Genomic DNA, 57,671 nt, shown 5'->3' on the forward strand with positions numbered 1-57,671 from the left:
GGTTTACCGGCATGGGGTCGGATGTCACCAGCGTGGTGACGTTCACCTTGCCCGGCAGAAGCTGGCTAGCGAGGTCCTTCACGGTGCGACCAAGCACGCGAGCATCGTTGGCCGGCGCAGTTAAGTCGCCATCTTCGCCCACATAGTCCGAGGTCCCGGCGAACAAGGCGTATACCTTCACATCGGGCACCTCAAGGTCCTTGGGGACACCCAAATCGGTAAGGTTTGTCGGGCTCGTCAGAGTCCCTTGCTCGTTGGTCGCATTGACCTCAAGATAGTTCGATTTCTGCGAGCCAAGCTCGAGCATGGATTGCGGCAAGAGATACTGCTTATAGTCCTGGGTGTCGATCTTGAAGTAGCCAACGCCGTCGCGAGTGACGATTTCTTTGCCGTTGAGAAACACGCGGACCTTGCCAATACCGCCGCCATCGCGCTCGGTCAGCGAGATTTCAAACTCGGTCGGCTTGCGGGCCGACTTGGTCACCTTTACTCCGGGATAGAGCTTGAGCGATTCCAGCGAGGGCACCGGCCGCAAGGCTTCCAAATTGCTGCCAAGCACCTTCGCCATCAGACTCGGTTCATAAAACTGCTGCTTCAGCTGCTCCACGCTAATGGGTTCCAGGCCGCCTGACCAGCGCAACACGTATTTCGCGCCGTTGACTCGGGTGGGGTCCACCGCGTCGTAGCGTCCGGCGGGGTCCATGGCCAGCCAAGTGAAATTGTCGGGGTCGTCGGTCGCCACTGCCTCGTCGGTCAGAGTTACAAAGTTCGCCAACCGCTGATTGGTCATGGTCGGCGGCTTGCTGGCATCAGTCGTTTCTGCGCGCGGCTGCGAATCATAAAACGTCACGCCGTCGGTCGCATCAACGGTCGCGATTCGCGTTCCGCCCGGGTGATAGATCGCTTGTTTGAGCTCGTCGGTGGCCCGGAACTCGGAGACGATCGCGCCGGTGAGGTAGTCCACTTGGCGTACCTTGTCGCCGAGAACCGCGAGCACCCACGGCTTTTCCGGGTGGATGCGCGCATCCAGGTCGTCGTACTCCTTGTTCTCAATCTTGCACACGGATTTGCCGGTCGCCACGTCAACCGTTACGATGCCCGAATAGTTGATGATCACGGCGTTCTTATCGCCTTGCACGAGCCGCAAACCCGTGCTATCGGTCATGCCGTAATCCTTCAGGTTCTGCTTATAGCGCACGACACCAGTTTCGGCGTCGTAGTTAATCAGGGTCGCGTTGTCGGCCACCAAAACCGTCTTGTTATCCGCGGAGATGCCGGCGTGCATGGCCATGCCGAAGTGCTCGCCGAACTCGGCCACCACCTTGCCGGTGCGGTGGTTGTAGCGCACGAGTTTTTCGACCTTCCCAACCTTAAAATCGGAAACCAAAACGGTCTGCTTGTCATTGAAAAACTGGAGCCGGAAGATCATGTTATCGGGCTCGGTGGCTTGCACAATCGTGTCGTCGCCCAACTTGTCTTCGGGGCGCATCGCGCCCACGCCGAGCTTCCCATCCGTATCCAGCACGGCGGCAAACTTGCCATCATCCGAAAACCACATTTGCTTGAAGTTGTCGGGCAGGCCGTCGCTGGCCGAACTCACGCCAACGCCGCGCGCTCCGGCATCGGGGAACACCGCGCCGAGGTCCACACCGATCATCTTGTTGTACTCCGTGAAATCGGGAATCAGCATGCGTCCTCCCAGCTGAGTTTGTACGGGATAGCGGAGCGCCGGCAAAACAGCGGGGGCGTCGCCACCACTCAGGTCCCACAGCCGGTGCGGGTACTTCGCGCCAAAGCCGATCTCCTTGCTCTCGTACTGTGTGAGCATCCAATCACCGTCGCCAACAAACCTGATGTGGCGCACGCCGGTGGTAGCGGCGATGATGCGCTCGTCGTAGCTGTTCGAGCCCAGGTTAAACTTGCGGATCGCCCCGGTTTGGTAGCCAATCCAGAACGACTTCCCATCGGTCGAAAATGTGGCCGCCGTCGGCCCGGCAAACTCCTGGCCCGGCTCCTGCGACTTCGCCGTGTTGACGTCCCACAGAATCATTTCGTCCACGTCCGAATAGGTGCCAACCTTGGTCCCGTCGGCGGACACTCGGATCTCGCGGATGGCGTCGGAGTTGCCTTTGAGCGTGCGAACCAGCGCGCCCGTGGAGCGCGAATAAAGCTGAACCTCGCCATTTGCCGAGTAAGCCGAAACCAGCTCTTCGTTGGTGCCGAGGAAATGGCCGAACACGTCGGCGTTGCTGCTTCCGGCGGCCATGCGGTGGGCAAAGTTCGTCGGCCACGTGCGGACGAGGGCGCCGGTCGCGGTGTCAACCATCGCCACCTGCCCCTGAAAGTGATTCGCGTTGACGTCGAATTCGCCGACGGTGGTCACCAGCAGCGATTTGGTGTCTTTGCTGACGACCATGCCAAACGAAGGGCCGGCCCAACCGCCTTTGATCTGGGTTGAAATCTGTTTGTCGGGGCCGACGATCACGCCGCCTCGCGGACTCACGGCGGCGAACCCTTGGGGGCCAAAACTCTCGATCGCCTGCACGACATTCTCGCCGAGCGAATGCGTCACGTTTGTCAGTGGATTGCCGGTTTCGGCAATGATTAACTGCCCCTTTGATGTACCGATCGCGATGCGCGAGCCGTCACTGGAGATCGCCGCGGAGAAAAATTCCTGCCCTTCCTTGGCCGGCACGGAGGCCAGCATCACGGCGGTCTTGGCGTCCCACACGCGGGCCTCTTCCTTTCCGACCGTCAGAATGCGCTGTCCATCCCCGCTAAACGCGACGACATGCACCGATTCGGTGTGACCACCGAGCACGCGCAGCAAGGTCATGGTGGTGGGATCCCAAAGCCGCGGTGAACTCGAGCGGTCGTGCGTAATTAGGCGCGTGCCGTCCTTCGACTCGATCATGTCGAACACCAGATTGTTTGACGACATCGGGATGAGCCTCACCTTGGGTTCGCCGATTTGCGCCATCGGCCGAGGCGCGAGGGCCGGTTGAGCGTAGCTAGCGGCCAGCAGCGAAAGGGCCGCGAGACCAAGGAGGGGACGAGCAAGAGCAGTGCGCATGACGGGGTTCACCAATAAGATTCGGACGGAATTTGACTTACAAAAAGGGCGGGGAGAGCATTTCTCCCCGCCCAGTGCGGGGTTTTTACAGAGGCAGGAACGATGCGTTAATGCGATCGGCCGAGGTTGCCTCGGCGTTCGGCGTCTGCGTAAAGCCCTTGTCATCGAGCAGTTCGGCAATCGCGCTCACTGTGTCGCCGATCGGCAGGGCGGGTTCCTCGCTCAGAACGGCATTGAGCACCAGCGTGAACAAGCCGTGCGCTTGCATGTTCGGGCCGCTCACGTCGGAGCTGGTTTGGTTGTCCTTGCTGGCGAAAATGAAGCACGTGGTGGCTTCGGTACCGGCCATCGAGCGAGCCTTCACTGTCTGAGAAACTGCCGCGAGTTTGTTGGCGAGCGCCATCTGTGCCTTCACCATGTTCTTCGGCAACAAGTAGCGGTTCTTACCGGGTCGGATTTTTAGACCCTTCTTGAACATGACACCCATGCTGTCCAGGCCGAGGATTTCGTTGAGCGTGGCGGGCGGTTTGCTCATGCCACCGGCAAAGCAGCTGTCAAAGAGGAACGTGCTGCTGATGCCCGCGTTGCGAAGGAGCGGGCCGAGTTCCTTAAAGAAGTCGCTCGTCACCAAGCGCATGTCTTGCAGAACGATAACCGACTGCTTGCCGCTTGCCTTTTCCTTGTTGTCAATTTGCGAACCGTGGCCGCTGAACTGAAAGAACACGTGGTCGCCCGATTTGGCGCTTTGCACCAGCCAGCGCACCGCGTCGACGAACTTCTCGCCCGTCACTTCTTTGTCGGCCATCATCTTGAGATTAGCGGCCTTGACCCCGTACTTCTTTTGCAGAAGATCGTAGTAAGCCTTGGCGTCGTTCACGCAGCCGCTCAGCTTGTTGTCCACTGGCTTGCCGTTTTCGTCCTTAAACGGGTTGCCCGTTGCGTCGGTGGGGTTCGGGTAATCGTTAACACCCATGACCAGACCATAAGTTTCGGCAAATGCCGCTGTTGCAAAAGAACCGAAGGCGATTGCCACTGTCAAGACTTTCATTGTTTTCATAGTTACCTTTATCCGTAAAGGATTGTTCGATCCATCAAACGCCTTCACCCGCCGGGTGTTTCGCAAGATTTTTGGATTATTTATGAATCCCCGTATTTTCTATTTTGACCGTAACTGCGGCATGGCGTGGCGCGTCGGGCGCAATTTTTGCTATGTTTCTAACCGTGAAAGTGGTTGTTCTCACCGGCGCGGGGATTTCGGCGGAATCGGGCTTGGCGACGTTTCGATCCGACACGGGACTCTGGGCGGAGTACCGGATTGAGGACGTCTGCACGCCCGAGGCGTTGCAACGCGACCCGACGACGGTGCTCGAGTTCTACAACCTGCGTCGCCGGGAGGCCGCGAGCGCCGAGCCCAACGCGGCCCACCACGCCCTGGCCGAGTTGGAACGCCACACTGAGGTGCAGATCGTTACGCAGAACATTGACGACCTCCACGAGCGCGCGGGATCGCGACGAGTACACCACCTGCACGGCGAGGTGTTCAAGGTGCGCAGCATGGAGAACTTCAACCTGGTGATGGAGGCGCGCGACGACATTATTGTGGGCGACCTCGCGCCCGATGGTTCGCAGCTGCGCCCGCATGTGTGCTTCTTTGGCGAAACGCCCTATGGGTTTGAGCTGGCGACGGACTGGGCGATGCAAGCGGATGTGTTTGTTGTGATCGGCACGAGCCTCAACGTGTATCCCGCCGCCGGGCTGGTGGACATGACGCAGGCCGAGCGCATCGTGCTCATTGACCCCGATCCGCCCCGCATTGGCTGGCTCGAGGGTCGTCTGGAAGTAATCAACGAACCCGCCTCGCTTGGGGTGCCGAAGCTTGTGCGGGGTTTACTTGCGAACGAACCAGCTTGAAATGCACCGCCGAATCGTGCCAAAATAGTACAGATTCCGACCTCGCCTAACATTCCCCCGGCGTGGTTCGTAGAACGAGACGATTCCCATGATTCAGATTTCGAATTTGCACGCGCGCGTCGAGGACAAAGAGATCCTCCGAGGCATTGACCTGACGATCAATCCCGGCGAGGTGCACGCCATCATGGGGCCGAACGGCTCGGGCAAAAGCACCCTTGCCAACATCATCGCGGGGAAGGACGGCTACGAGGTCACCGAGGGCGACATTCAGTTTCAGGGCGAATCCATTTTGGAAATGGAGCCCGAAGAGCGAGCCGCGGCGGGCGTGTTTCTCGCCTTCCAATATCCGATTGAAATTCCCGGCGTGAGCAACACCTACTTCCTGCGCACGGCTCTGAACGCGGTGCGCAAGGCACGCGGCGAAGCGGAAATGGATTCGATGAGCTTTATGAAGTTCATGCGCAGCAAGCTGGAATTGCTCCACCTGAGCGAAGACCTGCTGAAGCGCAGCGTGAACGAAGGCTTCTCGGGCGGCGAAAAGAAGCGCAACGAGATTTTCCAAATGGCCGTGCTGGAGCCGAAGTTTGCCGTGCTGGATGAGACCGACAGCGGGCTGGACATTGACGCCCTGCGCGTGGTCGCCGACGGCGTGAACGCCCTGCGCGGCGGCGAGCGGGGCATCCTGGTGATCACGCACTACCAACGCTTGCTGAACTACATCGTGCCCGATTTTGTCCACGTGCTCATGGGCGGTCGCATCGTGAAGAGCGGCGACAAGAACCTGGCGCTGGAGATGGAAGAACGCGGTTACAGTTGGCTAGAAGACGAGGTCGCCGCCGGAGTCTGACGCGAGCATGGTTACCGAATTGCCCACCCAACTTCTCAACGCCACGCCGACCGGTCGCACCGTCGCCGGGTCGCTGCAAACCCGCGCCTGGGACATGCTCGGCGGAGTGACGTTGCCCACGCACCAATCGGAAGAGTGGCGCTACATCCCCATGCGCTTGCTGAGCGAGATCACCTGGCAAGAGCCGGTGGCGGCCACCGTTTCGGCGGCGGACCTGCTGGATATTCCGGTCGCCTCGCAAGCCGAGAGCCTGGCCGTGATCGTGAACGGCACGTTCCGCGCCGACCTGTCGCATGGTCTTGAAGGTTTGGCGGTCGAAGGACTGGCAGCGGCGATCTCCATGGGCAAGGCCGATAAGCTCGGTCAACTCGCCGATCTCGACACGACTTCGTTTGAAGTCGCCGCGCACCACGGCGTGCTCCGCAAGCCCGGGATTGACCTCTTCGCACGGCTGAATACGGCCACCTTTACTGACGGCGTTTACTGCCGTCTGGAGAAGGATGCGCAGGTCGCCGCGCCGATCGTATTCTTGTTCTTGACGACGGGTTCGGCAACTCGGGTGTCGCCGCGGGTGTACTTCGTGGCCGAGTCCGGCGCGGAAGCGACGATCGTCGAAGTCCACGCCACGCTCGGTTCGGAGCCCACCTTGAGCCTGCCCGTGACCGAAGCTTGGATCGCGCCGAACGCGAAGATCGAGTACGTGAAGTTGCAGATTGAAGGCCCGGCCGCTCGCCATATTGCCCTGACCGAAGTCGAGCAAAGCGGCGATTGCACGTTCAAGCATTACAACGTGTCGTACGGCAGCCTGCTCACCCGCAACGATGTGAACTGCGCGATCATCGGCCAGAACGCGCACACCCGCCTGGATGGCGTGACGTGCATCGCCGGCGAGCAGTTGGTGGACAACCACACGCGCCTGGACCACGCAATGCCGAACTGCGAGAGCTTTGAGGCTTATAAGCACTTGCTCGACGGCAAGAGTACGGCGGTGTTTAACGGCAAGATTTTCGTGTACCAAGACGCGCAAAAGACCGACGCCAAGCAGACAAACCAAACGGTGCTCCTCTCGCCGACGGCGACCATGAACACCAAACCGCAGCTGGAGATTTTCGCCGACGACGTGAAGTGCACGCACGGCGCGACGGTCGGTCATTTGGAAACGTCGATGCAGTTCTATCTGCAGTCGCGCGGCATCCCCGCGAGCGAAGCTCGCGCGCTGCTGGTGTACGCCTTCGCCGCCGAGGTTTTGGACCAAATCGAGTCCGAGCCAGTCCGCGAGGAGCTGGAATCTCTGTTGTTCGCGAAGTTGCGGCAGAGCTAGTCGGCTATCAGCAACTGCGGGTGGGTGATTCGGCGGCCCAAGTTCGGGGGCAAAACCGAAGTTAACGGAACGCACAAAGAATCCGGCGAACGAAAACGCCTCCGGCACCCGATCATGTATCCTATCACCACGAACAGCGTGGTTCGATAAAAACATGAGCCTGGACAATCTGGATTTTCTGCAGGTTACGGAAGCAGCGGCGCTTTCTTCCGCTCGATGGGTCGGCAAGGGGAATCGCGACGAAGCGGACCGTGCGGCCTGCGAGGCAATGCGTTTCAAACTCAACGAGATGTCGATGGCGGGCACCATCGTCATCGGCGAAGGTGAGCGCGACGAGGCCCCGATGCTCTTCATCGGCGAGGAACTCGGCACCGGCACGGGCCCCAAAGTGCAAATTGCGGTGGACCCGCTCGAAGGCACCAATCTGTGCGCCAACGGCACTCCCAACAGCATCGCGGTCTTGGCCGCCACGGTCGAATCCGGCGGTTGGCTGATGCATGCCCCCGACTGCTACATGGAAAAGCTCGTCGTCGGCCCGGAATGCAAAGACATCGTCGACATCACTCTCCCGCCCGCGGTGAACGTGCGGCTGATGGCCAAGGCCCAGGGCAAGGATGTGGACGAATTGATCATCGGCATTCTCGATCGTCCCCGCCACGAAAAGCTGATTGACGAAGTGCGCCACGCCGGCGCACGGGTTCACCTCATTCCCGATGGCGACCTCTCGGTGGCCATTGCCGCCCTCGATCCGGATTCGGGCGTGGACGGCCTGATGGGCACGGGTGGTGCGCCCGAAGGCGTTCTTTCCGCCGCCGCCGTACTTTGCTGCGGAGGAGGCATGCAAGCCCGCCTCGTCTTCACCAAAGACGAGCAGCGCGAACGCGCCGTGAACATGGTGGATGGCGACGTCAACCGGGTGTTCCGCACGGAAGATTTGGCTCGCGGGAAGGTCGTGTTCGTGGCCACCGGCATCACCAGCGGCGACTTGCTCAAGGGCGTGCGCTACAAGCGCGGCGCGGCCTACACCGAGTCCATCGAAATGCGGTCCGACACCGGCACGATCCGCCGGATTGAGACCATGCACCAAGATGGGTTCGCCGAGTTCTAAAAAGGAAACCCTGCCAAAGATACTGGGTTTTAGCCAAAAGCTGACACGCGGGAACTAAATCGGTAAAAATGGGAATCTGAGAGCCAGATTCCCATTTTTCTTCGGAACCCGAGTGAAGTGGGCGGCGTCAATAGGGGTGTGCTCAGGGGCTAATGTTGGCGCGTTGGCACATTAATTGCAATTCAGTCTCAGTCGGTCTTGTTCGGAAAGACCGGTGAGCGACTTATGTTCTTCGATTCGATGGATCACGAGGAAAGCGTACCAAGCTACCTTAACCGGCTTACGCAGGAACCCCTGTTGTCGGCGGAGGAAGAAACGGGTCTGACCACATCAGCCCAAGGTGGTTGCGCCCGATCTCGTCAGCGCCTTATCGAATCCAACATGCGGTTGGTTATCAACATCGCCCGCTCTTATCGCAGCCGCACTTTCCCCCTCGAAGACCTTGTGCAAGAAGGCGCAATCGGCCTGATGCACGCGATCAATCGCTTTGACCCCAGCAAGGGTTTCCGCTTTAGCACCTACGCAACCCACTGGATCCGCCAGAGCATTGGCCGCGCCATTGATTACAAGAGCAAGGCGATTCGCCTGCCCGCCCACATTTCCCAGAGCCTGCGCCGCATCGACCGCGAGCGAGTCCGCCTAACCCGCGAACTTGGCACCGAGCCCAGCCACGATCAGCTGGCCGCGGCCATGGGCATTAGCCCCCGTAAACTTCAGCACATCATGCTTTCCGGTCAGGAAATGCTGAGTCTCGATTCCAAGGTCGGCGACGCCGAATCCTCAACGCTCGGCGTGATGGTGCCCGACACCGAAATGGATGCCGCTGAAGGCATGATCACGCAAGAACTCACGCAAGAGCTTCACGTGATCATGATGGAACTCAGCGAGCGCGAGCGACGCGTGATGGCGAATCGCCTTCGCATGGACACCGACGGCGACGGAATGGAGCGCGACGACCTCGCCCGTGAGCTCAAAATCAGCCGCGAGCGCATCCGCCAGATCGAACTTCAGGCGATGAAGAAACTGCGCGCGGTAGCCAGCGATCGCCTTCGCGAGCTGCTCAACCGCTAGCTTTTCAGCCAGGCGACGTACTCTTGCAGGCGGTGAATCCGCAAATCGGGCGGTCCGTTGCGGCTTAGTCCGTGGCTCGTCGTCACCGGGTAGCGCACCATCCGGGTCCGCACGCCCAGCATTTTCAGCGCGGTAAACACCTGCTCGCCCTGCTCAATGTGGCAGCGCAAATCGCCCACCGAGTGAATGATGAGCGTGGGCGTCTTCGCGTTGCCCATGTGCTTGATTGGGCTGCATTCCCACAGCACATCAATGTCGTCGCGAAACGCGCAGCCGGGCCATACGCCGTCGGGCACAAACGGGTAGTCGCTGTTGCCCCACTTGCTCAGCAAGTTGCTCACGCAACGATCGCTCACCGCGCGATGGTACGTCGGGTCGTGGGCAATGGCCCAGTTGACCATATAGCCGCCGTAGCTGCCGCCGACAATGCTCACGCGGTCGGTATCCACCTCGGGATCGGCCTTCGCGTGGTCGGTTAGCGCCTTGACGTCCGCCCAATCCTGTTGGCCCCATTCGCCGAGGATGCAGCGCGCGTGCTCCTCGCCATAGCTGGTCGAGCCGCGCGGATTGCTGAGGAACACTTCGAAGCCGTGCGCCGCAAACATCTGCATCTCAAAGAAGAACGTCGGCGAATAGAAGCAAGCCGGACCGCCGTGCACGCTGATGACCGCCGGGCGCTTACCTTTGCTGGCACCCACCGCGCGGATGCGCCAGGCATGCAGGTCGTAGCTGCCTGGAACCGGGACGTGCAGTTCTTCCAGGCGGGCAACCTCGCAGTCCTTAAGCCAATCGCGATTGACGGGCGCGAGAAGCTTGATCTTGCCGCCCTTGATGGTCACCATTTCCGTGGGCGACTCGGGGGTGCAAATCCAGCCCCAAAACTGACCCTTGTGGTGCGCGGTCACGTGAACCTCGCCGGTGATATGCGCGATCTTTGTCGCCGTTTCGGTGGCCAGGTTGACCTCGGCAAGCGCGTAGTCGCCGCGCTCGGACCACGGAATCGCCACCCGGTCCTCGTCCAGCCACAGGATCTGCGGGTTGCTGGCGTCGCGGGCATCGCCCAGCGGATGGCCGCTAAACAAGAGGTCTTGGTCAGCCATCACAAGCCGATGCGCGCCGGTTTTCAGGTTCACCACGCCGAGTTGTTGCCGGCGAATCCCCCAGTGATGCGGCTCCGATGGGTCGAGCACGTAGGCAACTAGCTCGCCGCTGGGGCTCACCGAGACCATGCTCTTGCCGCCGTTCCCTGAGTTCAGAACTCTTCGCTCGCCTTTGAGCGGGAACAGTTCGAGAATGTCGGCGGAATACTCCATGAACGGCTCCGTGCGCGGATCGTGGGCGACCACGAGACCCGACGAATCGGGGAGCCAAGCGAAGTCAATGCCCGCCCAACAATCGCTGACGCCGAGCGGTTCGGCTTTGCCGCCGCTCCAAACCATGAGGTGCCAGGTGCGGTCGCCGAATTCGCCGTCGCCGTCCAATCGCCAGGGAAACTGGCTGAAGGCCAGAGGCGGCTCACTGGTTTTGGCGCGCTTGCGTTCGGCCTTGGCGGCCTTGGTGGCGTGGGGGTCGGCGGGCCGATAGAGAAACGCGAATTTGTTGCCGTCGGGCGAGACCTTCATCGCGCCGATGCTGCCTTCGGGCATCTCGAACACCAGCTCCGGCTTGCCATCCTTGAGCGTGAACACCGCCGGTTTGGGCTTGTTGCGGTTGCTGCCAAAGAAGAGCCGTCCGTCGGCGGAGAACTGCGGTTGGCCATCGGAAACGCGGCCTTTCGTCAGACGCTTGGGGCGCCCGTTCGACCAGTCCACGAGGTTGGTTTGGTAGGTGCTGGGCGTGGCGACAGATTTGAGCGCCGCCACCACCTGTTTGCCATCGGGCGACACGGCGACATGGCTGATCGACTTGATCCGCAGGATGTCGTCAAATTCAAGTGGGCGACTCATACTGACGGTTTTAACCGAACGGACAAGGGAATCATTCCCCGCGGCGCAAGATTCCTAAGGTCATCCCAGCGTAGTACACTTAACAACGTGGCACATTCGCCAAACATGGACGCGATTCGTGAGGTCGCTTTGCGGGCGATGCCCGAGGCAGAATGGGAGATCCATCGGCCCAAAATTGAGCGTATTTTGGAGCTAAAGCGGCAGAAGAATGCGGTGATTCTCGCCCACACCTACCAGAGTCCGCAGATTTTTCTGACCGTAGCCGACGTGCAAGGCGATAGCCTGCAACTCGCGCGCGAGGCCACCAAGGTGGAAGCCGACATCATCGTGCAGGCGGGCGTCAAGTTCATGGCCGAGACGAGCAAGGTGCTGAACCCGCACAAGACCGTGCTCATCCCGAGCTTGGAGGCTGGTTGTTCGCTGGCGGAGGGCATCACCGGCGCCGACGTGCGCGTGCTCAAGGCCCAGCATCCAGGTGTGCCCGTGGTCACCTACGTCAACACCAACGCCGACGTGAAGGCCGAGTCGGACATCTGTTGCACCAGCGCGAACGCGGTTGAGGTGGTGGAGAGCCTGGGTGTGCCCGAGGTCATTTTTCTGCCCGATCAGTACCTGGGCAAGTATGTGGCGAGCCAAACGAAGGTGCGGATTATCAACGGAACCGGCTCTTGCATGGTGCACGAGCGGTTTACGCCGCAAGACATTTTTGAGCTTCGCCGCTTGTACCCCGGCCTCATGGTGATGGCGCACCCCGAGTGTCCGCCCGAAATCTTGAATGAGGCCGACTACGTGGGCTCGACCAGCGGCATGACGCGCATGGTTCGCGAGTCGGGACTTAAGCGCATTGCGCTGATTACCGAATGCTCGATGAGCGCCAACGTGGCCGCCCAAAACCCCGAAGTTGAGATCGTCCGGCCCTGCAAATTGTGTCCGCACATGCAGCAAATCACGCTCGACAACATCATCACCTGTTTGGAAACCGGGCAGTTCGAGATCACGATTCTGGAGGACATTCGGGTGCGCGCGCAACAGGCAATTGATCGCATGCTGCAGGTGCGGGCGGGGGTTCGCGGCGCGTGATTGCCGCCGACCTTTCGCAGTTCGATCAGGTCGTTGATGCGCCCGTCTTGGTGGCGGGTTCGGGAATCGCCGGGCTTTCGGTGGCTCTGCGGTGCGCGGGTCGCGGAGTGCATGTGCTCACGCGGCGCACGCTGTTCACCGGCGGAAGTAGTTTTTGGGCTCAAGGCGGCATGGCCGCGGCGGTCGGGCATGGCGACTCGGCCAAGCTGCACGAGATCGATACGATTGCGGCCGGCGCCGGTCTAACCGACCCGGGCGTGGCCCGGGTGCTGAGCGAACAGGCGAGCACGGCGGTGAACTTTCTGCGCGATCTCGGCGCGAACTTTGACCTCACCGAATCCGGCGACTTGGCGTTGGGTCGCGAGGCCGCGCACCAGCGGCCGCGGATTTTGCACGCGAACAAAGATGCGACCGGTGCCGAGCTGATGCGCGCGCTCATCGAGGGCGTTCACCAGCACGAGAACATTCGCGTCCACGAAGACGTGCTCGCGACCGAGCTTGCGCTCAATGAGCAAGGCGATGTCATTGGTTTGGTTGCTCGTCAGCAGCATCGGCTGCTGTTGTTCCGGTCGTCGGCGGTGGTGCTCGCGACGGGCGGCATCGGACAGCTCTATCGCTTCACCACCAATCCGGTGGAGGCGCGCGGCGACGGCTTGGCGATCGCGGCTCGGGCGGGCGCGATGCTCACCGATTTGGAGTTTGTCCAGTTTCACCCGACGGCCTTGCTGACGCCAGTGGATCCGTTGCCGCTCATTACGGAGGCCCTTCGCGGCGCGGGGGCGGTGCTCGTCAACAAGCATGGCGAGCGGTTTATGGTTCCGATTCATCCCGACGCGGAGCTTGCGCCGCGCGATATTGTGGCGCGGGGCGTGGCCGATCAAATCGCGCTCGGCAACCGTCCGAGCCTCGATGCGCGGGCCGCGATTGGCGAGCGGTTTCCGGACGAGTTTCCGAACATCTTCGCTCAATGCCAGAGCATCGGGCTTGACCCGCGGACGGAACTGATTCCTGTGGCGCCGGCTTGCCACTATCACATGGGCGGCATTGACGTCACGTTGAGCGGTCAATCGAGCTTGCGCGGCCTTTGGGCGTGTGGCGAGGTCAGTTCCACAGGCGTTCACGGGGCCAATCGCCTGGCCTCGAATTCGCTGCTGGAAGCCGTCGTGTTTGGCGCGCGCGTCGCCGAGGACATCCTGGTTAAAACCGACGGGGTGGTCGCCAGTGCGCCCGTCCACCTGCCTTACTCAGTGCCGATGATCCGCGACATGATGACCTCGCCGGTCGGGGAAACCTCCATCGCGACGATGCGCGAAGTGATGTGGGACAAGGTCGGGCTGAACCGTAACGAAGTCGGCTTAAACGAGGCGTGCCGCACGTTTTCCGCGATTCTCGAACTCAGCGGGAACAACAACTACGGGGTGGCCAATCGCGCGCTCACCGGCCTGATGATGGCCAAGAGCGCGTTGGAGCGTCGCGAGTCGCGAGGGGCGCACTTCCGCAGTGACCATCCGCAAAGCGACGATTTGATGCGGCGACACTCGCGCCTTGCCTGGAATCAGACGGCAAGCGTGGCCACCGTTTCGTTGGAAGACCGCATGGTCGAGGAGCCCGCATGAACATTCCGCAGCATCTTGTTGACGAAGCGATCAGCCGCGCGCTGGCCGAGGACTTTGGCCTCGCCGGTGATCTGACGAGCCAAGCCACGATTCCCGCGGACCAACGTGGCACGGCGGTGCTGCTCGCCAAAGAGGCGGGGGTTGTGTCGGGGTTGGAGGTCGCGGCGCAGGTGTTCGCTAAGCTCCATTCCACCGCGACCATTAAAGTGCTCGCTCACGACGGCGACCCAGTCGCCGCGCGGACCGACCTCCTGAGCATTACGGGCTCGGTAAGGGCGCTGCTCGGGGCGGAGCGCACGGCGCTCAACTTCGCGCGGCATATGAGCGGCGTTGCGACGGCCACGGCGCGCATGGTGGAGCTTGTCGCCGGGACGAAGACGCAGATTGTCTGCACGCGTAAGACCACGCCAGGTTTGCGGGCGTTTGAAAAGTATGCGGTCACTTGCGGCGGCGGACACAATCACCGGTTCGGGCTTTTCGATGCGATCCTCATTAAGGACAACCACATTGCCGCTTGCGGAGGGGTGGCAGCGGCGATTCGCGCGGCGCGAAACCACGCGGGGCACCTCGTGAAGATCGAGGTCGAAGTGGATTCCATGGCCAAGCTCGACGAAGCGCTCGCCGAGGGTCCCGACGTGATCATGCTCGACAATATGTCGCCAGATGAGGTGCGTGTTGCCATCGCTCGAATCGCGGGACGGGCTCGCACCGAAGCCAGCGGCGGCATCACCAGCGAGACCGTGCGTGCCTACGCCGAGGCGGGCGTGGACCTGATTTCGGTGGGCTGGATTACCCACAGTGCGCCCAATCTCGATCTTAGCCTTGACTTTCGCGCCGGTCCAAGCGTCTGACCCATGGTGAATTCGCGCAAGAACCTGCTTTGGGGAGCCGTGGCCGTGGCGTTTGTCGGGGCCTCGGTGTACTGGGGCGGTCCGCGCCTCAAGCAGTTTTTGCGCCTCGACCTACTGGCCGATTATCGTCGCCCAGCGGGCGATTCCGATGCGGTGCCGATGCTGAGCATGGGTCCGGCCGATCTGGAACTCTACGCCGCCGAGAAGAAGGTCGGAACCTGCTCAGTGCAAAGCGCAACCGTCACGCGCGATCGCAACACCATCCACTTTGTCAAAGTCTCGAACGGCCTTTACCGTGGCAAAAGCGGAGAGCAGTTTGGCTTTAAGGGCGAGGAAGGTAGCTGGCAGCGACAAGAAGGGATGCTGCTTTGCAACGGGCTGGTCAACCTGACCAACAAGAACTTTAACCTCAACTCCTCCGAGCTGATGTTCGTGCAGGCCGACCAAGAATTGCGCGTGCCGCAGGAGATTAAGGGCAAGTTCTACGGCGGCGAGATTAGCGCCAAGAACCTGCGCTATCGGCTCGGCTCGGGCGCATTTAGTACGGGCGCCGTGGCCTGGAAGGGGCCGGTTCAAGACGAAACTCTCAGCCCGAAGAAGGCCATTTGGAAGTTTAGTTCGGCCGACGGCGGCACCTCGCCAGACGGCGAAATCGTGACCTACCGCACCGCCTCGGCAACCGACGGCGAGATTTTGGTGAAGGGCGACACGATCGTCCACAACCGCAAGACCGGCGTGATCAAGGTCACGGGCAAGGTGCGTTACTACGGCAAGGACGTCAACATGGTCTGCGAGACGGCCACGATTTACCGCAAAGAAAAGCGGGTCTTGCTGGAGAAAGATGTGGCGCTACTCGTCAAGCCGGTGGAGGACAACACCCTGCGCGAGGAGGAATTTGAGCCGCTCCGCCCGGTGGTGCCGGAGAGCATCGCGGCCAAGCGTCCGGCGGCGCCACCCGACGATGAATCGCGCAAACTCGACCGCGAGGTGCTGGATCCCGCGACGCGGCGCAAGTATCCGGTTCGCGTAATCGCTGAGCGGATCGAGTATTGGTACGACGAGTCGGTGAAGCGCGCCAAGATTTCTGGCTCCCCGCAAGCCCGGCAAGAACTCGCCGGCGGACGTTGGCGGCAGGTGTGGTGCAAGAGCGCCATTTACGATGGCGTGGCCGACCGCCTGCGCTTGGTGGGCGAGGCATTTGGCGTGCGCATGCGCAGTTCGCGCGGCGACGACGTGCTGAGCAATTGGTTTGAGGTGAGCACCAAGGAAGGCAACGAGTCGTGGCGCAGTGGCCAGCTCAAGGGCGAGTTCGTCGAGGACGAAGAACCCTCGACTCCGACGACGCCCGGCGATCCCCCGCCCAGCGGCCTCGGAGATCCGCCGCCACCCGGTCTCGGCACTTAGGCTAAACTGGCGCAATGCTCTTTGCCGCCATCGCGCTCGCTCAGGTTTCGGTAACCCCCGCCCATCGTCTGCAAGACCAATGGTGGCGCGAACGCCACGAGGCATGCGTGGCCAAAACCAAGAAGGGCGGCTACGACCTCATTTTCATTGGCGATAGCATTACCCACGGGTGGGAAGGCGATGGCAAGGCGACTTGGGACAAATACTACGCTTCGCGCAACGCGGCCAACTTTGGCTTTAGCGGCGATCGCACCGAGCACGTGTTGTGGCGCATGGAGAACGGCGAGATGGTGGGCCTCAAACCGAAGGTCGCCGTCATCATGATCGGCACCAACAACATCGGTCACGGCTCTAGCGATCCGGCGGCCACGGCGCTGGGCATTCGCCGCATTTTGGTGAGGCTGGAAGAGACCATGCCGAAGACCAAGGTGCTGCTGCTTGGCATTTTCCCACGCGGCGCGACCGCCGCCGACCCCTATCGCCAGAAGGTGGCGGAAGCGACGGGCACGATCGCCGGGTTCGCCGATAAGCGGGTGACTTTCCTAGATATCGGTCGCCACTTTATGACCCGCGACGGCGACATGTGGAAGACCCTGATGCCGGACCTTCTCCACCCGAACGCGGACGGCTATCAGATTTGGGCGAAGGCGATGGAGCCTACTTTGGCGGGCTTGCTGGGCGAGAAGCCGCGGCTCTAACGCCCGCCGGGCAATCGTCGTCGTGCGTGCCGGGTAGGTAGCCGAGGCTCATGAGGAACTCGCCGACGATCTCTCCGCCGGTGAACTTGAACGTGTTCTTGAATAGCTTCACCCAAGCTGGCTTGTCCAGCGCGCGGTGGCTTTCCAGCCACGCCGAAAAGCTGCCGTGCTCGGCGCGGATTTGTTGGATCTGTTGGGCGTTGTGGATGGCGGCGTTGACCTTCAGCCGATTGCGAATGATGCCCGGATCCGCGAGCAGACGCGCGACGTCGGCCTCGCCGTAAGCCGCGACCTGGTCAACGTCGAAGCCTTCGTACGCTCGCCAGAAACCTTCGCGTTTTTTGAGAATCGTCTCCCAGCTGAGCCCCGCCTGGTTGATCTCGAGCACGAGGCGCTCGAAGAGACGGCTTTCGTCATCGGTCCAAAATCCGTACTCGTTGTCGTGATAATCGCGGTGCACCGGATGTGCGCGATCTGTGAGGACAAAGGCGCAATAACTAAATGACATAGGCCTAGTATGGCGGCGCAACCGTCATAATGTACGCATGAAAAATTGGTTGCTGCGATGGCTCGTGATGACCGTCGCGCTGGTGCTTGCGGCGGGAATCACCGCCATGCTCGGGCTGAAAATGAGCGCCGACACCAGCAGCAGCGACGCCATTGTCAAGCTCGTGCTGGCCGCCGTGGTGCTGGGGCTCATCAACGCAACTCTGGGCCGGGTGCTCAAGCTCATCGCCTTGCCGCTTAACTGTCTCACGCTCGGCCTGTTTTCGCTGGTGATCAACGCGGCGATTTTCTACTGGGTGGGCACTATGCGGCTGGGGTTGGTGGTCGGCGACTTCCTTTCGGCGTTCGTCGGTAGCCTTTTCTATTCCGGGATCAACGCGATTTTGAGCACGATTGTGGACGACAAGTAACTCAGCCGGATGATCAAAAACTACCGCATCCGGCGCATTTTGGCCCCCACCGTGGGGGTCCGTGGCGCCATTATCGCGGCGGTTTTTGGGTTCATCTTGTTTGCGCTGGGGTTCATGGTGAGTTTCCGCGCGATTCTTGGCCCGCTCGTGGAGAACGTGACGACGCACTACTCGTCGTGGGTCAGCCGATTGGTGCCGGAGGGGCAGGTAGAAAAGGTCACCCACGTGTTGGGCGGCGGCGCGCTGGTGCTGGGCTTCTACATGGTGTTTCGCGGTCTGCGCAAGTTGCTCCGGCGACTCATTGAAACGCTCAACCCGGCTATGAAATCCGGCATGGTGAACACCTTTGTTCGGCGGCAGCAATTGGCGCAGGGCCCGAAGATCGTCGCGCTGGGCGGCGGCACCGGCCTCAGTACGCTGCTGCGTGGCCTTAAGCAGTACAGCAGCAACATCACCGCGATTGTCACCGTGACCGACGACGGCGGCAGCAGCGGGCGGCTCTCGGCTGAAATGGGCATTATCCCGCCGGGCGATATCCGCAACTGTCTGGTGGCGTTGGCCGACGCCGAAAAGGTGGTGGGCGACCTTTTCCAGCACCGATTTGGCAAGGAAGCGGGCAGCCTGAGCGGCCATAGTTTGGGCAATTTGCTGATCGCCGGATTGATCCAGCGATCCGATGGCGACTATGACCGCGCCTTGAAAATGGCGAGCGAGGTTTTGAACATTCGCGGGCGGGTGTTGCCCTCCACCATGGAGCGCGTGGGCCTGCGAGCGATGCTGGAAGACGGCAGCGAGGTGACCGGCGAAACCACGATTGCCGCCAGCGGGCGTCGGATTCGCCGCCTGTATGTGGAGCCGCCCGACTGCACCCCCTTTGCCGACGCGATCGCCGCGATTGAAGAGGCCGAAGTCATCACCATCGGGCCGGGCAGCGTGTTCACGAGCGTGATTCCGAACCTGCTGATTCCGGAGATCGCCGAGGCGATTGAACGCAGCAACGCGCTGAAAATTTATGTGTGCAACGTGATGACGCAGCCCGGCGAGAGCGACAGCTTTACCGCAGCCGAGCACCTTGTGGCGTTGCAGGCAAACGTGCCGCACCGCGTGGTGGACTACGTCGTCGTGAACAGCGGGGTGCCGAGCGCGACCACGGTGGAGAAATATCGCACGAGCAACCAGTTTGTGGTGGAGCCCGACGTGGACCGCATCCGCGCGATGGGTTTTAAGGTGCTGCTGGGCAACTTTGTGAACGAACTGGACTATGTCCGGCACGATCCGTTCAAGGTCGCGGGCCGAATCGCCGATCTATTCCAGAAGAAGCGATGAGTGGTCGATTGCTAATCTTGAGCGGTCCGAGCGGGGTGGGCAAGGACACGGTTTTGGACCTATGGCAGGCGCGCAACCCGCGCGTTGTACGCGTGGTGGCGCACACCACTCGCGCACCTCGCGTCGGCGAGCGCGACGGGCTGGACTACACGTTTTTGGATGTGCCGACCTTTTTGGATCGCGCGGATGCGGGCAAGTATTTGGAGTTTAAGCACGTGCACGGCAACTACTACGGCACGCCGCTGGACCACCTTGAGCAGCTGTTGGCGGCGGATAAGGTGGCCGTGTTGAAGATTGACGTCCAAGGCGCGATTGAGGTGATGGAGTTGCGTCCGGACGCGCTGACGGTGATGCTGTTGCCGCCTTCGTTTGAGGAGCTGGAGCGTCGAATTCGCGCCCGCGGCACCGACTCGGCGGAGGTGATTGAGCGGCGGTTGGTCGGCGCGCGCGCCGAGCTCGACGAAGCCCCCCGCTACCAGCACCAACTCGTGAATCACGAGGTGGAGGATGTTCTTGCCGCGCTCGATGAGTTGATTGGGTAGGCAACTCTGTGTAAACTGCGGGGCATGCTCGCCATTGTCAGCGGCCTTTTGCTCATGTCTGCCTCCGGATCGATTTTCCCCGCTAGCCTGCGATGCGAGGGGCTGAGCGAGCCCATTGGCATTGGCCTGGAGCCGCCGCGCGTTTCGTGGAAGCTCCAAGCCCAAAACTCGGCCGACAAAAACCTGCGCCAAACCGCGTATCGCGTGGTGGTGAGCGGGCCGAAGGGCGTGCTGTACGACTCGCAGCGGGTCACGAGCGCGGAAACTTTTGGGATCAAAATCCCGATGGCGCTGGCCACCAGCGCCGCCTACACCTGGCGAGTGCAGGTGTGGGATCAGGATGGCCGCGAATCGGAGCTGAGCAAATCGGCCCATTTCGCGACCACGGACCTGGCCGCGGGGGAGCGATTGCCCTGGATTTCGGCTCGCCCCGTGAACCCGCCGACGGCCAACTTCGAGGGCGCGAACTGGATTTGGTCGGCCGGCGCCGACGAGACGGTGACCTTTATCAAGGACTTTTCGGCCAAGTCGGGCGAGACGGCGACCCTAAGCCTGACCGCCGACGACCAAGTGGAGGCGTTTTTGAACGGCGAGCGGGTAGCCGCGAGCGATGGAAACATCGACGCGTGGCGGCGACCGCTCTTTGCCTCTCTCAATCTGCACGCGCAAAATCAGCTCAAGATCGTGGCGCGAAACGAGCCCCGCAGCTCCAGCGGAATGATCGCGCGGGTTGACTTTTCCGACGGCCGAAACCCATTGCTGAGTGACAAATCTTGGCTGGCCAATGGCTCGCAGGCCCGCGAGATTGCCGCTTATGGAAGTCAGCCGTGGGGTCGGGTTGCCGGGCGTCTCTATCGCCCGGCGATGCACTATCGGCGCGAACTTCAGGTTCGAAAAGGGCTTGTTCGGGCGAGTCTCACGGCCACTGCGCTCGGTCTGATTGACATCTATTGCAATGGCCGGCGGGTGACCAACGACCTGTTTACGCCGGGTTGGACCGACTACGAACGGCGCATTTACACGCGCACTCACGACGTGACGAAGCTCATCAAAACCGGTGCGAATGCCATCGGCGCAATTGTCGGCGACGGCTGGTACGCGGGTTATCTGGGCTATTCGGGAACGCGCGCGCACTACGGCGATCGTCCGGCCATGGCGGCCAAGCTGACTCTGCAATACGAAGACGGAAGCACGGAGACGTTGACCGGCGACGAGGCGTGGCGGGTGGCTGCCGGCGGCACGATTCGGCAGGATTTTCTGGCTGGCGAAACGATGGACGCGCGTCGAGAACCAAGCGGATGGAGCCGCGCCGGATTCGATGATGCGGACTGGGCGGCGCCCGAAGTGATCTCGCCCAAGGCGGGCGCGCTGGAGCCGTTTCCGGCCGAGCCGGTGAGAGTTTACGATGAGGTCGAGCCGATCTCGATTCGCCCGAGCGGGGATGGCAAGTACATCGTGGACTTCGGTCAGAACCTGGCCGGGTTCGCTCGGCTGCGCTTACGCGCCAAACCTGGGCAGGTGGTGAGCATGAAATTTGTCGAGGTGTTGAACCGGGATGGCACCATTTACACCGCAAATTTACGGGGTGCTGAAGCGACCGATGTGTATATTGCGAAGGGCGAGGGTACCGAGGTTTGGGAGCCGCGCTTTACCTTCCACGGGTTCCGCTATATCCAGGTGAGCGGGCTGGATCGCGCCCCCACCAAGGCGACGCTTACAGCCTTGGCCATCAGCTCCGCGACTCCGGAAGTGGGCCGAGTGGAGACTTCAGATCCGATGCTCAACAAGCTCGCAAAAAACGCCTGGTGGACGCAGAAAATGAACTTTATTGATGTGCCGACGGACTGCCCGCAGCGTGATGAGCGGCTCGGCTGGACCGGCGACGCGCAGGCCTACATTCGCACGGCGAGTTACTACTCGCATGTCGAAAGCTTCTTTAACAAGTGGAACACAACATTGGATGATGCGCAGCGCGCGGATGGCCAATTCCCGATGGTGGCCCCGCTGAAGGTCGCCGAAAGCGATGGGGGCCCAGCATGGGCCGATGCCGGCGTTATCTGCCCGTGGACAAGCTACGAGTTTTATGGCGACCGAGAGCGTTTGGCGGAGCACTATCCGCAAATGGTTAAGTTTGTCGAGTTTTGCTTAAAGCGGTCGAAGCCAAACCTGTTACCGCCCGATCAGTTTCACTGCTTTGGCGATTGGGTAAGCCACAACGCGGATACGCCCAACGATGTTATTTACTTATCGTACTTTGCGGGGAGCGCGCGCATTGTTGCGCAAGCTGCGGATGTGCTAGGAAAGGCAAGTGATGCCGCAAAATATGACGAATTAGCGGATCGCCTTCGGGATGCGTTTGCTGAACACTATTCGCGAGCGGACGGCTGGGTGAAGGGCGATACTCAATGTAGCTATGTGTTGGCGCTTGTCTTTGACTTGTTGCCCGCCGATCGTGCGGCCAAGGCCGCCGAGCGACTTGTCGCCGATATCGAAAAGCGGAATTGGCATTTGAGCACAGGGTTTGTCGGTACTCGTGATCTTATGCATGTGTTGACCAAGGTTGGTCGCAGCGATGTTGCGTTGCGCTTATTGCATAACAAAACGTTCCCCAGTTGGGGATTCTCGATCGAGAACGGAGCCACAACAATTTGGGAACGTTGGGATGGTTGGACACCGGAAAACGGGTTCCAAACTCCGGTGATGAATAGCTTTGCGCACTACGCGTATGGTGCGGTTATGGGCTGGGTCTTCGAGAATATCGGCGGGATTCGTACGCTCGAACCGGGGTTTGGCGTGGTCCAGATTGCGCCGGTGTTCGATCCGAAACTGAACTTCGCGAGGACAACCTACGACTCGATCCGCGGCCCGATCCTGACCGATTGGCGTCGCGTGGGTGGGAAGATTAAGCTCACGGTCACCTTGCCGCCGAATACGCGCGGCGAGGTCAAACTCCCGCAAGGGACGAAGGAAGTTGGTTCGGGGAAGTGGGAGTTTGAGGTGGACGCTTGACGGAACTTGAGGTTCTGACTCAGTTCGCCGCTGACAATGCAAATCTCCAGGAGCTTGAGGAACAGCTCTTTGATTTCAATGTCTTTGAGGCTGCCGGGCTTACTCGGCAAGAGATTCGTCACTCTCGCTTCTTGGCGTATTTGCTGAATCCTAGAGCGGCTCACGGCTTGGGAGACACGTTTCTCTCGAACATGTTGGGAATGGTACTCACTGATGAGGATGACCTTAGACTCCATGAAGCCCATGTTGAGTGTGAGGTGCATAACATTGACATCCTTATCCTTTGCGAACGAAATCGCCTTGCGGTGGTGATTGAAAACAAAGTCGGATCGGGAGAACATTCAGATCAGTTGGCGCGATACCTTAAGGTCGTTGAAGATAACAGGCCTGGTTGGAAGGTAGTGCCGATTCTACTTTCTCCGTGGGGCATGAAGCCTAGTGATGTTCGCTACCACGCCCTTGCATACGAATCGGTGGCAGGAATCTTGGTCGAAGTGTTGGCCGACGAGAAAGCCTTGCTTAAGCCGGACGTTCGCGTTGCTATCCAACATTACGAGCGATTATTGAGAAGAAACGTTGTGAAAGATACGAGAGTTAGCGAACTTTGTCAGCAGATTCTTAAGAAGCATCGTCGAGCGATTGAGATCCTGATAGACCACATGGAGGATCCAAGGCAGCGGCTTTGGCGAATCACCGATCAGCTGTTCGAGGAGAGAGGATTTGTGAGAACAGGAAAGAGGTGGTTACCGGAGGAGTGGCTCATGTGGGTTCCAACTACTGATGAGTCTGTCACGGGATATGTCTTCGGGTTTTGGATTGATGTGTACAAAGGCCCGGTGCGATTGGTCTTATCGCTACATCCAAGCGCGCCAGAGGTGGAACAGCGGCTTTTGGAAGTAGTAGCCGTAGAGTCCGATCTCTTCAGGAGCTTCAGAAAGGGTCCTGGAAGGGATATGCAGATATTGGCGATTGATCTCTCGCCAACCTTGGAGCCTTTCGGAGAGGAGGAACTTTGGTTGAAGGGCATCCAAGATCGATTCCGGCACTTCGTGACTTCATCGTTGCCCCAAGTGGCTAAGGTGCTCAAAGGTGACCCACCCTAAGCTTGGGCTTGTGCTTTGGTCCGGCCACCGCGTAGGAGTGTGGATCACCGATCGCGGAAGTGCCAAATCGGGCTGGGCGGGTGGTCCTCAATGATCAGGATTGAGTAGCCGTGATCGTTCATCTTATCCAGTTCGGGAAGGCTGACCGAGCCCTTAAGGATCATGATCACGCGGGATTTAGTCTTTACGAACGTATATCGATCACCCGAATCAAAGTTAAACCCAGCGGATAGTGCCTGATCACGCACCTCGGCGACAAGGTCGTCCGCGCCATTGGGATAGTAGTAAAGGTACAAGACTGTGTAGTTGGGGTCTTTGCCATCCTCGCTTGGCGCGAGCAGAAATACTTCCGGAGCGACGGAGCTGAGGCACGCGAGGCGTGTCTCTGGGGGTGGAATCCGGTGCAACAAGTACGTGCCGAAGCATAGAGCAGCCACCGCACCCAAGGTTACAAAAAGCCACTTTGCTTCCGTTCTCGTCATCAGCCGATCCACCTAGTTTTTACCAGGTGAGAGACACAACTTAGCCTCAATTGTGTATCCTCAACCCAATGGGGGTGGGGGTGAGTTCGAGCGCGCTGTGGAAGGCGCACCTGTTTGGGCAGTTTCGCGTCGAGCCGAGCGGCGGCGGAAGCCCGATCACCCGCTTCGAATCGCGCCGCGCCATCGCCCTTTTGGCGTACCTCATCCTGCACGACCAGCAGTCGCATTCCCGCGAGGTTCTCGCCGATCGAATCTGGCCGGAGACGGACCCGGTCACCGGGCGCAACCGTCTCAAGCAAACCCTGGCCTCGCTGCGACGCCTTTTGGAGCCGCCAGGCTACCCCGCCGGCTGCGTGTTCGCCGCCGATCGCACGAGCATCGGCCTGGTGCCGGGCGCCATCACGAGCGACTACCAAGAAATGCTGGCCATGTTGAACGCGGGCGACACTCAAGCCGCCACCAAAATCGGCGCGGCCGGACTGCTGCCCGATATCTACGACGAATGGCTCGACGACCTGCGGTTGTGGGTCGAGGCGCAGGATTTTCAGGCCGAGCCCGAACTCGCTCGTGCAACCCCGGCCACCCCAGCTAGTGCCACAAAGAAGCGCATTCCGGCCTCGCCGACGCCGTTTGTTGGGCGCGAATCCGAGGTCAAGGAGTTGCTGCAATCGCTCGCCTCGGCGCGATTGGTCACCGCGACCGGCTTTGGCGGCATCGGCAAAACGCGCCTCACCATGGAGGTCGGTCATCAGTGGGCGGGCGGCCCGGTATTGTTTGTGCCGCTCGCCGAATCGGCGACGCCCTCGCAAGGGTTCGCGAAGCTGGCCGAGGCCCTCGGCACCAAGCTCAAAAAGCCGTTACAAGCGGTGGAGGAACTCAGCGCCACCATCGGCGACGAGCCGCTGTTGCTCATTCTCGACAACCTGGAGCAGTTGGTCGGCGAGGAGTGGGCAGAGGCGATGTCGGGCCTGCTCGCCAACTGCGCCGAGCTGCGCATTTTGGCGTCGTCGCGCATACCGCTGGGTGTGCAGGGCGAGCACCATGTGCCGGTGTATCCGCTCGCCACTCCGGGCGCGGATGATTCGCTGGAGCAGATATCGGCTCACGCCGCCACGCAACTTTTTATTGACCGGGCGCGCCGAACTCGCGCGGATTTTCAGATCACCGAGCGCAACGTGGATGCCATGCGCGAGCTACTTCAAGCCCTGGCCGGCGTGCCGCTCGCACTGGAGCTTTGCGCGGCTTGGGCGCACGTGGTGTCGCCGCGGCAAATGGTCGAGCGGCTCAGCGCGTCCGGCGAAATGCTCACTTCGCGCCGCCGCGATGCGGTCAGTCGCCAGCGCTCGCTGCACGATGCGTTCGCCACCACCCTCAACCTCATCACGCCAGGCCAGCGGCAATTGCTGACGCGGCTCAGCGTGTTTCGCGGCGGTTGCACGCTGGAACTGGCGCAACTCATCGGCGGCGAACCGATCTCGCTCAGCGACCTGAGCGGCTTGCTCGATGCCGCCCTCATTCGTCGGAGCGATGAGGATTCGGGGTCGCGGTATTGGATGCTGGAGAGCCTCCGTGATTTCGTTCAGGCGGACGAGGCGGCGCAGGCCCAAATTCCTGGCCTCAACGAGCGGTTCGTTCAGCACTTTGGCCAATTGGCTCAGGAAAGTCGTCTGCTCACCAAGCGACTCGACCTGGGGCTGGAAACCGAAATCGAATGGATCGAGTTTCTGGATGCGGAGTGGGAGAATTTCACCGCCGCCGTGCAGATGGGTCTGCGCAGTGGAAACTTGGAGGCAGCCGGCCAGATCTGTATGGGCACCGATTGGCATTGGGTGACACGGGCTCGCGATCCGATTGTGGCGCAATGGATTGGCGACATCCTGCTGGCTCACGAAACAAAGCAAGGTCAGCCGCTGAGCGAGGATGCGCACCTGATTCTCAGTGGCATCGCCGGGTTCCAATCGAGGCTCCGGATTGACTACGCAAAGGTCATTGAATTGCTTAAGTTGCTCGGAGAAATCTCCCAAGACACGGCCAGCAAACACGCTCGTGCCGAAGTGCTTTACCACTTGGGTCAAACGAAAATGCTCCGCACCGATCCAGTTGACTTCTTCGAGATCATGGAGGAATCGGCCCGGCTGTTTCGTGAGTGCGGCCTCGTTTGGCGCGAGGGAATGGCGACCCGCCTCATGGGCACCATGTGCATCAATTTGAAGGAGTACGATCGGTGCGACGAGTACTACACCAAGGCTGATGCGTTGTTCTTGAGTGACGGACGACACTATTCGCGAGCCCTGATGGTGTTTGACCGGGCGAGGGTCACTTTCGATCGAGAAGACTATGAGGCGACGGTCTACATGCTCGATGAAATTCGCTTGGAGGCCGAGCGCTACGGAGACATCAAGTTGCAAGCGCGTACGGCGAACCTCCGCGGGATTGCTGAGGAAAAGTTAGGACGACCCGAAGATGCGCGAGCGAGTCTGTGCGAAGGGTGGGGGCTTTACATTGGCGTGCGCGAGGTTCCGGGTGCGCTGTATCCGCTCTCGAACCTGGCGAGTTTGCAATGCCGTCAAGGTGAGCTTATCTCCGGGTTGCCTCTTGCCTCCGCCACGCTCAATCAGTGGCGCATAGTTCACGGCATGGAATTGGTGGACGAATGGGTGGATGAAATGCTTGAGTTTCGGGCCGCCGGTGTCGCCCGATTCGGCAAGGAACTGACCGACCACCTTTGGCGGCAAGGCGAGTCCATGTCCATTGACGAAATCACCGCATTCATTGCTAAGCTTGCCTAGTAATTATACTAGCAATTTCTCCATTTTTGAACCTAGCATTGCGATCGTAAACTCTGGCTTACGCTGGCCTTACGGTGGCTTTGTATCATTCCGTTTGTTCTGATCTCGAAATCCTCAGAACGAAGGAAAACGATGAAACACAATCTGTTAACTCTCGCTCTTGGCGTTCTTGTTTGGCATGGTGCCCAGCCGGCCCAGGCCATCATTCCCGCCACCATGCTGGCTCCTTTGGCCATGCAACAAGAAGACAATGCCCCGCGCCTCGTCAAGGCTCGCCTGACCAATGTTGCGTTTGGCAACTACCCCTCACTCGAGGCGAAGATTGGCGAAGAAGTGAAGACGTTCCTGGTTTCCACCGGCACGGTTTTCAACATCAACAACCAAGGCAAGAACCTTACCGGCGTGGCGCAAACCTGCCTCAATCAAGAGGTGTACTTGCTGACTCGCCGCAACGATAGCGGCGTGGTGGTCGACAAGCTGTGGGATTACACCAACTGGCTGGCCTACACCACACGCCACAAGGGCGCTCAGATCGGCGCCGTGAAGTACTTCAACGCGCGCTCGATTGGCATTGCCGACCTGACTTACCTTATCAACGATGAGACCAAGTTTGTAAAGGGCACCGCCACCGTAGGCCGCAAGAAGTTGGAAGGCATCACCACGCTGTATGTCAGCGGCGACGTGAAGGACGGCATGCCGGTGGCACTGATTGTCGCCGACAGCCCGGGCGGCGTGAACGCTCAAACCGCGACCAACGGTTCCGGCAACACCCGACCGCCGTCGAACTCGCGACCGGCTAGCACGGGCAGCGGATCCATTGCGCAAGGTTCGGGCAGCGGCGTGTCGCCGACCGAAAAGGCGAAGAATGGTCGCCCCGCCTCGACGGGCAGTGGCGGCAAGTCGCCGACGGAGCGAACTAACGGCCGTCCGCCTTCGACCGGCACCGGCAACAAGAATGGCACCGGTACGACCGGAACTTCGCCCACCGAAAAGGCAAAGGCGGGTCGTCCGAAATCCACGGGAACTACCACCTACAGCCCCACCGAAAAGGCAGCCATCCTGCAGAAGGGCATCGGCATTTCGATTACCTTCACGATTCTGGATAGCAGCGACATGATTACCAATGCCAGTACTCCAGGAGGAGTGCTTAACGAGGTGGCCGAGAAGGTTGGCGTGGATGATAAGGTCGTCGAGGTCTTTGGCCTGTTCCGCTTTAACGGCGAAAAGATGTGGGAGATCGAGCGACGCAACGCCAAGAAGATGGCCGCGAACGACGGCATGCAGATGTTCAATGGCTCGGTGAACCACTTTACGTTCAACACGGCGACCCTGAAGCTGAAGGGCTTTTTGAAGGACGACGACAACCTGAGCAATGCGGACATGCTGGCCGACATTGACACCACCATTGACCTTTTGGGTCAGATGAACAAGGGTTGGTTTGAAATTGCCGTCCCCGGCAAGAAGGTCAAGCTGAAGTACACGGTCTTCGGCGGGCGGTCCTAACGCCATGAAGGCACGAGCATTCCTTCGACCCGCGATGGCCCTAGTTGCGATGACCATGCTAGCTCAAGCTCCCTTTGCTCAGCAGATATCGGACGCCGAGAAGAAGCGAACCCAAGACCTTTGGCCGAGCCTGATGGATGCGATTCAACCGCACCGAAACAGCCTGGAAAGTTGGTCGGTGGAATTCGATTCCACTAAGTGGTACGCCCAGAATCGGGTCTCGCCTTCGACTCCGGCGGAGTTTAAGAAGGTGATGGACGACCTCGCCGCGATCGAGAAGATCATCACGAGCGACAAGTTCAAAGGAGTGCTCGGCTACTGGGGCGGACGCGACGACATTATTCAATGGCCGCAGAACTGGCTGGAGATTTGTCAGGCACGCCTGGCGATTACCCAAAAGGTGGTGAAGCGCGAACTCAGCCGCATCCTCATGCCGCAGATGATGGTGTACGAATCGATGACCGAATCGGTGCGTGACTTTGACGGCTGGGGCCTGAGCGAACAGGGGCTGGACATTGTGATGGGCAAGCGCGACGCCCCGCGAAAGGCGGTGCTGGCAAAGGTGAAGGGCCTGATGGATTCGGTGGGGCTGCCCGCCGACACCAAGGTGGAGAGCTTCGAAAAGGCTTGTGATGACCTTGTGGCCGCCGCTCAGGCTGCGGCCAAGGTGGCCAAGCCCGCCGCGACCTACACCATGACTCCGGTGGCCGATGCGCTGAAAAAGCGCTGGGCCTCGGGACCCTGGGCCAACCGCAAGATCGTGAAGGTGAACACCGAATCGAACGTGTGGAAGATCACCAAGAACGCGGTCGGCACGCCGCTGTATCGCACGGTGGCGGTGGTAGTGCAGTTCCGGATTGATGGCTACGGCTACCTGATTGAGTACTCAACGCAGGTGAAGGAGAACTACATGGGCGGCGGAAAATACGCCTACGTGACCTCCAACATCTCGCCGGACTACCGCATCATCGCTCCGAAGAGCTGACCTGTTTTGTGCTTGCCCTTCCCCCTGTCGCCGCTCGGCGGCAGGGGGCTTTTTTGGGTTGGTTATGAGGGCCATCGGGTAGCTTGCAATAACCGCGGAAGGCAAGAAAATCCTCGATCGCGTCTGGAGTCGGATTGAAACGAGTAGCCTGGTCGGAACGGAGATGACGTCTTGGTAACAAACACCAAGGGCTACAGGCGACGCAATATTGTAGCCAGCATCTGCGGATCCCGACAAACATCAAACTCCCAGCGGCCCAACTTTCCCCAGTTGTTGACAGCGCTAACCCACCGCCGAGCAGCCTGGTGCTTGGCTTGCGTCTGATCATTCTCCATCCCCTTGACTTCCAGAACTAGCGTTCGGCCATCTCGGAGTCGCACTAAGTAGTCTGGCTCGTAATAGTGGGAGACGCCTTCGTAGTCGTATGGGATGAGAAGGAATGGTCGCTCATTCCGAATATAGAAAGGCGCGAGATCGTGCCGTTGCTCTAAAACAAAAGCTGCGGTTTGCTCCCACTCCGAATCGAGCACGACGGCATTCACGTGCGATCGCTGGCAAGCATGGACCGGGCGTGTCGTTGTGAAATCAATATCACGGGTTGTTCCAATGGGCTTAAAGCGATTCAACAAGGGCATTAAGGGTGCTTCGCCTTGATCATCATCGGGTTCAATCGCGTCGAGCAATCTCTCCTTAATTCGCTGCACATATTTCTCAAGACCAAGTTCTCGGTGGTCTGTACCTCGCCACATCACCTTGGACTCGACATACCGGTGAACGAATCGTACGACTTGGGGATACAGTTGATGGCGGGCAAATCCGCGCGTGCGACCAGAGCCGCCGACGGGAGCTTGCGCACCTTCACCAACCAGGGCCGCGACCACCTGGCGAGCGATCTCAAACTCAATTGCCTGAACGTGCGTTTGAGCGTAGTATTGCTGCCGGTTATGTTCGATAAACTCTCCAATTCCGCCACCCGAGGCTGTTCCTTCGGCATATCCCGCGGCGACCTTCACGAACGTAGCGGTGGGAGTGGACTCCGGTTCAATGATGAGCTTCTCCATTGCATCAATGTCAGCACGGATCAGGGGACGGTCCAAGGCATAAACATATCCCTCAACATTTGGAAAGCGGATCTCAAAACCAGCCCGCTCCGGGTTTGCCTTAATGTGATTGACGGGTTTATCAATGGGGGTCGAACTAGTCTTTCCCTTGTACGGAATCACGGAAAAAGGAATCCCATACACATCAACAAACTCTTCGGGTAGTAAGCCAGTATCAGGGTCGGACGTGTAGTTCATCCGTCGAAGACCACGTCCAACAACTTGTTCGCAAAGGAGCTGCGATCCAAATGCCCTCAGACCTAAAATGTGCGTCACATTATTGGCGTCCCATCCTTCCGTAAGCATGGAAACAGAAACCACGCATCGGACGTTTTGGCCGGGTTGCCCTAAGCGACCAACTGAGTTTACGATCGCACGGAGGGCCTTTGCGGCCTTATCTTTTGTTGCGGACGGATCCTCTGACTCAACTTTCTCTAGGCGTTTGCTGTCGATGGCAATGGTCCGATTTTCACCCTTCGAATTCTGGAACAAATGAGGGAATACCTTGCCGCTACCATACACAATTCGCTTTTTATCTTTCTTCTTTTTGGTGACTGGCTCACCATCGTCATCGGAGTCCTCATCATCAAGTTCACTATCAGCGTCCTCAACCTCCGTTTGACCAGAAATGTTCTCATAAAACAACTGGGCGATGTTGGTGTTGTCGCACACAAGAATCATCACTGGCGGAGCCTTTTGCGCGAGATCGCTTGCCTCCTGAACTGCATCGAACTGCTTTTCGTATTCGCCCGCCAATTGCAGCAGAGCATCCTCAGCTTTGCGCCAAACCACCTCGGGCTTTGGACGACCGTTAGACAATCGTTCTGATGCCGCTAAGTCTTTCGTGATATTTTTCCAGAGTTTAAAGTACTTCGGATCAGGCTTCCCGGTTGTATCAGAAACGGGCAAGCGCGGAATCTTTGTGATTCCGCTTTCAATGCCATCGACCAATCCAAAATCGGAAACAATCCAGGGAAATGGCTCGCCCTCCGGGTACCCCGACCCTTTCAGATAGAACGGCGTCGCCGAGACGTCAACGCAAATTCTCACACCACATGCCTTGTGGATACGATCAAGGCCCCTCACCCAGACCGTCGCTTCTTCTCGCTGATCTTTGTCTTCCCCCTTTAGTTCTACAGCAATAGGAGCCGGTCGGTAAGCGTGGTGACCTTCATCGTTCAGCACCATGATTGGTGCCATGCCATAGAGTTCTCCGAGGCGATTTCGGGCAAAGGCTTCATCGGATTCCTCCCCTTTCTGAACCACTGCATAACTTTTGCCGCCCTCGGAATGCTCCGACTCCGGGGCAAACGAATGCCAATTGGTGACCACCACCTTTCCCGATCGCAAGAGGTCGCGATACTGGGGAGGAATCATATCAAACTCGGTGTAATAGTCTCCACCAGAAGCGTCTGTCCGCAAAACCTGGAGGCGCTCTTTGATCGTAAGGTTAGGGCAGCAAACGAGGGCGGCCTTTGGAAATCGTTCGTCGCTTGGCACGCGGGCTCGATTGCAGAATGCCCAGCTAATGAGCATCGCCATCACCACCGTCTTGCCGCTGCCGGTGCACATTTTCGTACACATACGCGTCAGTTCACCATCGCTCAGGGTGCCAAAGTCCTCGTCGGTGAAGTCCGGAATCCAGCGAGGTCGGCCACGCTGCCCATCGCGGCGCAATCCTCGAATCTCATTCAGAAAAATGATGGTCTCGACCGCCTCAATCTGGCAAAAGAAAAATCGCCGCTGACGGTCGGGGCGCGTCCAATGCCGTAACAAGTCCTTCGTCACGTTGGTGGCGCCTTCCCACTGAGACTCGCGCCAACGTTTCACGTCACGACGCAGCTTGTTCACCATCACCATGTCGCGTCGTTGCTCCTCTAGTTCTAGGGTGAGCTGCTGCCGACGAGTATCGCGCTCATCCTTGTACCAATAATAAGAGGGTCGTCGCCCCTCGCTCTTATCGGCGACTCCAGATTCTCGGTTGTAGTCCCAAAAGTGAGTAGGTTCAACGTATGGCGAACAAATAACCGGAGATTCGACCGGTTGAATCAGGTTGGGGTCGGCCATGCTCTAACTTCCTCCGTCAACCTTGTGCACGCGCATCACCTCGTTTCCACGCGGGTCAATCACTTTGATGGCGACCCGGCCATGCGAACCCTTGGGGAACGGCAGCGAAACAGTCCCCGCGAAGGCTTCGAACCGTTCCGGGTCCACCGTGCCAACCAGAGCCTTGCTCAACTTGCCCCAAGCATTTTTGTCGGGGAAAAACGCCTGGGTGATACAGAAGCAACGTCCGTCATAGTTAGCGTCAATAAACCATGCGGCGACCTTCTCGGCACCAGTCGAGCGAACTGAGTTCGTTACTGGGTCATAGATATCAACCCCCTCCATTTCGACCTGAAGCTCGCCGCTTTTCAGCTCGGTAAGCTTGGTGCGAGGTGTGCCCGAGACCGTGAAGATTTGGCTCGAGGTCGTTGTCTTCAGCAAGTCGCCCATGTTCACGTCGGGGCGAATTTGCGCCATGTGCAAGCGCAAATGTGGATCCGGGTCATCTTGGATGGCAGCCTGCGCGGCGCCATCAAACGAAAACCCAGCGAAGACTAAGGCGTCGAATCCGCGCTTGGCGGCAAAGCGAATTCCGTCTTCCACCATCTTCGCGCTAAGCGAACCATATTGGGGTGCCACCACCACCGCCACGCCGTGTCGGGTGCCGTCAATGGTCCACTCTCCCTCGCCATGCAGACCGGGAGTGGGATACGATTCCAGCCGATCGAAGGTGACCTTCTTGTTGTTGGGGAAGAGCACACCGTCCGCCCTCAGCAATCTCACGATCTTATCAATGTAGGCTTCCGAATTCTGGGGCTCGGATTTGGTGGCTTCGTAAGTTGTTTGCAAACCCGAATCCCCGTCACCGAACGATTCAAGTTCTTCGGGCGCGCCACCAATGGGCGACCCGGTGTCCAAGTCAATGCTCTCTTCCGAGGGGATGACGCCTTCGACGGTGAAGGGGCTGCAAACCCGCAGAATCTTCTTCTCGATGAGGGGTTGGTCAACCAGTTCTTCCTGCTCGGCCCTCGCGTCAATGCAGGCATTCACCTCATCCATCTTGCTTCGCCATGCTTTGCGATACGCGGTGATGGCTTCGGCGAGGGTCGCCGGATAGTCGGGGTCGGTGTCGAAAGGAATCTCCCATTCTTCCCACTTGGTTTCGGGAAGTTTCCATCGGCGTTCGTCGGCGTCGGTAATGGGGTCTGCCTTGTCTTTGCGCTTCTTCTTTGCGTCGTACTTGGCCAGCAAGGTGGCGCGCAGTTCCTTGGTGTCCGATTCGGCGAGTGCCTTGTTCGCCGCCGCCAACCGCTCGGCAAGAATCGGCTCCCAGGTTTCAAAGATAGGGTCGAGCGCTTGGTTTTGGGCAATGCTCTTGAGCGTAATGTGGGGGACTGTCCGGCAGTCAAATGTACACGCGGCGTTGATTGTGCCGGTGGGATCGCTCAGCCAAGTACCGTTTGGGTTTCGCTCTAAGTCTTCGGCACTGATGCTTCGCAGTTTGTAGAAGTCAAACTTCGCCGTGAGCAGCCGTTGCCGAGCAATGGAAAGGGCAACTCGGCTGCAATCAATCGTAATCCAGCGGCGACCCCACTGTTCGGCAACGAACGCAGTCGTGCCGCTGCCGCAGGTGGGGTCAAGCACTAGATCTCCAGGGCGGGTGGTCATCAAGATGCACCGCTTAATGACTTCTTCGCTAGTCTGAACGACATACCGTTTGTCCGACGAACCGCTGGTTGTTGTCCAAAAGTTGTTTAGCTCCGTAACTGGAAAATCATCCGCATAGTTTGCCAACCGCAAAGTGGTTTCTGTTTCGATACAGCGGCCTGAACGCACGAGCCTCTTCATACCTTCTTCATTCGTTACCCAAGATGCGCCCTGTGCTCTCCCGGGTGGATCTTTCATCTTCCCATGAAATGCAACCTTGAAAGTAGCATTTGCATTAAAGCCAGCGGGACTAAGAGCTCGCGAACCAAACACCTTTGAGTTCTTTGGCAACTTCGTTGGGTCATCTGACTCGCCGTCAAGTATCTTGCGTCGAAGACCCGATGACTCTTCAACTTGGCTCCAAACAGAGTCGCCGATGGTGTCCCGAGGAATGTGTATCCTCTGAAATTTTATCTGCTTAATATCCTTAGAAAACCAGATAAGGTAGTCACCCAATGCAGGCATGAGCCCGGAACCTAGACCGCCAAGTTTCGTGCGAAACGAAATAACGGATACAAAGTTGTCTGCACCGAATATTTCATCCAACACGGTTCTGACCCGATGTAAATTTTAATCACTAATCTGAAGGAAAATGCTTCCCGAATTTGCGAGTAGTTCTTTTGCTATCAAAAGCCGGTCACGCAGATAGCTTAAATAGGAGTGGACCCCAAGCGTCCAAGTATCCCTGTATGCCTTAACCATTTCCGGCTCCCGCGTAAGGTCTTCAGGTTTTTCCTTTACGTCTCTCTTGCCAACTTCCGATTGAAAATTTGACCCATACTTTATGCCGTATGGCGGGTCGAGATAGATCATCTGGACTTTGCCCGCTAGTGCTTCCCGCCTGGCCAGGGAAGCCATCACCGACAAACTATCACCGAGAATCATTCGATTCGACCAATCCACATCGTGTTGATAAAACTGAACTGCTTCACGATATTCTTGATCCGGGTCGGCGAATAGAGATCGGGGAATATCTTGTCGCGCCGCCGTCGCCAGGATCGCCTTGGCCGAAACTCGCTCGTGAATATGGAGTCCCACCGGGTCCACGACGCACGCCTGCTGCTCGCGCTTACCGGTCCACTCTAGCCATGGTTGGTGCTGCCGCAACGCCGCGCTCAGCATTTGCTGTTCCTCGGGCGTGAGGGGGCGTTTACCCGCTTCTTCAACGAGTGCCGGCAGGGCATCGGCTTTCCCTTCGGCATCGAACCGGAGCACCGGCGGGAGGTGCGGATTGTAATCGTAGTTGATGGGGCGTTCGCGCGAAACTCGACCACGAGCCTCGAGCCCTACGGGAGGAATGTTCTTGCGGGTCGCCGCCGGATGGCGTAAGTCTACGACTTGGTCTTCACCCGTTTCTGATTGCTTCTTCCTTGCCATCTACTTGTCTCCGAACTATGCTATCGGAATTCTACCGTTCCTAGGCGACAGTCGGTGGCATGGATCCGCCGGAGGGTGATGGGGTGTTTGTTAGGCTAGCCACGGAACCAGCGGCGAAGCGTGGTTTGCCGGAGGACGGCGTTTGATTTGGTGGACCGTGTAGGGCTCGAACCTACGACCCGCTGATTAAGAGATTAGTAGTTGACCCGTCCAAAGGCGTCCCGAATCGTCCATTTGAATCTGATAGTTGAACCTAGATCGTCCCAATGCGTCCTGTTTCGACCCCTCATTTCCACCGCGTTAACGGCGCGTAAACGGCGGATTGTGCCCTCGTAAACGGCGGATTTGGAGGTACTCTACCCTGTACAAACATGGCGAAGCGAGGGCGACGAGAACGAGGGTCTGGGAGCATCTACAAACGAGGCTCGGGCTACGTGGCGCAGGTGCAGGACGGCTGGAAGGAGAACGGCAAGCCGCAGTACCGTCAGGTGCGGTGCAAATCGCAGGCCGACGCCGTGCAGGCTCTCAAGGAACTCAACTCCCTCTTAGTCCAAGGTAGGGCCATCCCCGTTCGTGGCGGGCATACGGTCTCTTCGTGGCTCGACGTCTGGCTGGAGGAGCACATCAAGGTGAATCGCGAGGTCAAGACGTACGAGTTCTACCGACTCATGTGCGAGAAGCGGATCAAGCCGTACATCGGGCGAATCGAACTCCAGCGAGTGACTCCAATGGACGTCACACGGCTGTTTAAGACCATCGAAGCCGACGGCGCGAGTGCGAACACCATCAATGCCGTCCGACGCACCCTACGGGCCGCATACGGGGTTGCCATGAAGTTTGGTGAAGCTCATGACAATCCCGTCGCCAAGACCTTCGCGCCTAAGGTTCGCCGCCAACCCAAGGTGTTCTTCGATGCTGAGCAAGTGCAAAAGCTCCTCAAGGCTCTTGATGGGTCTCCCGTCGAGAACCTCGTGAAGTTCACACTCGCAACCGGGATGAGGATCGGTGAAGCAACCGGGCTTACCTGGGACGGTGTTGACCTGAAGCAGAAAACTGTCTTGGTGAAGACCCAGCTCCAGCGTATGGGATCGAAGATGGTGCTCAAGCCTCTCAAAACAGAAAAGAGCCTCCGAACGATGCCGCTCGTCGGTCATTCACTCGAAGCGGTTCGCACGGAACGCAATCGGCAGGAGGACGCTGGCTTTGAAAACGAGCTTGACCTTGTGTTCCTGAACCCATGGGGCCGCCCCTTTGACCCCAAGTACGTGAACGACCGCCTTCATGAAGCTCTCGAAGCCTCTGGTCTTCCCCGCGCCGGGATGCACTCGCTACGGCACTCCGCCGCGACGTTCATGCTCATGGCAGGAATGAACCTCCACCAAGTCAGCCGCTACCTCGGGCACTCTCAGATTGCTTTGACTTCGAACTTGTATGGGCATGTGCTGGATGGCGCGATGCGGGACGCGGCGGAGCAACTCCAGCGGGCATACGCTAATCAACCACCGCCAACTCACTGACATCTCGATGTTTACTGAAGGTGGGGAGTCGTCCGCCGTGGAGTCAAGAAGGTGCACTTGTCCCCTGCGCTGGAGAGATCGCACGGATTCGGGTCTGGAATTCAGATTTTATTGAGGCGGCTGCTTGTTCCGCCACGTCTTCTAGCTAGTGCCGCGGGTCGTCTGAGGCGAAACGGAGTAAAATACAGTTTGGAGGACACTGACCTTGGCGAGTGTGAGCGCTGAATCAACATATTACGCTCTGATCGAGTTTCTGGGCTACTCATCCTCCGAGCAATACCGCTCAACGAGCGACGATCAGCTTCTCTCTGGTTTCTTTCGATTAGCGAACGAGGCCGAGATCAGAGGAGCCTATGTGCTTCAGTCAGATTCGGGGCCATTCCCGTTCGCCTGCGTAGTCACGGCAGATTCGGAGGGCGATGCTCGGAAGAAGAGGAAGCAACTTTGGTGCTTGGGGCTCACGTATCTAACGATTGTAGTCCTCCCCGGGGCCATCCGGGTTTACACAAACTCTAGCTACAAAGAGAGTGATCCAGAAGTCGGGTTGTTACTCTCTGATACCGAACCGGTACGATGGCCCGAAACACTACGCAGCATCACCGCCGAGGCGATTGATTCGGGCGATACCTGGAACTCGCGCTTTGGAAGAGTCATTGCGAATAACCGGGTTGATCGCCATCTTCTCGCTAACCTGGCGAGCTTGAGTAACTACCTAACAAAGACTCTTGATGTTCCCACCACGACCGCGCACGCGCTAATTGGAAAATACATCTATACGCGCTACCTTCGAGACCGAGGAATCTTGACTGACGCCTGGCTCGCTCAGCGGAATATTGATCCAACGAGTGTTTTCGGTACCACGGCCACGGTTCAGGATTTTAGGAACCTTGTGGAAGCACTGGATACAAGGTTCAACGGCCAGCTTTTTCCGATCGACTTTGACGAAGAAGTTGGGCTGACGAATACAGCAGTGTCTACTGTCGCCGGTGCAATCTCGGGAAACCAGCCGTGGTCTGAGCAACTTCAATTCGAGTTCGTCTCCTACGACTTCAGCTACATTCCGATTGAGACCCTTTCCATCATTTACGAGCAGTTTCTAGGAGAGCAGGGGTCACAACGAGAGGCCGGTGCATTTTACACACCGACAAGTGTTGCAAGCTACGTGCTCTCAGAAGTCGAGAGAGTTAGAGCACTCACACCTAGTTGTAAGATTCTCGACCCCGCGTGCGGCTCAGGGGTCTTTCTCGTTCTCAGTTATCGATATCTCATCGAACAAATGTTGCGAAGTCGAGATACCGCTCCGACTCTCAGCGAACTTAAGTCTATTCTTACTAACCAGATATTCGGAGTAGAGCGCAACCTAGAAGCGTGCTACGTCGCCGAATTTAGCCTTCTTTTGACGTTACTGAGCTATGTAAGTCCGCGCCAGTTAGAGCACCATGATGATTTTAAGTTCCCGAATCTCAATGGTTTTAACATCATTCACTCCGACTTTTTCAGCCCCAATCTGCCATTCCTTAAGAGTCAAGTGAAATTCGACTGGATTCTGGGTAATCCACCTTGGGGTGAGTTGGAGAGGCGCGAGCCAGATTCCCAGTTGTGTCTAGATTACATTGCCACTTTGCCCAAGGGGTCTGTGAACCGATTCAGGATTCACGAGGCGTTTCTTTGGCGCTCAAGGAGTCTACTTGAGAACGAGGGAGTTGCGGGCTTAATTCTGCATGCCACTTCGTTGAGCAACGAGCAGAGTAAGTCTTTCAGGCAAGAAGTATTCAAATCCTGTAGAGTTAGGCGAGTAACAAATTTTAGCAACTTCACCTATCGCCTGTTTCCTACAGCACGCCAACCTGCCTTTGTGATTGTGTTCCAGGCAACTGAGCCTCAGTCTACTGACCAGGTTCTGCACATCGCTCCATTCGTAGCAGAGCAACCGCACTTACGAGGGACCTCAGCAAAGGCGGGGGTTCCGTTTCTAACGCTATTTGAGCACAATTTTCAATTGGTTTCTAACAAAGAGGCGATTTCCGGTGAAGCCAGACTCTGGAAGGAATATCTATGGGGCACGAATCGTGACAGGCTCGCTCTGGGCGAACTCAGGGAACTATTCAGTTCATCAATAGGCGAGCTCGCGCGATCACGTGGCTGGAAAATTAAGCAAGGGCTTTCTCTACGCTATCGCGATTCCGATGAAGTGATAGAGTACATGCCCGAACTTGAGCACCTGAGAGTCCTGGATCATCAATCTCTGCCAAATAGATCAAATCCATTTGAGATTCCTGAAAGCGCTTTGTTAAGTCCGACGCCTGGCGAACAGTATATTCGCACTAGAAGTGGCAGGGGGGGCTTGGCGGTAGCATATGCTCCCCACATGTTCATTTCTGTAGGCGAGGCGATTTATTCAGACTGTGACTTTGTACTTCGCCATCCACAAATTGGGATCGCTTGTGACCACTCTGATTCAGCTTGGTTGAAGGCAATTTGCATGCTTCTGTGGTCTAGCGTCTTTCGTTACCTGATGTTCTTTGAGTCGTCATCTTGGGGTGTGAGTACAAGCACCATCGGGATCAACTCTGTGCGCTCAATTCCGATTCCAGCGTTAACGGAAAGAGAAGTTCTTGCTCTAGCAAGTCTATACGAGGAAGTTCGAGCATCCTCTGACGAGCATTTGCATGGTCGACAAGGCCGTTCGATCCCATTCGAAATGCGACATAAGATCGACGAGACAATAGGAGTTCTTTTTGGAGTATCTGAGCACTCGCTGATTCACGCTGAGGATTTTATTCACTTTCGTTTCCAGTGCATCCAAGGCAAGAGTCCAAAATATCTAACTCGGCTTCCACGCGATAGTGACTTTATGGAGTACGGCAAGATGTTATCCGTGGAACTGAGCGAGTTTACTGGTGTAGTTCACAACGTCGAGTTCGAGGTGAGCAACCTCATAGTGACCTGCAAGATTGAATCTGGAAGGGAAATATCATCGGTTCTTGTTTCTCATTCATCTGTAACTCCAGCAGCTGCAAATCAGATGGGCACTGCCGAGCTGAAACGTCAATGGCGTTATGTCAGGCGAAGTCTATACGTTGTCGGGCAAGACAGTGCCCAGATTGTGAAGCCAGCACATCGAATGTTATGGACTAGGAGTCAAGCACTAGGAGACAGCGACCAACTGATCGCAGACTTTATCAATGAAGCGAGGCTCCGCTAGCCGTGAGTCTTGCTCTGAAATATGCTGAGAGCTTTGTACGGCACTCTGTCTCGTTGATTGCTCTTGGATTTGAGGACGCTAGACCGTTGATAAACGAAACTACCGAAGAGGAGGTGGTTACCGACCGAATCACACGGGCTGCAAACGAGCGATTGCGGATTGGAAATGTTTCTCGAGCGTTGCTTCGGCTGTCTATCTCGGATGATGCCAAGGTCTCCAACACTGATCGTGAGGGCAAGCATCGGAGGCGAATAGATATTCGCGTTGAAAGCACTGCGATTGCTGGTAGACCGACGCTTGAAGTTGAGGCGAAGTGCCTTCGGCGGGGTTCCCACCCGATTGGAAATTACACTGGCTCCGACGGGCTTGAGCTATTCGTCGCTCGAGAATATGCGGCTAGTCAAAGCTATGGAGCTATGCTCGGGTATGTTCAGTCGAATGACGCGACTTACTGGATTGCTGAACTGCTAAGAAGTCTGCGCACGAAGCCTTCTCTCGTGGGAGACTGTGAGGCGCTAACCGGCTTCTCCTTCGAGCATGGACATAGGAGTCATCACAGTCGGTCAGATTCGACGACTATTGCAATTCACCATTTTCTACTGTTGTGCCGCTAAACTGCAGTTAGTCGAACGCCGTTGCAGCGATGAATCGCATTTGGTGCGAAGTCAGCATGTCTGCGTTTCTTGGAAGTATGCCTCGCTGCTACTTCTGCTCCAAGCTGATCTCGGTCGAAGAACGATCTCTGAGGCGGAGGGTTCGGATTGGCGAGATCGAGAAGAAGAAGTACGGCTCGGAGCGGGCTCGGTTCGTGCAGAGCCAGTACGGAATGCGGGTGGTATGTGGGGCTTGTGCGGCGTTCCAAGACCACCGGGTGCGGCAGAGGGAGCTTCTAGACCTGCACTTGTTCGTGACCGGGTTGGTCGTGATCGGGGTGCTCTCGCTCGCCCTCTGGATACTCTGAAAAGACCCCGCGTTGTTGCGGGGTCTGGTTGGGGTGTCGTTAGGAGTCGTAGGTGACTCCCTTGATGTAGTCGGCGGCTTTCTGAGCCTGTGCCGCGGCGATCACCACTGCCTTGGGATCATCCCCAAGCACTTGGAGCCATCCGCTAATGTAGCTAGCTGAATCCTCACTCAGAGAGTTGTCGAGACCAACTGTGGCGCAACAGAACGCGCTCGTGAGCTCCGCCACGAGCTCCTCGCGGCTGTAGTCGTTTGAGCCAAACCGGGCCACCTCCGTCACTCCCTTCCGGTTCAGCCGTTTCTCATGACCCGTACTATGTGCTAGTTCGTGGTACAGGGTCTGAAAATACGAATCAGGAGTGCGAAACCGCTCAAAGGCTGGCATGTGCACGCTGTCGCTGCTCGGGACGTAGTACGCAGACCGCGCATTTTTGTGAATGCTTGGCGGGTTTGGCATGGAACTGACCAACAGGTCAGCTCGCTCTATTCGGGCTGTATCAGCCAGGAGTGGCGGCACGTACACGGGTTCAAGCTCTAATCCATCCACCTGCTCGACGTTGAAGACCGTGAAGTAGCGAAGCATCGGGGTGCGCCGCTTCACGAGCTCTCCGGTCGCTTCTTCAAGTTCTTCAAACTCCAGCTGCTTCCAGAACACGACAAGCGTGCCTTTCTCTCCTTTTCTCACTCGCCCACCCTTCTCCTCGGCCTGTTTGAATGTGAGCCAGCGCTGATCGGCAAACTCGGTGAGCCCGAGCAGGAACACGTTGATCCCCCGGTACGTCCTTCCGGTCGTGAGGTTGATTGGCAAAGCGAGGGCGTTTCGCCATGGCCTTCGCCACGGGACGACCCCTCGCTTCAAGGATTCGATGATTTTGCTGGTTACGACTGCGTACAGTTGGCTCATCGAAGGCCCCCTGCAGGAATACTTCTTCTGTCCATCGGTTCTTCTCCGAGGGCGAAAGAGAACTCACACGTCCTTCGCCCTCAGAGGGCACCCTAATGGCAGGAGTGACGTAGCCGCAACTTGCAGTTCATGCAAGCGAGAAGTGGAGAGGATAAGGGGCGGCTAGTTAGCCAGACAGCGACCCAAACAGCTCCGCGCGCATCTGCTCGAAGTTCGAGGACTCGCCCTCTATGTGTCGCACATGGGCGATGCACCGCTGCGCGAGCGCAAAGTCCTTCATCTGCAGGGCCAACCGAAAGAGATCGAAGGTGCTGTGGAGGTGCCTCGGGTTGGATTCAATTGCCCGCTCGTAGGCGCTCCTCGCAGCCATGAGATCGCCGATGCGCTGATACACTCCCGCGAGGTTGTGCAACGTCTTGTATCCAAAAATGCCACTGTCCGCGCTGCTGAAATGGCTTCCGCGAGGGGCGCTGAGCACCTGCTCATACGCCGCGGCCGCTTCCGCTAGTCGATCCATTCCAGAGAGCAACAGCCCCTTGTGAAACAGAAGTTCAGGATCGGCGGGAACCTGCGCGAGTCCGAGCTCCACAATGCGCAGAGCCTCTTCACGGTCACCAAGCTCGCGGGTCGAAACCGCCCAGAGCGCATACGCCTTGCGGATGTGAGATTCCTCCTGCGTGGCCACGCTAATTGAGCGCTGAAGCCACTCGCAGGCTTCCTGATGCTCGCCGTTGTAGTGGGCGGTCATCCCAAGATTAAAGAGGACGAACGGATGGTCCGGGCGGTCAGCAAGATCGAGCTTGAGCAGGGTGTCGTCGCGCCGGCGTTTCTTTGCCTGGCCCACCTCGCTCGTGTCGTATCCGGTGTGAAGCACCTCGGCATCAATCCGCGCGACATCGAGCCCTTTCTCCCGGATCGAGGGCAGAATCTGCTCGTGGATGCGCCCCTCGAAGGCAAAACCCTGGTGGTTGCGAAACACCTTCACGTGATCCACCGTCGTCCCGAACTGCGGGTCGTCATTGACAAACCGCACGCTCATCACGAGACCACCTAGCCCCGGAGGTGCTCCGAGCACGGCGCTGAGCATCGCAGTTCCCGAGGCAAACGGCAGTGTGTCATCCGCATCGAGCCAGCAGACCCAGTCGCCCGTGGCGTGTGAGAGCGACTCATTGCGAGCCAATGCAAAACTTTCCGGCCAGGTCGATTCAAACACGGTTGCGCCGTGGGAGCGAGCGATCTCGATCGTTCTATCGGTTGAACCCGTATCCACGATCACAATCTGCGTGAAGAAGGGCTTGGCGGAGCTGAGACACGAGTCCAAAACTCGCTCTTCATCGCGCACGATCATGCAAAGGCTGATGTTCGCCTGGCGTACCTGCTCGGCAAGACCCGCCACAAGCGTTTCGGGGCGGCGGTCTTCGCGAAACTGAATCCGCTCTGGCGTGATGCCCGCTAGGTTAGAAGCAAACCCCAGCTCCAGGTCCCAGCGCCACTTGTCGTAGTAGCGAGCCTCATTCAAGGCAAACACCTGCTGCTTGTCCTCGCTGTGCCGGTCCAAGGAAGCGTTGCCCTTGTGATGCACGAACGCCCGGCGGCTGTAGACAAGGCGATACCCTTCGCGGCGCAACCGGTGGCAGTAGTCGTTGTCTTCAAACATCCCCACCCGGAAGCGTTCATCAAACTCGCCAATTTCGTCCCACACTTTGCGAGGGATCATGAGGCAAAAGCCCGTGAGCATGTCGCAGTCCTGATCCGGGTGGTTCGTCGCTCGAAGGTCCTCGGCGAAAAGCGGCATGGTAGCGAGCGAGGTGTACGTCACGTCCACGTGCTGGAAGTGACCCACGTTGTTGCTCACAGGCCCGGCCGCGCCGATGGTCCCAGAGCGCTCCAGGGACTGCGCGAGGAGTCGAATGGAGCCGGGTGGCACGATGGTATCCGAGTTGAGGAAAAGAAGCGCATCTCCCTTGGCGACGCGAGCTCCGCGGTTGCAAGTCGCCCCAAAGCCAAGGTTCTCGGGGTTCTGAACGAGCTTCGCGAACGCAAACTCCTGGACCACGCTCGCCGCATCGTCGGGAGAGGCATCGTCCACCACGATGACCTCGTGAATCTCGCCAGTGCACTGCTCTAAGCTTTCCAAGCAGAGCCGCAGGTCCTCGGGGCCGCCGTAGAGGGGAATGATGACCGAGACCTTCGTCCGCATCTGCGCGGGTTCTTGTTCTACTGCTCGCAACGGGTCTGCGCCACCGCAAGCACTGAGGTACTCCTCCCAGGCAAGCTGGAGTTCTGCGGGAACGTGAATCCGCTCGGTGGAGCCGTATGCGCCAGGGTGAGTGGGGTGGAGGTTTCGCATCGAGCGGTCCCGGTCCCAGGGCTCCCAGACCTCGCGGGTCCAGTGCGGCAGTACCTCATCCTTATGCGCCCACGTTGAGGTCTTGCGCCGAATCCGGCTGTCAGGTCCAGAGTAACTAAGGTGGTGCATCACGCCGTGCTCCGCCGAGAGCATGAGCGGGCGTGAGCACGAGAACTGACGAAGGTAGATGTGATCCACACTCGCCGGGGCGAGCATGATGGGTGGCATGAGCCGTTCGGGCGGGCGGATGACGTGCTCGGGGCTCTTCCAGTACGTGTCCATTGCGCAGTACACGCAGTCGGCAAGACCCACTTCGGCGACCTTGCGCAGTGACTCCATGAGCTGCTTGCTGATGACCTCATCCGTGTCGGGGATGAGGAGGTACGGGATTGCTTTCGAGCGAGCCCAGTCCAGCGTTGCTCGCCGGTGGGACTGCTCATCCGGCCAGTCGCCGAAGATGACTTCTGCCCCCAGAGCCGTTGCCTTGCTGGCCGCGAGTTCCCAGTCTCCGGCGGCCACTCGTGAGTGAGGAACTCGGCTGACGAACACAGTGACCGGGATTCCATCGAGCGCGGCCATGACCGCTCCGAGGTAAGTGACGTCGTCGCTGCAGATGATGGCGGCGTGAATGAGGCTCAAACGAAGGCTCCCAGCGCGTCACCATGCTTCATACTGGCTAGGCTACCCCGGCTCCTCGGCAAGAATGTGGTTGACGATGGGGATGCGCCTAATGTCGGTTGAGGTGATCAGTCCAGAGGACTTCGCCTTCGCCTTCTTCCCCGCTTTGATGCGCTGGGCACGGTGCAAACGCCGCGGCAACTTTCGCGCTCGGACGTTCTTCGCATGGTGAAGCGTCGTCTCACCCGCGCGGGAATCCCGCCGGTGTTTTCCAATCACTCGTTCAGAGCAACCGGCATCACGGAGTTCCTCGCGAATGGCGGGAGCTTGGAGACCGCGCAGCAGTTTGCTATTCATGCCAACAGCAGGACGACGAAGCTCTAAGACCGAAGACCCACCAGACTCGAGCTCGAAGAAATCGTCCGTATTCGGTTTTGATCACTTTGCAGAATTCTGCCTGCGGTTGCAGAATGACTATATTGCTTGATTGGGGTGCACAGGCTCTAACAAGTGGTCAAGCACGTCGCCAAAGATGAGGCAGTCGATGTAGTCAAGCGGCAGGGGCAATTCTTCAAGAGCCTCGACATCCACGTGAATGACCTTGGTGAGATGCTGAGTGGCAACGATAGCGGCACCCTCGTCCTTCTCGATACCCAGACTTCGCAACCGCGCTCACTGATGAGATGTGAGCCAAGCAAACCGCCAGCGCATCCAAGCTCCACTACTCGGTTACAATTAGGTGAGACTGCGCGAGCGATATTGAGGTTAGCAGCCCTGATAATATGCTCTCACATTGCCAAGATCTTCTAAATCTCAGTGTGACATCACTTTCGGGGACTTGGTCACCGTTTGCCAACATTAACCCACGACATCTTGGGGTCACCTTACCTCTAAAGCGATCATTTCAATGGCGAAAACTGACTGAGCCGGAAAGTGTGCAATCTCCCTGCCGAATCAAGGACCCGTACATACCCTATACCTACGATTATGCTGTCATAATCATTTGGCAACTCAAATCCGAACTCGCACTTCGATAAGGCGAGGTGATCATCCGCAACCGAAGCTCGCCACATCACTCCTTTGCCACTCTCCAAAATCTCAACGACAAAAAACTCGTTTCCACTGCAAAGAACCTTCACCACATTAGCAAAGCCAGCCGACTTTCGCACCAAACTCCTTTTCAGGTCTCGGTACTCAATAAAGGACTCGTCTTTCTTCGCATTGAAGCTAAGAATCCAGATTCCCTTGTCCGCACCCTTCGCACTTCGCACGACTCCACGCGGAGCGCCAATCTTCTTTCCGCGAGTATCAATAAAACTCCTCCCTCCCAATGCATCTCTAAGCAACAGAACTTCCGAGCTGCTGGCCAGACAGGTCGAACCACGAGAAACACTCACTTTCTTTCTGTTGCCGACCCCTGCAAGTTCAGTGGGCGACGTAGAGTAATAGCTTGTTGAAGTACCTGCGCTGAATTGCGAATCGACCCTCTTTAGTTCACTAAATATGCCAGCCTTAAGCTCCCCAAGGATTGTAACGGAATCACTGTTAAGTTTTCCAAGTATGGGGCTTATCTGTCCGCTCAAAAGTAGTCTTCCGTTTTCAGAGCGAAAGCTACGCAGGCTTTGAGATGTGAACTTTGGCATGGTAACTTTTCGACGCGTACCACTGTGATCCGCGTAAAGGTCTTGCCAAAAGACAGGGGATCCTGTCCGAAAATAAATCTCTTTCTCGCTTAGGCCGAATACTTGAAAGCCTTTAGAGTAGTTTGGTAAGCTCGGGAACAAAATCTTTCTTGACTTAACATCATATCCTACCAGGTCGCGGACACCAAGCTCAAGGTTTCCCACCTGACGAATATGATCATAAGTTGGCGTTGAATGTAGAAGGAGTAGAGTTTCGAGTATCATATCACTGCATTAATTATTTCTAGAATTAGCATGATGCCGTCTTTTTCATCGAACTGCGCGGATGCACTGTTCGCGCACACCAAAAATCCTCTCAGAGCATCACTTAAAGAGTACTCGGAAGCTCGAGCAGCTTTTTCGCAATCACCGACACATTTGCAGGGTTTGAGGGTCGGTACGTTGTTGCCGCCCATTCCCGCTATCGTAAGGAGGCTTCCCATTTCGGTTGCCATAAATGTGCAGCAAGAATTTGCGGAAGTGGCGGGATTGCACGGAGTGCAAGAATTCTTTAGAGCTTCTAGCAAGATCGAAAGGCGTTCTCGGTCCCTCTTAGACAATTTGTCCACAGAGTATCCTTTGCAAACTCGGTGAGCCAGGTCAGCACGCAACTTACTGCACGCGACACATGCACCATATGGCGACTTTTCGCCAGAGAGTATTAGCGGAAAGTAGCAATCGTCAAAGGCACAATCACCGACTGCAAGGCCCGAGGGGTCAATTAGTGTTACCGGGTTTCCAGAAACATACACAAAGGGAAGTTGGTGTGGCCACAGTGGGTCCCTGGTTATGAACTGCCTCGTCTTGACACTTATCCATCGCGCCCGATTGTACTGCTCTGCAAAGGTGAATCCCATAAACTGAGCTCCGGATTGACCGGTCCAGGCAAAGAACTGCGTTGGGACAGCCCCGAGGTAGGTGCTGCCATAGGGTTTGTACCGCGTGTAGCTACTGCCGCTTCCGTCCGACAGGGTCGTCCCAGTTACCGAGCCAAGGAAGTCCACGAGCAAATCTTCGCGATTGTTACTTCCGTAGGCGGAGTAGATGACCAGGCTATCCACAAGTCCGAACCGCCAGTAGTCTGGTTCCGAGGAAGCATCCTGAGCGAGCAAGAGGTCCTGCCCATCCCAGCACATGATGACCTGACCGAACGCTTTGTCCTTTGTTCGAAGAAGGCCATTCGAATGGTAACCCATCGTTTCTATGCCATCGCTCGTGAGACGATTTTCTTTGTCAAAGGTGAAGGTGGTGAGACTTGCCCCGACAGCCACGTTCGTCATGTTGCCATTGACGTCGAACGTGTAGGTCGTCGTAGTGCTTCCTTGGATGCTCGTCACGAGCCGCGACGCCGCGTCGTAGGTCATCGGCACCGGGCTAGTGTTTTCGGTGTTGGAGAGAATGTTGTCCCGCGAGTCAAACGTGTAGGTGTAGGTGTGGTTAATCGTGCCGCTCGTTTGCGCAGTGCTGATGCGGTCCTTCGCGTCGTACGTGTACGTCGTCTGAGAACCGTTTGAGTCGAGAATCCCTACCCGGTTGTTGTTCGCATCGAAGGTGTAGGTGAAGCACTGGTACTGGTTATCCTTGTCGATCTCGTCGTGGATCACCGTGTTTCTGCCATCGGCGTCATAGGTGTTCTTCTGCTTCCGACCGTAGTCGTAAACGGTCGTCGTCTTGAATCCACGCGAGTCGTATTGGAAGGTTGTAACGATGCCGTCCGGATCACGCATCGCCCTAGTCCTTCCGTCCTCATCGTAATAGTAGGTGGCTTCTCCGCCCTGAGGATCGACGAGCTGATGTCGTTCGCTGGCCGCGTTGTAGGTAATCGCCTGCACGTACACACCTGGATCGGTCCTCCCGGTCAACTGGTTGAGAGCATCGTAGACCATCGAAGTGGTGCTGCTCCAAGAACGCATCAAAGCTGTTGGTAGGAATTGCCCAAGATGGTGTGGTTGTCGCCGAAATCCCAAGGGAGTACTTAGCAGAGTCCGAAAAGCTGATGGAGCTTCCGTGACTTTATCGCAATCAGAGGAGGCATATCGCAGAATGGTCATCTTATCTTCCACACACCCTTGTGAACCGCTAACTGACTAGCGCGAATGCAAAAAGTCTTTTGAGTTACATAATCGGTAAAAATCAGACTACCCCTTTTACTGCCCATGAGGGCCACTTTTTCAGGTAACGGCCTAACGATAATTGTGTCGCCGTTGCACATAAACATGCAGTTATTGAATCCATGCATCGGGCTGTCTATCATGCCGTATATCACATGGTCGACTTGACAAATACGTCCTGGGCTAGCAAATGCCGTAACATCTTTTGCCGGATTCCAAGTACTTAACTTAGAATCACGATGAAGTACACGCGCGAATTGAACGTCCGCTGTTGATGCAGTGAAATAGGTTACTATAAATTTATCATTTAATAGTAGACCATCCCTTCCTGCAACTTGTTCGCGACGGATTAGTGGCAAAAGGACTCTGCGGCTCTCACCTATCTCTTTGGCAAGATAAACTTGGATTCGTTCAGCACCAATTCTTGAGGATTCTTCCGCTGCAATAAAGTACCCATCAACACTTGGACTCACACGGTGCAGACGTCCATCATCTGAATAATCGCCAAATAGTAGAAAGGAAGAAAAGGCGCATAGCACAGATCTATTTACTGCTCGCATATAATAATCCAGTTGTCGACAGCACGCCAATCCGGCTTACCGGTAGCACTTGCATTTCCACCCAAAATGGGTTTTCCATCTGGCCCCCAGACTTGAGATGAGCCACCACCGTCAAGCCATACGAAGGTGCTTCCCGACGGGCACTGCTTTTCAGCGCACTTCCTGAACGTTTCGGCGGCGCACCCTTCCGCAATAATCAGGCTTACGAGTTTGCCGCGCCTGTCGACACAGGCGCCAGTCCTGCCCGGATTGTTTCTAGGTCCAGGAGACGGTGGAGTTCCAACGATGCCCGTAACGAACCCGTCATCTGTGACAACGGGCCACTCTTTTCGCGTTTTTGGGTCCGGTGCTGGAGTACCGCATCCGCCGACTCTGGGCTTACCAATTGGGTCAAGCGGTCCCATCGGGTTATGGCCTGCAAAGAAGCCGCCGTTTACACATATACACTTTTTGCCTGGATAGAGCTTCTTTGCTGCTTCTTGACACCCCCTGCCGCCTATTAGTGCTGTTCCACCACCTTTTCTGGGCGGCCCGTCAATTATGCCGCTGCTGTCTCCCTTTTCAGGTGTGATCACTAGGGTTTTCCCGCAGCCCTTACAGTTAATCGGCCGGACCGTGTATGCGCCGGACGGATCAATCCACGTCACCGGATTTCCATTCACGTATCCATAGGCTAACTCTTCTGGCCAAAGTGGATCCCTCGTCGTGAATTGGCTGGTCGTTGTCGAGAAGATGCGTGCCCTCATGTGATTCTCTAGGTACCTCACCACCGTGGATCTCACTCCCAGCGAACCAACGTAGCGATAGACCAGAGGTGGCCCACCGCCCTCATGGCTGAGGAGAATGCGGCCATAGGGGGCGTAACGATAATCTTGCGTCTGCTTTGCGCTCGAGCTCATGATCCCCGTCACCGAGCCGAGGGCATCCACCATGTAGTCACCTGTCCTGGAATCCCAGTAAACACGCCCATCCACCACAATGTAAGGAAAGAAATCGTCGGCAACATCGTTCGCCTGCATCACCACATTGCCGAGAGTATCCCAACAAATCTGCGCGGTAATGCCGAAGTTCTCGTCTTCGCTGGAGATCATTTCTCCAAAGCCGTTGTAGGACGTCTGCGAGAGTCCTCCGCCCTGCGTAACGCGGTTTTCCTTGTCGTAGGAGAAGTTTCTGGTGACCGAAGGCTCCTGCACTTGCGTCATATTGCCGTTCGCGTCAAACGTGTAAGTCGTCACGGCTGAGCCTCTCGTCGAAGTCACCAGCCTCGAAGCGGCATCGTACGTCGATGTCACCATCACTCCAGACTCAGACGAGTTGATGATATTGCCGCGCGAGTCGTAAGCGTAGGTGAACGTATGGGCAAGGGAAGCATTCGCCTGACTCAGCGTAATCCGGTCCCCGGCATCAAAACTGTACGTCGTGGTCACCGCCAGCACCGCATCGAATACTGAATTACGATTCCCATTCGCATCGTAGCCGAATGTGAAGTCTTGGAACGTATCCATTCCTGCTTCTGAGATTTGTGAGATTTGCCGATGATCGCTGTCAAATCCGGATATCTCGATGTATCCGCTGGGATGCGTTACGGTCGTCTTGAGATTCCGAGCGTCGTATTGAATCGTAGTGTAGTCACCGTTCAGATCGTAGTAGCCACTACTGCGGCCATCGTTGTCATAGGTGTAGCTCGTGAGATGATTCACGAACGCGTTCTGCAGGCGCAATGACGTGTTTTGGCCAGCCGCGTCGAACGTGTAACCCTGATAGTTGCCAAAGTTATCTCGCTTGCCTGTGACGTCATCCATGGCGTCATACACCATGGTAGTGACGCCATTCCAATCGGTCATGGTGGTGAGATTAGAAGCAGGATCGTAGGCAAAGGTTATCCGGTTACTGTCCGCGTAGAGCCGGGCCGTTTCTCGCCCTGCGTCATCGAAGGTGTAGGTGGTGACATCGCCACTCGCGAACTGGCGACTGACTATTCGTTGGACGGCGTCATAAGCGTAGGTCGTGCGGTGATTGAGCTCGTTCGCAATGGCGAGCATGTCGCCTCTCGCGTTGAACACCATCGAAATGATGCCTCCGGCGGGGTTTGTAATCGTGGTCTGCCGACCGTCCAAATCATAGGCATAGGTAGTCGCATCACCCAGCGGGTTCTTCTGCGCCGTCACTTGGTTTGCCGAATCGTACGTAGTGGTCGTTATGTAGCCCCGACCATTCATCACCGTGACGGGGCGGTTCGCCGCGTCGTAGCTCGTCGTCGTGCGGTTGTTCAGCGGAGTTTGCGAGACCGTCGCTCTTCCCGCTGGATCATAGATAGTCGTCCAACGGTTGCTTGCCGCGTCGATGCTGGCCGTCAATTGCCCCGCGGCGTCGAACACCTGCGTCGTTCGGTTATTGAGCGGCGACTGCGAGGCGTACCCCCGGTTGAGGGCGTCGTAGATGGTCGTGTTGACCCGGTTCAGCGGGTCCTTCACCGATGTTTGGTTGCCCGCCGCATCGTAGGTGAAGGTCGTGAAATGCCCCAGAGCGTTGCGCACGTCCTTCGTGCGGCCCGCCAGGTCGTAGGTCATCGTCGTGCGGTTGCCGCGGGGGTCTTCGACCGCCGTCTGCTCACCCGCGCTGTTGAATGTGTAGGTGGTCCTATTACCGACTTCATCGACACTTGCCCGCAGGCGGTTGCTATCGGTCGAATAGACCTGAGTTGAAATCTTGCCGAGCGCGTTCGTGACGGTCGTCAAATTCCCAGCGAGGTCGTACTGGTGCGTCGTTAAATTTCCGAGCGCATCTTGCATGGCCGAAACCTGCCCCGCCGCGTCGTACACGGTCGTGGTGCGGTTGTTCATCGGGCTCTGCGTGGCAATCCGGCGACCTACGTTGTCGTAAATGGTCGTCGTCCGGCGTCCTAAGCCGTCTTGCGAGGCGATGGGGCCTCTCGCGTCGTAGATCGTCGTCGTCACGATTCCCGCGCCGTTAATCATGGACACGGGGCGGCTTGCTTCGTACGCCGTCGTGACGCGGTTATTGTTCGCGTCTTGCACGGCGATGCGCTGCTTGGCGATGTCGTAAATGAGGGTCGTTCGGTAGCCGAGGCCGTTTTGCACCTCAATGAGATCACCCATGTTGTCATAGGTGTTCGTGGTGACCTGGTTCAGCGCGTTCTGAATCGTCGCGGGTTTGGCGTACCGGTTGTACGTCATCGTCGTCCGATTGCCAAGCGGGTCAATCTCAACCTGCAGGAGGCAAGAGTCGTAGACGTAGCGGCGCATTTCGCCCGCGGCGTTCGTGATGCTGATGACGTGGTCGGCGACGTCGTAGGCCATCGTCGTCACTCGCCCCAGCTGATCCTTCACGGTTGTGCGGCGGTTCAGAGCATCATAGGTGTAAGTGACCACCCCGCCATCTGAGTACATGGTCGTGAGCACGTTGCCGCGCGTGTCGTAGCTATGGGTCGTGCGAAGTCCGCGCGGATCGACGCTTGCTTGCAGAGTTCCGTCCGAGTTCCAAATGTAGCTCGTGACGCGGTTCAGCGGGTCGGCGCTCGTGATCATGCGCCGGTTTCCGTCGTAACCCATCTTCGTCACATTGCCGAGAGCATCCGTGACAGTCGTTAAATTGTTGCTCGCGTCGTATTGGTAGGTCGTGATGTTGCCGAGGGCGTCTTTGCTCGTGAGCGGAAGGTTGAAATCGTTGTAGGTGAGGCTCACCACGTCGCCGTAGGGCATGGTTTCGCGAACCTTGCGAAACTTCGTGTCATATCCATAGGTCACGACGTAGCCCGCGGCCATCACCATGGTTTGGACATTGCTATTCGCATCAAGAATGAATGTTGTTCTCCCGCCTGCCGGGGACATCGTCACCGAGGTATTTGTGGCGTAGCTATATGTCCACACACCGGTTCCGGCGGACATCGTTTCGACCCGGCCATCGGCGGCGTAAGCATAGGTTGTGGCGTAGCCGCGAGAATCCGTGATGGTTGAGAGACGGTTATTGGCGTCGTACTCGTACTGGGTCAAACAACCAAGCGGGGTTTGGAACGTCAGGAGCTCATTCCCAGGGCTTGAATAGGTGAGTGTCCAAACACGGCCACCCCAATCGAGAATCGTGGAAACTCTCTGACTGGCATCGTAGGCGAACGTGAGCTTATCGCCGCCGGGCACGGTAATTGATTCTAGTTTGGAGCCCGGCGAAGCGGCGTACGTGTAGGTGTGACGGTTGCCCGAAGCGTCTTCCACCCTACCGATGGTGAACTTGCTTTCCGCCACAATCGTTTGGCTGTAAACAATTTTCTTGCCGTCGGCAAAGGTCTCAATGAAGTTCGTTCCGTCGTAATCAAGCTTTGTCCCACTCACGTAGCCAGTGATGGCGGTAAAAGTTGCAGGGGTGCCCCAGCTCCAGGCTCCGGAGAAGCCGTAGATTTTGCCATCCGCTCGGCGGACGTAGACTTCGTTTGAGGTTTCATTGGCCGCAAGCTCAGCTTCGACGCTCGCGGAACGACGCTTGCCCCACTTGATGTCGGTACTCGTGCTGTTCGAGTTGTAAAACAGACTGACGTAAAGGTTGAACCCCTTTGCCTTGAGTTCAATTTCTGGGTCAATCGTGAGATGACCAGTGGCCGGATCGGGTTGCGGTCTCGTGGGATGGTGGAGAACCGGATCGATGACGACGCCTTGCGACTCGGCGCGAAGGGCCATGTCCCATGGCCACTGATCGGGGGATTGTCTCATGATCAGTCAAACACCGCTGGGCATAAAGGGGCCGCGCCTGGTTTGCCCTGCGGGATGAACACTGGGCAATATTCACCGGACCCGGGAGGCATGGGCAAAGGCGACACTCCGCTGGAGTAGTTCGAGCACCAACTGCCCTGCGGGATCGAGCAGTTGCCGCCGCTCTCACAGCCACCAGTTTCATGCTGGGTCGGGAAAGGTAAAGCCTTCATGTTGTCTTCTCAAATGCACTTTGCAACGCTGCGATAGCTCTGGGTGGACAATCCCCTTTTCCTTCCGGAATCTCGCCGATGAGTTGCTTCAAGTCTTCTTCCGTCCAAAGATGTGCAGTGGCGACTGGTTTGCCTCTCAGCAACTCCGCGATGAGGCTTCCACACGCAATGCTCGTGGGACAGCCATACGTCTTATACGCTCCGCGCTCGATGTTCTCGCCCGACACCTGGAACCACAGTTCCATGAAGGGACCGTCTCCGGGGACTCCCGCCACACCGTAGTGAGTGGCACTGGGGAGCGGACCAACATTGCGCATGTTGTGGATATGGTCCAATGCCAGCGGAATGATCATCTCAACAATGTCTTACACTACCCCCGGCAAAAATAGTTGCGTTTTTCCAAGAATTTTCGAATATTGCCCATTTCTTAACATAATCCTGAGTTCAATCGAAACTGCCCTCGGACAAGACAAATCCTCACGGGTGAATCCGTGCGGTGGAATGGGGTCAGGCCCGCGCGGGCCATCGATCAGCGCGACCTACATGGTCCGGGTTTCGGCGACCTTGTCGATCCGACTGGAAGACTTCATCGATCTCGTACGAACGCAGCTTCTACGGCTTCACGAAAAAGGCGGTGTGCAACGCGATATCCACGTGCACCCGCGCCTGGTTGAATATCTCGACAGCTGGATTGCAGCTGCTGGCCTTCGCCCTTTTGATTTCCTCGTCCCCGCTTTCGATGCGCGGGGAACGGTGCAGACAGATCGGCAGCTTTCTCGCTAGGATGTTCTTAGCATGGTGAAACGCTCGTTCAGAGCAACGGGCATCACGGAGTTCCTCGCGAACGGCGGAAGCCTTGAGACCGCGCAGCAGCTGGCCAATCATGCGGACAGCAGAACTACAAAGCTCTACGACCGAAGAGCCACCAGACTCGAGCTCGAAGAGATTTTCCGCATTCGGTACTGACCGTGTCACTCATCTACGTTCCGATGCAATGTTAAATTCCGAATCAAGGCCGTTGAAACAAGAAAATTGTTGACCACCTGTGATCAATTCGCAGATCAATATCTTCGTTGTCAGGGTCTGTTCTCAGCCTGAAGTTCTTTTCGGCTCCTACAAGATACACGGCATTTCCGTTCGGGTGTTTCCAAATGACAGATCGTTTCCCAGTTAGCGTTTGCTCTTCCACAGTCTCTTGAATATAACCTATTCGCTCAAGCTCGCTGTCAAGTGACAAAAGTGATTTATCAAATGACTCATTAAATGACATTATTGAATAAAGGGCGTCGTGATTATCTCCGTATCCGCGAAGTCTTCCTTCTTCTTGTACCTCCCTATTGGCAAGGTAAGGAATATTCAGTCGTGGTCCACTAACGGCACTGTTGCAACTCGCCCAAATGAGCAACAAGAGTGTGATGGCACCTCCCGATCCGAAAACCACTTTTCTTCTCCGGCCCGTATTTCCATTATTCATAATTGCGTAATATTACGGTACATAGCTTGGACCATCCGATGGCTTTATTCGAATAAAACCAAGAAGTGGTTCCAAACAGCGTTCTAAACAATCCGGGTCTGCTTGACAATCTCTGTTGCGTTTATCATGACTTGCCCCGCAGCAATGCATCAACTCGTGCATGAGAGCTTGCGCATAATTGAGTCCGTCTGGACAGCCGTTCAAGCAAACACGAATTCGGCAATTACTTCTCCAACTTCCTCGTGTTGCGCCCATACAGCCTCCGGGGGTTAGATACTTACACGCATAGGAGGACTCGTAGCATGCGATATCTACACCATAGCCTGGGCTTCCCATTCCATGCTTGCAAAAGCACTCTCCCTCTTTTTCTGGTTGTGCTTCACCACATTTCTTCCAACAGTCATCGATCAAGGCTCTGTTCGCACAAGCCTTTCGCATTCGTTTCTGGATTTCAACCCAGGCTGCCCTAATTGGATGATCAGCCGGGCAGTCCTCAAATGGTTTTGCTAGACCGGTTGGGTCGATCCATGTGGTCGGATTTCCTGCGACATATCCGTACGGCAGCTCGCGTGGCCACAGAACATCTCTGGTGATGAACTGCCTTGTCTTCGTGCTTAACCAGCGCGCCCTGTTGTACTGCTCAGCAAAGGTGAGTCCCATAAACTGAGCTCCGGATTGACCAGTCCAGGCAAAGAACTGCGTTGGCACGGCCCCGACGTACGTGCTTCCATACGGCTTGTATCGCGTGTAGCTACTGCCGCTTCCGTCCGAAAGGGTCGTCCCGGTCACCGAGCCTAGGTAGTCCACGAGCAAATCTTCGCGGTTGTTACTTCCGTAGGCGGAGTAGATGACCAGGCTATCCACAAGTCCGAACCGCCAGAAGTCTGGCTCCGACGAAGCATCCTGTGCGAGCAAGAGGTCCTGCCCATCCCAGCACATGATGACCTGGCCGAACGCTTTGTCCTTGGTTCGAAGAAGACCATTCGAATGGTAACCCATCGTTTCTATGCCATCGCTTGTGAGACGATTTTCTTTGTCGAAGGTGAAGGTGGTGAGACTTGCTCCGACCGCCACGTTCGTCATGTTTCCATTGACATCGAATGTGTAGGTCGTCGTTGTGCTCCCCTGGATGCTCGTCACGAGACGCGATGCCGCATCGTACGTCATCGTGACGGGGTTCGTCTGCTCGGTGTTGGAGAGAATGTTGTCCCGCGAGTCAAACGTGTAGGTGTACGTGTGATTGATCGTCCCGCTCGTTTGCGCAGTGCTGATGCGGTCCTTCGCGTCGTACGTGTACGTCGTTTGCGACCCGTTCGAGTCGAGAATCCCCACCCGGTTGTTGTTCCCATCGAAGGTGTAGGTGAAGCACTGGTACTGGTTGTCTTTGTCGATCTCGTCGTGGATCACCGTGTTTCGGCCATCGGCGTCATACGTGTTCTTCTGCTTCCGACCGTAGTCAAAAACGGTCGTCGTCTTGAATCCACGCGAGTCGTATTGGAAGGTCGTGATGATGCCGTCCGGATCGCGCATCCGTTCAGCGCG

39 protein-coding genes (2 of these 39 cut by a window edge) are annotated in these 57,671 nt (G+C 57.5%); 21 read left to right on the plus strand and 18 right to left on the minus strand.

The window, feature by feature from the left end; all coding sequences use genetic code 11:
- Together JNJ45_09470 and JNJ45_09475 are read right to left on the minus strand one after the other, a co-directional pair.
- On the minus strand, positions 1-3,073 hold the 5' portion of the coding sequence (locus JNJ45_09470; GenBank protein MBL8048895.1) for a caspase family protein. The gene continues 1,043 nt to the left of window position 1, outside the view; only the first 3,073 of its 4,116 coding nucleotides appear in the window; the start codon lies at positions 3,071-3,073; its stop codon lies off the left edge, out of view.
- An 85-nt stretch (positions 3,074-3,158) separates the two neighbouring features.
- The gene (locus JNJ45_09475; protein ID MBL8048896.1) at positions 3,159-4,046 is read right to left on the minus strand and encodes a caspase family protein; all 888 of its coding nucleotides are present in this window, start codon (positions 4,044-4,046) and stop codon (positions 3,159-3,161) included.
- A gap of 248 nt (positions 4,047-4,294) precedes the next feature.
- Between JNJ45_09475 and JNJ45_09480 the strand changes: the two genes are divergently transcribed.
- The 5 genes from JNJ45_09480 (at position 4,295) to JNJ45_09500 (ending at position 9,331) form a co-directional block, all read left to right on the plus strand.
- A complete protein-coding gene (locus JNJ45_09480; protein ID MBL8048897.1) occupies positions 4,295-4,984 on the plus strand; it encodes an NAD-dependent deacylase in 690 nt (229 codons plus the stop codon).
- 82 nt (positions 4,985-5,066) lie between these two features.
- Positions 5,067-5,831 carry a Fe-S cluster assembly ATPase SufC gene (sufC, locus tag JNJ45_09485; protein ID MBL8048898.1) on the plus strand — a complete coding sequence of 255 codons (765 nt, stop codon included), beginning with the start codon at positions 5,067-5,069 and terminating at the stop codon, positions 5,829-5,831.
- Between the two features lie 7 nt (positions 5,832-5,838).
- A complete protein-coding gene (sufD, locus tag JNJ45_09490) occupies positions 5,839-7,152 on the plus strand; it encodes a Fe-S cluster assembly protein SufD (GenBank protein ID MBL8048899.1) in 1,314 nt (437 codons plus the stop codon).
- A gap of 154 nt (positions 7,153-7,306) precedes the next feature.
- Positions 7,307-8,260 carry a class II fructose-bisphosphatase gene (gene glpX / locus JNJ45_09495; protein MBL8048900.1) on the plus strand — a complete coding sequence of 318 codons (954 nt, stop codon included), beginning with the start codon at positions 7,307-7,309 and terminating at the stop codon, positions 8,258-8,260.
- Between the two features lie 240 nt (positions 8,261-8,500).
- A complete protein-coding gene (locus JNJ45_09500; protein MBL8048901.1) occupies positions 8,501-9,331 on the plus strand; it encodes a sigma-70 family RNA polymerase sigma factor in 831 nt (276 codons plus the stop codon).
- Here JNJ45_09500 and JNJ45_09505 read toward each other — a convergent pair.
- Positions 9,328-11,277: a S9 family peptidase gene (locus JNJ45_09505; protein MBL8048902.1), complete on the minus strand. Its 1,950-nt coding sequence runs from the start codon at positions 11,275-11,277 to the stop codon at positions 9,328-9,330. The genes JNJ45_09500 and JNJ45_09505 overlap by 4 nt on opposite strands.
- 87 nt (positions 11,278-11,364) lie before the next feature.
- Between JNJ45_09505 and nadA the strand changes: the two genes are divergently transcribed.
- Genes nadA through JNJ45_09530 form a run of 5 tightly spaced genes read left to right on the plus strand, consistent with a single transcriptional unit; the run spans position 11,365 to position 16,926 of the window.
- Entirely contained in the window at positions 11,365-12,357 is a 993-nt protein-coding gene (gene nadA / locus JNJ45_09510; protein MBL8048903.1) for a quinolinate synthase NadA, read from the plus strand.
- Complete coding sequence (locus JNJ45_09515) at positions 12,354-13,973, plus strand: L-aspartate oxidase (protein ID MBL8048904.1); 1,620 nt, start codon at positions 12,354-12,356, stop codon at positions 13,971-13,973. Before nadA ends, JNJ45_09515 begins: the two co-directional genes overlap by 4 nt.
- Positions 13,970-14,824 (plus strand): carboxylating nicotinate-nucleotide diphosphorylase, encoded by an 855-nt coding sequence (nadC, locus tag JNJ45_09520; GenBank protein MBL8048905.1) that lies wholly within the window; start codon positions 13,970-13,972, stop codon positions 14,822-14,824. Before JNJ45_09515 ends, nadC begins: the two co-directional genes overlap by 4 nt.
- Before the next feature lie 3 nt (positions 14,825-14,827).
- The gene (locus JNJ45_09525) at positions 14,828-16,228 is read left to right on the plus strand and encodes a hypothetical protein (GenBank protein ID MBL8048906.1); all 1,401 of its coding nucleotides are present in this window, start codon (positions 14,828-14,830) and stop codon (positions 16,226-16,228) included.
- A gap of 14 nt (positions 16,229-16,242) precedes the next feature.
- A complete protein-coding gene (locus JNJ45_09530) occupies positions 16,243-16,926 on the plus strand; it encodes a hypothetical protein (GenBank protein MBL8048907.1) in 684 nt (227 codons plus the stop codon).
- Here JNJ45_09530 and JNJ45_09535 read toward each other — a convergent pair.
- Complete coding sequence (locus JNJ45_09535; protein MBL8048908.1) at positions 16,886-17,434, minus strand: DNA-3-methyladenine glycosylase I; 549 nt, start codon at positions 17,432-17,434, stop codon at positions 16,886-16,888. The genes JNJ45_09530 and JNJ45_09535 overlap by 41 nt on opposite strands.
- A gap of 37 nt (positions 17,435-17,471) precedes the next feature.
- Between JNJ45_09535 and JNJ45_09540 the strand changes: the two genes are divergently transcribed.
- From JNJ45_09540 to JNJ45_09560, 5 genes are read left to right on the plus strand one after another with little or no spacing between them, the layout of a single operon-like run.
- A complete protein-coding gene (locus tag JNJ45_09540; GenBank protein MBL8048909.1) occupies positions 17,472-17,843 on the plus strand; it encodes a phage holin family protein in 372 nt (123 codons plus the stop codon).
- Positions 17,844-17,852: 9 nt separating this feature from the next.
- Positions 17,853-19,169 carry a uridine diphosphate-N-acetylglucosamine-binding protein YvcK gene (gene yvcK / locus JNJ45_09545; protein MBL8048910.1) on the plus strand — a complete coding sequence of 439 codons (1,317 nt, stop codon included), beginning with the start codon at positions 17,853-17,855 and terminating at the stop codon, positions 19,167-19,169.
- The gene (gene gmk / locus JNJ45_09550; GenBank protein ID MBL8048911.1) at positions 19,166-19,711 is read left to right on the plus strand and encodes a guanylate kinase; all 546 of its coding nucleotides are present in this window, start codon (positions 19,166-19,168) and stop codon (positions 19,709-19,711) included. Before yvcK ends, gmk begins: the two co-directional genes overlap by 4 nt.
- A 24-nt stretch (positions 19,712-19,735) precedes the next feature.
- The gene (locus tag JNJ45_09555) at positions 19,736-22,720 is read left to right on the plus strand and encodes a glycoside hydrolase family 78 protein (protein ID MBL8048912.1); all 2,985 of its coding nucleotides are present in this window, start codon (positions 19,736-19,738) and stop codon (positions 22,718-22,720) included.
- Positions 22,717-23,823, plus strand: a complete 1,107-nt coding sequence (locus JNJ45_09560; GenBank protein MBL8048913.1) for a PD-(D/E)XK nuclease family protein — start codon at positions 22,717-22,719, stop codon at positions 23,821-23,823. Before JNJ45_09555 ends, JNJ45_09560 begins: the two co-directional genes overlap by 4 nt.
- A 44-nt stretch (positions 23,824-23,867) precedes the next feature.
- Here JNJ45_09560 and JNJ45_09565 read toward each other — a convergent pair whose 3' ends face one another.
- Positions 23,868-24,260, minus strand: a complete 393-nt coding sequence (locus JNJ45_09565; protein ID MBL8048914.1) for a hypothetical protein — start codon at positions 24,258-24,260, stop codon at positions 23,868-23,870.
- Positions 24,261-24,373: 113 nt separating this feature from the next.
- Here JNJ45_09565 and JNJ45_09570 point away from each other — a divergent pair, with 113 nt between their 5' ends.
- The 3 genes from JNJ45_09570 (at position 24,374) to JNJ45_09580 (ending at position 29,582) form a co-directional block, all read left to right on the plus strand.
- Positions 24,374-27,094, plus strand: coding sequence for a winged helix-turn-helix domain-containing protein (locus JNJ45_09570; GenBank protein ID MBL8048915.1), 2,721 nt, complete (start codon positions 24,374-24,376; stop codon positions 27,092-27,094).
- Positions 27,095-27,226: 132 nt separating this feature from the next.
- Complete coding sequence (locus JNJ45_09575) at positions 27,227-28,597, plus strand: hypothetical protein (GenBank protein MBL8048916.1); 1,371 nt, start codon at positions 27,227-27,229, stop codon at positions 28,595-28,597.
- 4 nt (positions 28,598-28,601) lie between these two features.
- Entirely contained in the window at positions 28,602-29,582 is a 981-nt protein-coding gene (locus tag JNJ45_09580) for a hypothetical protein (GenBank protein MBL8048917.1), read from the plus strand.
- Between the two features lie 191 nt (positions 29,583-29,773).
- Here JNJ45_09580 and JNJ45_09585 read toward each other — a convergent pair whose 3' ends face one another.
- The 3 genes from JNJ45_09585 to JNJ45_09595 are packed head-to-tail and all read right to left on the minus strand — an operon-like array spanning position 29,774 to position 35,812.
- Positions 29,774-32,749, minus strand: a complete 2,976-nt coding sequence (locus JNJ45_09585; GenBank protein MBL8048918.1) for a DEAD/DEAH box helicase family protein — start codon at positions 32,747-32,749, stop codon at positions 29,774-29,776.
- 3 nt (positions 32,750-32,752) lie between these two features.
- Positions 32,753-34,984, minus strand: a complete 2,232-nt coding sequence (locus tag JNJ45_09590) for a site-specific DNA-methyltransferase (GenBank protein ID MBL8048919.1) — start codon at positions 34,982-34,984, stop codon at positions 32,753-32,755.
- A gap of 21 nt (positions 34,985-35,005) precedes the next feature.
- Positions 35,006-35,812 (minus strand): hypothetical protein, encoded by an 807-nt coding sequence (locus JNJ45_09595; GenBank protein MBL8048920.1) that lies wholly within the window; start codon positions 35,810-35,812, stop codon positions 35,006-35,008.
- A gap of 371 nt (positions 35,813-36,183) precedes the next feature.
- Between JNJ45_09595 and JNJ45_09600 the strand changes: the two genes are divergently transcribed.
- Both JNJ45_09600 and JNJ45_09605 read left to right on the plus strand, forming a co-directional pair.
- Complete coding sequence (locus JNJ45_09600; protein MBL8048921.1) at positions 36,184-37,329, plus strand: site-specific integrase; 1,146 nt, start codon at positions 36,184-36,186, stop codon at positions 37,327-37,329.
- Between the two features lie 214 nt (positions 37,330-37,543).
- Positions 37,544-40,534: an N-6 DNA methylase gene (locus tag JNJ45_09605; protein ID MBL8048922.1), complete on the plus strand. Its 2,991-nt coding sequence runs from the start codon at positions 37,544-37,546 to the stop codon at positions 40,532-40,534.
- A gap of 1,000 nt (positions 40,535-41,534) precedes the next feature.
- Here the strand turns inward: JNJ45_09605 and JNJ45_09610 are convergent.
- Positions 41,535-42,353: a DUF1738 domain-containing protein gene (locus JNJ45_09610; GenBank protein MBL8048923.1), complete on the minus strand. Its 819-nt coding sequence runs from the start codon at positions 42,351-42,353 to the stop codon at positions 41,535-41,537.
- 211 nt (positions 42,354-42,564) lie between these two features.
- Positions 42,565-45,387 (minus strand): glycosyltransferase, encoded by a 2,823-nt coding sequence (locus tag JNJ45_09615; GenBank protein ID MBL8048924.1) that lies wholly within the window; start codon positions 45,385-45,387, stop codon positions 42,565-42,567.
- Positions 45,388-45,591: 204 nt separating this feature from the next.
- On the opposite strand from JNJ45_09615, the gene JNJ45_09620 reads away from it, so the two are divergent.
- Complete coding sequence (locus tag JNJ45_09620) at positions 45,592-45,750, plus strand: hypothetical protein (protein ID MBL8048925.1); 159 nt, start codon at positions 45,592-45,594, stop codon at positions 45,748-45,750.
- 90 nt (positions 45,751-45,840) lie between these two features.
- Here the strand turns inward: JNJ45_09620 and JNJ45_09625 are convergent, their stop codons facing one another.
- The 8 genes from JNJ45_09625 to JNJ45_09660 all read right to left on the minus strand — a co-directional run.
- Complete coding sequence (locus tag JNJ45_09625; GenBank protein MBL8048926.1) at positions 45,841-46,032, minus strand: hypothetical protein; 192 nt, start codon at positions 46,030-46,032, stop codon at positions 45,841-45,843.
- A 233-nt stretch (positions 46,033-46,265) separates the two neighbouring features.
- Positions 46,266-47,213 carry a hypothetical protein gene (locus JNJ45_09630; GenBank protein ID MBL8048927.1) on the minus strand — a complete coding sequence of 316 codons (948 nt, stop codon included), beginning with the start codon at positions 47,211-47,213 and terminating at the stop codon, positions 46,266-46,268.
- Positions 47,214-47,269: 56 nt separating this feature from the next.
- Complete coding sequence (locus JNJ45_09635; protein MBL8048928.1) at positions 47,270-48,934, minus strand: hypothetical protein; 1,665 nt, start codon at positions 48,932-48,934, stop codon at positions 47,270-47,272.
- Positions 48,935-49,095: 161 nt separating this feature from the next.
- The gene (locus JNJ45_09640; protein MBL8048929.1) at positions 49,096-49,698 is read right to left on the minus strand and encodes a hypothetical protein; all 603 of its coding nucleotides are present in this window, start codon (positions 49,696-49,698) and stop codon (positions 49,096-49,098) included.
- An 8-nt stretch (positions 49,699-49,706) separates the two neighbouring features.
- Positions 49,707-54,443, minus strand: coding sequence for a hypothetical protein (locus JNJ45_09645; GenBank protein ID MBL8048930.1), 4,737 nt, complete (start codon positions 54,441-54,443; stop codon positions 49,707-49,709).
- Between the two features lie 208 nt (positions 54,444-54,651).
- The gene (locus JNJ45_09650; GenBank protein ID MBL8048931.1) at positions 54,652-55,008 is read right to left on the minus strand and encodes an iron-sulfur cluster assembly scaffold protein; all 357 of its coding nucleotides are present in this window, start codon (positions 55,006-55,008) and stop codon (positions 54,652-54,654) included.
- A gap of 259 nt (positions 55,009-55,267) precedes the next feature.
- The gene (locus JNJ45_09655) at positions 55,268-55,540 is read right to left on the minus strand and encodes a hypothetical protein (protein MBL8048932.1); all 273 of its coding nucleotides are present in this window, start codon (positions 55,538-55,540) and stop codon (positions 55,268-55,270) included.
- 601 nt (positions 55,541-56,141) lie between these two features.
- Positions 56,142-57,671 carry the end of a hypothetical protein gene (locus tag JNJ45_09660; protein MBL8048933.1) on the minus strand. It continues 3,045 nt past the right edge of the window, so 1,530 of the gene's 4,575 nt are visible here — the last part of the coding sequence; its start codon lies off the right edge, out of view — the gene reads right to left on this strand; it ends in the stop codon at positions 56,142-56,144.

The sequence above is a fragment of the Chthonomonas sp. genome, from assembly GCA_016788425.1.
Classification (GTDB): Bacteria; Armatimonadota; Fimbriimonadia; order Fimbriimonadales; family Fimbriimonadaceae; genus JAEURQ01.

Bases quoted from the DNA above. Each gene is read 5' to 3' on its own strand.
- JNJ45_09475 (MBL8048896.1), bottom strand. From the start codon at position 4,046: ATGGGTGTTAACGATTACCCGAACCCCACCGACGCAACGGGCAACCCG.
- sufD (MBL8048899.1), top strand. From the start codon at position 5,839: ATGGTTACCGAATTGCCCACCCAACTTCTCAACGCCACGCCGACCGGT.
- glpX (MBL8048900.1), top strand. From the start codon at position 7,307: ATGAGCCTGGACAATCTGGATTTTCTGCAGGTTACGGAAGCAGCGGCG.
- JNJ45_09500 (MBL8048901.1), top strand. From the start codon at position 8,501: ATGGATCACGAGGAAAGCGTACCAAGCTACCTTAACCGGCTTACGCAG.
- JNJ45_09505 (MBL8048902.1), bottom strand. From the start codon at position 11,277: ATGAGTCGCCCACTTGAATTTGACGACATCCTGCGGATCAAGTCGATC.
- nadC (MBL8048905.1), top strand. From the start codon at position 13,970: ATGAACATTCCGCAGCATCTTGTTGACGAAGCGATCAGCCGCGCGCTG.
- JNJ45_09525 (MBL8048906.1), top strand. From the start codon at position 14,828: ATGGTGAATTCGCGCAAGAACCTGCTTTGGGGAGCCGTGGCCGTGGCG.
- JNJ45_09530 (MBL8048907.1), top strand. From the start codon at position 16,243: ATGCTCTTTGCCGCCATCGCGCTCGCTCAGGTTTCGGTAACCCCCGCC.
- JNJ45_09535 (MBL8048908.1), bottom strand. From the start codon at position 17,434: ATGTCATTTAGTTATTGCGCCTTTGTCCTCACAGATCGCGCACATCCG.
- JNJ45_09540 (MBL8048909.1), top strand. From the start codon at position 17,472: ATGAAAAATTGGTTGCTGCGATGGCTCGTGATGACCGTCGCGCTGGTG.
- yvcK (MBL8048910.1), top strand. From the start codon at position 17,853: ATGATCAAAAACTACCGCATCCGGCGCATTTTGGCCCCCACCGTGGGG.
- gmk (MBL8048911.1), top strand. From the start codon at position 19,166: ATGAGTGGTCGATTGCTAATCTTGAGCGGTCCGAGCGGGGTGGGCAAG.
- JNJ45_09555 (MBL8048912.1), top strand. From the start codon at position 19,736: ATGCTCGCCATTGTCAGCGGCCTTTTGCTCATGTCTGCCTCCGGATCG.
- JNJ45_09570 (MBL8048915.1), top strand. From the start codon at position 24,374: ATGGGGGTGGGGGTGAGTTCGAGCGCGCTGTGGAAGGCGCACCTGTTT.
- JNJ45_09575 (MBL8048916.1), top strand. From the start codon at position 27,227: ATGAAACACAATCTGTTAACTCTCGCTCTTGGCGTTCTTGTTTGGCAT.
- JNJ45_09580 (MBL8048917.1), top strand. From the start codon at position 28,602: ATGAAGGCACGAGCATTCCTTCGACCCGCGATGGCCCTAGTTGCGATG.
- JNJ45_09585 (MBL8048918.1), bottom strand. From the start codon at position 32,749: ATGGCCGACCCCAACCTGATTCAACCGGTCGAATCTCCGGTTATTTGT.
- JNJ45_09595 (MBL8048920.1), bottom strand. From the start codon at position 35,812: ATGGCAAGGAAGAAGCAATCAGAAACGGGTGAAGACCAAGTCGTAGAC.
- JNJ45_09600 (MBL8048921.1), top strand. From the start codon at position 36,184: ATGGCGAAGCGAGGGCGACGAGAACGAGGGTCTGGGAGCATCTACAAA.
- JNJ45_09620 (MBL8048925.1), top strand. From the start codon at position 45,592: ATGGTGAAGCGTCGTCTCACCCGCGCGGGAATCCCGCCGGTGTTTTCC.
- JNJ45_09635 (MBL8048928.1), bottom strand. From the start codon at position 48,934: ATGGTCTACGATGCTCTCAACCAGTTGACCGGGAGGACCGATCCAGGT.
- JNJ45_09645 (MBL8048930.1), bottom strand. From the start codon at position 54,443: ATGAGACAATCCCCCGATCAGTGGCCATGGGACATGGCCCTTCGCGCC.
- JNJ45_09650 (MBL8048931.1), bottom strand. From the start codon at position 55,008: ATGATCATTCCGCTGGCATTGGACCATATCCACAACATGCGCAATGTT.
- JNJ45_09655 (MBL8048932.1), bottom strand. From the start codon at position 55,540: ATGATTGGCCAGCTGCTGCGCGGTCTCAAGGCTTCCGCCGTTCGCGAG.